The 42385-nt window shown below is 68.8% G+C and carries 32 protein-coding genes and 4 pseudogenes; 22 read left to right on the forward strand and 14 right to left on the reverse strand.

Features of this window, described 5'->3' with window-relative positions:
* Window positions 1–173: 173 nt before the first annotated feature.
* From ABT063_RS45770 to ABT063_RS45810, 9 genes are all read left to right on the forward strand, one after another.
* Window positions 174–305: a hypothetical protein gene (locus ABT063_RS45770; protein ID WP_351067076.1), complete on the forward strand. Its 132-nt coding sequence runs from the start codon at window positions 174–176 to the stop codon at window positions 303–305.
* Between the two features lie 545 nt (window positions 306–850).
* The gene (locus ABT063_RS45775) at window positions 851–1615 is read left to right on the forward strand and encodes an amino acid ABC transporter ATP-binding protein (RefSeq protein WP_351067077.1); all 765 of its coding nucleotides are present in this window, start codon (window positions 851–853) and stop codon (window positions 1613–1615) included.
* Entirely contained in the window at window positions 1605–2249 is a 645-nt protein-coding gene (locus ABT063_RS45780; protein ID WP_351067078.1) for an amino acid ABC transporter permease, read from the forward strand. Before ABT063_RS45775 ends, ABT063_RS45780 begins: the two co-directional genes overlap by 11 nt.
* The gene (locus ABT063_RS45785; protein ID WP_351067080.1) at window positions 2246–2899 is read left to right on the forward strand and encodes an amino acid ABC transporter permease; all 654 of its coding nucleotides are present in this window, start codon (window positions 2246–2248) and stop codon (window positions 2897–2899) included. The genes ABT063_RS45780 and ABT063_RS45785 overlap by 4 nt, the downstream gene beginning before the upstream one ends.
* Before the next feature lie 127 nt (window positions 2900–3026).
* Window positions 3027–3878 (forward strand): substrate-binding periplasmic protein, encoded by an 852-nt coding sequence (locus tag ABT063_RS45790; protein WP_351067082.1) that lies wholly within the window; start codon window positions 3027–3029, stop codon window positions 3876–3878.
* Window positions 3879–4017: 139 nt separating this feature from the next.
* A complete protein-coding gene (locus ABT063_RS45795; protein WP_351067083.1) occupies window positions 4018–5118 on the forward strand; it encodes a mandelate racemase/muconate lactonizing enzyme family protein in 1101 nt (366 codons plus the stop codon).
* A gap of 198 nt (window positions 5119–5316) precedes the next feature.
* Window positions 5317–6711 (forward strand): CapA family protein, encoded by a 1395-nt coding sequence (locus tag ABT063_RS45800; RefSeq protein WP_351067085.1) that lies wholly within the window; start codon window positions 5317–5319, stop codon window positions 6709–6711.
* Between the two features lie 37 nt (window positions 6712–6748).
* The gene (locus tag ABT063_RS45805) at window positions 6749–8479 is read left to right on the forward strand and encodes an ABC transporter permease (protein ID WP_351067087.1); all 1731 of its coding nucleotides are present in this window, start codon (window positions 6749–6751) and stop codon (window positions 8477–8479) included.
* 46 nt (window positions 8480–8525) lie between these two features.
* The gene (locus ABT063_RS45810) at window positions 8526–9761 is read left to right on the forward strand and encodes an ABC transporter ATP-binding protein (RefSeq protein ID WP_351067088.1); all 1236 of its coding nucleotides are present in this window, start codon (window positions 8526–8528) and stop codon (window positions 9759–9761) included.
* A gap of 20 nt (window positions 9762–9781) precedes the next feature.
* On the opposite strand, the gene ABT063_RS45815 is transcribed toward ABT063_RS45810, so the two are convergent.
* Window positions 9782–10777: a LysR family transcriptional regulator gene (locus ABT063_RS45815; RefSeq protein WP_351067089.1), complete on the reverse strand. Its 996-nt coding sequence runs from the start codon at window positions 10775–10777 to the stop codon at window positions 9782–9784.
* 31 nt (window positions 10778–10808) lie between these two features.
* The gene (locus ABT063_RS45820; protein ID WP_351067091.1) at window positions 10809–11924 is read right to left on the reverse strand and encodes an ABC transporter substrate-binding protein; all 1116 of its coding nucleotides are present in this window, start codon (window positions 11922–11924) and stop codon (window positions 10809–10811) included.
* A 291-nt stretch (window positions 11925–12215) separates the two neighbouring features.
* On the opposite strand from ABT063_RS45820, the gene ABT063_RS45825 reads away from it, so the two are divergent.
* The gene (locus ABT063_RS45825) at window positions 12216–13454 is read left to right on the forward strand and encodes an MFS transporter (protein ID WP_351067092.1); all 1239 of its coding nucleotides are present in this window, start codon (window positions 12216–12218) and stop codon (window positions 13452–13454) included.
* A 460-nt stretch (window positions 13455–13914) separates the two neighbouring features.
* On the opposite strand, the gene ABT063_RS45830 is transcribed toward ABT063_RS45825, so the two are convergent.
* Window positions 13915–15441, reverse strand: coding sequence for a glycosyl hydrolase family 28 protein (locus tag ABT063_RS45830; RefSeq protein WP_351067094.1), 1527 nt, complete (start codon window positions 15439–15441; stop codon window positions 13915–13917).
* A gap of 485 nt (window positions 15442–15926) precedes the next feature.
* Window positions 15927–16602: pseudogene (locus tag ABT063_RS45835) on the reverse strand (transposase); the annotation flags it as partial.
* Between the two features lie 439 nt (window positions 16603–17041).
* Between ABT063_RS45835 and ABT063_RS45840 the strand changes: the two are divergent.
* The 4 genes from ABT063_RS45840 to ABT063_RS45855 are packed head-to-tail and all read left to right on the forward strand — an operon-like array spanning window position 17042 to window position 21286.
* The gene (locus ABT063_RS45840; protein ID WP_351067095.1) at window positions 17042–18022 is read left to right on the forward strand and encodes an alpha/beta hydrolase; all 981 of its coding nucleotides are present in this window, start codon (window positions 17042–17044) and stop codon (window positions 18020–18022) included.
* Complete coding sequence (locus ABT063_RS45845) at window positions 18019–19761, forward strand: thiamine pyrophosphate-binding protein (RefSeq protein ID WP_351067097.1); 1743 nt, start codon at window positions 18019–18021, stop codon at window positions 19759–19761. Before ABT063_RS45840 ends, ABT063_RS45845 begins: the two co-directional genes overlap by 4 nt.
* On the forward strand, window positions 19758–20240 hold the full coding sequence (gene rraA, locus ABT063_RS45850) for a ribonuclease E activity regulator RraA (protein WP_351067098.1): 483 nt from the start codon (window positions 19758–19760) through the stop codon (window positions 20238–20240). The genes ABT063_RS45845 and rraA overlap by 4 nt, the downstream gene beginning before the upstream one ends.
* Window positions 20241–20242: 2 nt before the next feature.
* Window positions 20243–21286: an LLM class flavin-dependent oxidoreductase gene (locus ABT063_RS45855; RefSeq protein WP_351067100.1), complete on the forward strand. Its 1044-nt coding sequence runs from the start codon at window positions 20243–20245 to the stop codon at window positions 21284–21286.
* 46 nt (window positions 21287–21332) lie between these two features.
* On the opposite strand, the gene ABT063_RS45860 is transcribed toward ABT063_RS45855, so the two are convergent.
* Entirely contained in the window at window positions 21333–22994 is a 1662-nt protein-coding gene (locus ABT063_RS45860) for a carboxylesterase/lipase family protein (protein ID WP_351067101.1), read from the reverse strand.
* An 82-nt stretch (window positions 22995–23076) separates the two neighbouring features.
* On the reverse strand, window positions 23077–24660 hold the full coding sequence (locus ABT063_RS45865; protein WP_351067102.1) for a carboxylesterase/lipase family protein: 1584 nt from the start codon (window positions 24658–24660) through the stop codon (window positions 23077–23079).
* Window positions 24661–25020: 360 nt separating this feature from the next.
* Here ABT063_RS45865 and ABT063_RS45870 point away from each other — a divergent pair, with 360 nt between their 5' ends.
* On the forward strand, window positions 25021–25248 hold the full coding sequence (locus ABT063_RS45870; RefSeq protein ID WP_351067103.1) for a hypothetical protein: 228 nt from the start codon (window positions 25021–25023) through the stop codon (window positions 25246–25248).
* Here ABT063_RS45870 and ABT063_RS45875 read toward each other — a convergent pair.
* The 6 genes and pseudogenes from ABT063_RS45875 to ABT063_RS45900 form a co-directional block, all read right to left on the reverse strand.
* Window positions 25155–25433, reverse strand: a pseudogene (locus ABT063_RS45875) (GntR family transcriptional regulator); the annotation flags it as partial. The gene ABT063_RS45870 and the pseudogene ABT063_RS45875 overlap by 94 nt on opposite strands.
* A gap of 64 nt (window positions 25434–25497) precedes the next feature.
* Window positions 25498–25668 (reverse strand): annotated as a pseudogene (locus tag ABT063_RS45880) (hypothetical protein); the annotation flags it as partial.
* A gap of 65 nt (window positions 25669–25733) precedes the next feature.
* Window positions 25734–25880 (reverse strand): hypothetical protein, encoded by a 147-nt coding sequence (locus ABT063_RS45885; protein WP_351067105.1) that lies wholly within the window; start codon window positions 25878–25880, stop codon window positions 25734–25736.
* A gap of 350 nt (window positions 25881–26230) precedes the next feature.
* On the reverse strand, window positions 26231–28126 hold the full coding sequence (locus ABT063_RS45890; protein ID WP_351067106.1) for a phospholipase C: 1896 nt from the start codon (window positions 28124–28126) through the stop codon (window positions 26231–26233).
* A 195-nt stretch (window positions 28127–28321) separates the two neighbouring features.
* Entirely contained in the window at window positions 28322–29536 is a 1215-nt protein-coding gene (gene efeB / locus ABT063_RS45895) for an iron uptake transporter deferrochelatase/peroxidase subunit (RefSeq protein WP_351067107.1), read from the reverse strand.
* The gene (locus tag ABT063_RS45900) at window positions 29533–30792 is read right to left on the reverse strand and encodes an EfeM/EfeO family lipoprotein (RefSeq protein ID WP_351067108.1); all 1260 of its coding nucleotides are present in this window, start codon (window positions 30790–30792) and stop codon (window positions 29533–29535) included. The genes efeB and ABT063_RS45900 overlap by 4 nt, the downstream gene beginning before the upstream one ends.
* A gap of 634 nt (window positions 30793–31426) precedes the next feature.
* On the opposite strand from ABT063_RS45900, the gene ABT063_RS45905 reads away from it, so the two are divergent.
* Window positions 31427–31846 carry a VOC family protein gene (locus ABT063_RS45905; protein ID WP_351067109.1) on the forward strand — a complete coding sequence of 140 codons (420 nt, stop codon included), beginning with the start codon at window positions 31427–31429 and terminating at the stop codon, window positions 31844–31846.
* 9 nt (window positions 31847–31855) lie between these two features.
* On the opposite strand, the gene ABT063_RS45910 is transcribed toward ABT063_RS45905, so the two are convergent.
* Window positions 31856–32401 (reverse strand): transposase, encoded by a 546-nt coding sequence (locus ABT063_RS45910; RefSeq protein ID WP_351067118.1) that lies wholly within the window; start codon window positions 32399–32401, stop codon window positions 31856–31858.
* A 497-nt stretch (window positions 32402–32898) separates the two neighbouring features.
* Window positions 32899–34365 carry a non-reducing end alpha-L-arabinofuranosidase family hydrolase gene (locus ABT063_RS45915; RefSeq protein ID WP_351067111.1) on the reverse strand — a complete coding sequence of 489 codons (1467 nt, stop codon included), beginning with the start codon at window positions 34363–34365 and terminating at the stop codon, window positions 32899–32901.
* Window positions 34366–35163: 798 nt separating this feature from the next.
* Between ABT063_RS45915 and ABT063_RS45920 the strand changes: the two genes are divergently transcribed.
* The 6 genes and pseudogenes from ABT063_RS45920 to ABT063_RS52500 form a co-directional block, all read left to right on the forward strand.
* Complete coding sequence (locus ABT063_RS45920; protein WP_351067112.1) at window positions 35164–36594, forward strand: endo-1,4-beta-xylanase; 1431 nt, start codon at window positions 35164–35166, stop codon at window positions 36592–36594.
* Between the two features lie 31 nt (window positions 36595–36625).
* Complete coding sequence (locus tag ABT063_RS45925; RefSeq protein ID WP_502991024.1) at window positions 36626–37996, forward strand: RICIN domain-containing protein; 1371 nt, start codon at window positions 36626–36628, stop codon at window positions 37994–37996.
* Window positions 37997–38560: 564 nt separating this feature from the next.
* On the forward strand, window positions 38561–39982 hold the full coding sequence (locus ABT063_RS45930) for a DEAD/DEAH box helicase (RefSeq protein ID WP_351067113.1): 1422 nt from the start codon (window positions 38561–38563) through the stop codon (window positions 39980–39982).
* A 494-nt stretch (window positions 39983–40476) separates the two neighbouring features.
* On the forward strand, window positions 40477–40776 hold the full coding sequence (locus ABT063_RS45935) for a hypothetical protein (RefSeq protein ID WP_351067115.1): 300 nt from the start codon (window positions 40477–40479) through the stop codon (window positions 40774–40776).
* A gap of 11 nt (window positions 40777–40787) precedes the next feature.
* Window positions 40788–40958: a hypothetical protein gene (locus tag ABT063_RS45940; protein ID WP_351067116.1), complete on the forward strand. Its 171-nt coding sequence runs from the start codon at window positions 40788–40790 to the stop codon at window positions 40956–40958.
* A 1340-nt stretch (window positions 40959–42298) separates the two neighbouring features.
* A pseudogene (locus tag ABT063_RS52500) lies at window positions 42299–42385 on the forward strand (DUF3418 domain-containing protein); the annotation flags it as partial.

Consider the following 42385-nt stretch of genomic DNA (forward strand, 5'->3'; position numbering starts at 1 on the left):
CCTGGTACGACCCGTTCCAGACGTTCAGCATCGGCACCATGGTGCTCCAGTGGACGCTCGTCCTCGTCGCGATGCTGCTGCTCAACAACCTGTTCGCGCGGAGGATAGGTCGCGGCACACCGGACACCGACGACGAACAGCCGCCCGCCCCCCAGGGAAAGGAGGTCTGACCCATGGATGCGGAGACCCTGATCTGGACGCTGATCCTCTTCGGCGGGACCGTGCTGGCGGTGGTCTGGCTGAGCTACGCCGCATGGCGCAAGGACAAGGAAAAGGCCGGCGGTACCGAGCAGCACACCGAGTGAGCCGCCCCGGACCTCCGAGGGCGCCAAGTCGGCCCGGTGGTCCGTGAGGTCGGCGATCAGCGCGGCGTTCCCCTCCCCCCTCCCCCCTTCCGGAGGGGAGCGCCGCGGCTGCCTTGTGGGGCGCCCCTGACCGCAGTACGCGGGGCGGCTCGAACGCCGCCGCCAGCTTCGAGCGCCCGCTGTGGTCCCGTCACGCCCTGGAGCAAGGCGTTGCGGGACGAGAAGCCGTGTCACCCGGGCGACGACGGGAGCTGCGGAGCTTCCCCGAAGCGTGAGACCTGCGGAAACCGGGCGGCGACGCGCAGTCGCCGTCCTTTCGCCGTGTCGCGGGTCGGTGCCGGTGCGCCTCCTGCAGAGCCTGCGGAATGGTCACGGAGCGTATTCATCATCCGGGAGCTCCGGGCTCTTGACAGCCATTGGCCGAGAGTCGATGCTCAGTGAGGTATTACACCTCAGGCCGGATCAGGTCGGCCTGTCCGCCAAGCCCGTGCACAGTGCGGGCCCGGCCGCCGGTCAACGGACGGCCCACATCGGAGACAAGAACCTTGGCAAGCAAGAAGAAGGCCATCGAACTCGACGATGTCGTGAAGAAGTTCGGTGACCACACCGTGGTCGACCATGTGTCGCTGTCCGTGGCCCAGGGCGAGGTCGCCGCCATCATCGGTCCGAGCGGCGCCGGGAAGAGCACGCTGCTGCGCTGCGTCAATCTCCTCGAACGACCCGAAAGCGGCACCATCGTCGTCGCCGGCACGAGCATCGACGCGGGCAGCCAGATCAAGTCCAAGGACCTCGCGAAGCTGCGCAGCGTCGTGGGAATGGTCTTCCAGTCGTTCAACCTCTTCCCGCATCTGACCGTGCTGCGCAACATCACGCTTCCCCAGGAGCAGGTGCTCGGCCGCAGCCCGGCGAAGGCCCGTGAGCGCGGTCGCGCGCTGCTGGAACGCGTGGGGCTCGCGGACAAGGCCGACCAGTACCCGAATCGCTGTTCAGGAGGCCAGCAACAGCGCATCGCCATCGCGCGCGCCCTGGCCCTCGACCCCGAGGTGATGCTCTTCGACGAGCCCACCTCCGCGCTCGACCCTGAGCTGGGCCTCGAGGTACTGAACGTGATGCGGGAACTCGCCGACGAGGGCATGACGATGGTGGTGGTCACCCACGAGATGGAGTTCGCGCGGGACGTCTCCGACCACCTCGTCGTCATGGCCGACGGGGCCGTCCTCGAAGAGGGAAGGCCCACCGACATCTTCGCGGCGCCCACGCACGCCAGGACCCGGCAGTTCCTCAGGGCGGTGGACCGCGATGGGGTCTGACCTGATTCTCGCCGTGCTCAAAGGGGTGCCGACGACGCTGCTGCTGACCGGCGCGAGCCTGGGGATCGGCGTCGTGGGCGGCCTTCCGCTCGTCGCGGCCCGCGTCTCCGACCGGCGGCTGCTCCGCTTCCTGTCCCGCTCCCTGATCGAGGTCTTCCGGGGAATCCCGCCGTTGGTGTGGCTGTTCATCATCTACTTCGGGCTGGGCAACTCGCTGCCCGGGATCGACCCGCTTCAGGCGTCGATCGTCGGCATGGGTCTGATCTCCTGCGCCTACATGGCCGAGATCTACCGCGGCGGACTCACCGCGGTGCACCACGGCCAGTGGGAGGCCTCCAGGGCCCTGGGCATGAGCGGCCTGGCGACCGTCCGCAAGATCATCGCCCCGCAGGTCTTCCGTATCTCCGTGCCGGCGACGGCCAACTACGGCATCGGCCTGTTCAAGGACTCGTCGGTCGCCTTCACTCTCGGAGTCACCGAGATCCTCTATTACGCGGACCAGCGGGCGCGCACGACCGGTGACGCGATCAAGCCGTACCTGGTCGCGGCCGTCCTCTACATCGTCCTGTCGGCGGTCTGCGCGGCGCTGTCCCGCTCCCTCGACGGACGTCTGCAGCGAAGGGTGGCGCGATGAGCTTCCTCACCGACTGGACGGATTCCTTCCCCCAGCTTCTGGACGGGCTCAAGATCAGCGCCAAGCTGGTCGGGGGCAGCCTCGCGCTCGGCATGCCGCTGGGGCTCCTGCTGGCACTCGGCTCGGCGTCACGCGTCGTGCCGCTCCGCTACCTGGTCATCGCGCTCGTGGAGATCGGACGCGGCACCCCGGCGCTGGTGATGCTGCAGATCGTCTACTTCGGTCTGCCCGAGCAGGGACTGTCGCTGAGCGCCATAGTCTCGGCGACGCTCGCCCTGGCCCTGACCACTGGCGCCTACGCCAGCGAGATCATCCGTGGCGGCCTGCAGTCCGTTCCGCAGGGCCAGCTGGAAGCGGCGGACGCCCTCGGCATGAGCAGGTTCTCGGTGCTGCGCTTCATCGTGATCCCCCAAGGACTGCGCGTCGCCATCCCCGCCCTCATGGGTCTGTCCATCCTGATCTTCCAGGCCACCTCGCTCGCCTACTCGATCGCCGTCCCCGAACTGCTGGCTGCCGCGTACTCGTACGGCTCCTCCACGTTCAAGTACTTGAGCGTCCTCTCCCTCGCGGGCCTCATGTACCTCGTCATCACCATCCCCGCCAGCTGGCTGTCCGAGCGCGTCGAGCGCCGTCTCGCCCGGCACGTCTGAGAACCCGGACACACCGGCTGCCGCGGCCCGGCCCGTGGCACGGCGCCGATCGACCCAGCCGGAACCCATCGACCCCGGGACAGGACGCGCACCCGTTCACCCGGTCACGGAAACACCAGGGAGAAACATGAACAGCAAGTTCCCCGCAGCCATGGCCGCCGTCACGCTCCTGGCCGTGGCCACGCTCTCGGGCTGTGGCGGCGATTCGTCCACGACCACCGTCGCCGCCGACTGCAAGCCCAAGCACGAGTTCAAGACAATGAAGGACGGCACCCTCACCGTGGTGAGCTTCGACATTCCGCCGTTCAGCAAGGTGCAGGGCAACGACATCACCGGCGTCGACGGGGACATCGTCAAGGCGATAGCGAAGATGGAATGTCTCACCCTGTCCGTCAAGGCCGCCGGCGCCGCCGCCGTCATTCCGACCGCGCAGGCCGGGCGGGCCGACCTGGCGGCCGGGGACTGGTACCGGACCGCGGCACGGGCGAAGGTGCTCGATCTGTCCGACCCGCTCTACCTCGACGACATGGCGCTCGTGTCGAAGGAGGGCGTGAGCTCCATCCCGGACCTGAAGTCGAAGGGGCTCACGGTCGGGACAGTGGAGGGCTACCTGTGGGTCGCGGACCTCAAGAGTTACCTCGGCGGCAAGCTGAAGACGTACCCCTCAGGCGTGAACTGCTACCAGGACCTTCAGGCCGGCCGCGTCGACGTGTGCGTCGACGCCTATGGCGCCGCCGTGTACTCGACAAAAGGCAAGGACCTGAAGGTCGAGAAGGCCAAGCCCTTCGACAAGGTCGCCGCATCCGTCGAGGCCGCTCAGTCCACCTTGCCGATGCCCAAGGGCCACGAGGACATGCTGAAGGCCGTCAACGAGGACATCGCGGCCCTGCGCAGCAGCGGCGAACTCGCCAAGATCCTCACCAAGAACGGCCTGGAAGCCAGCGCGGCCGACGTCGGACAGCCGCGCCTGATCGGCTGACCAGAACTCGCGGACACGACAGCCGGAGAGATGACGTGCTCTTCGGCTGTCGCCGATCTGGCAGGGCGCACTTCCAGCGGCCTTGCGCCGCCACCACTCGTGAACGCCCCATGACCATGCCGAGAAAGAGGATGACGAGATGAAAGTGGTCGGCATCGACTGCTTCGGCTACAACCTGCGTTATGCCCACGGCGAGTACGTCATGTCGGGCGGCCGCGCGGCGACGTCCGAGATCGGCACGCTCGTCCGCCTGCGCACCGACGAGGGGCTTCAGGGGTGGGGTGAGATCACGCCTCTCGGCAACCGGTACCTGCCCACCCACTGGGCCGAGGTACGCGCGGCTCTGCACACGATGGCCCCGGCGCTCCTCGGTCAGGACCCGACCAACCTGTCCGCGATTCGCCGCACCCTGGACGGCGTCCTCCTCGGCGGCGGCTACGCCAAGGCCGCCGTCGACGTCGCATGCTGGGACCTGCTCGGCAAGGCCTGCGGGAAGCCGGTCGCCGCGCTGCTCGGCGGTGTGCTGCAGGAGGACTTCCCGCTCTATGAGGCGGTTCCCCTGACGTCTCCGGCGGAGATGGCCGACTTCGTGGTCCGCCGTGAAGAGGCCGGTATCAAGCGCTTCCAGCTCAAGGTCGGCAATGATCCCCTGGAGGACGCCGACCGCACGCGCGCCGTCGTGGCCGCGGCCGCGCCCGACACCCTGGTGGTGGCCGACTCGAACGGTGGCTGGAACCTGCGAGCGGCCCAGATCGCCGTGCGGGCCATGGCCGACCTTCCGGTCTTCATCGAGCAGCCCTGCCGCGAAACCGACGACTGCATCTTCGCGATGCGCCACTCCAGCCTTCCGCTGGTGCTCGACGAGTCCATTCTCACCGCGACCGATGTCTTCCGAGCCAAGTCCGAAGTGGGGGCCGTGTCCATCAACATCAAGATCAGTCGGGTGGGAGGGCTGACCCAGGCGGCACGCATGCGCGACCTCATGCAGGACCTCGACCTGATGGTCTCGGTCGAGGACACCTGGGGCGGCGACATCGTCAGCGCGGCGGTTAGCCACCTGGCGGCAAGCACCAAGCCGGAGAACTTCCAGAACGCCTCGTTCATGAACGACTGGACCGACGGACACGTCGCCGGGCACCAGCCGCGCTCCCGGCACGGGCGCGGTGCGGCGCCGGCCCTCCCCGGTCTGGGCATCACCGTGCGGACCGACGGACTCGAGTCCGTCTTCCACGTGTCCTGACGTGCCGCCCTCGGCAATGCGGACAGGCACGTCCTTCTCCACGAAGAAAGGTGATAACTGCCGCTGATAAGTGGAGTAGGAACTGTGGACTTCTCGGGGTGTCGGCGCCGACCTAACCTGACGAAAACCCGATGACAGGGTGTCGCCGCATGGCCGCGCGCGACTGCGTCCAGCATTTCGGAAGGATGTGCAGGTCATATGCCCCAAACCGCCGACTGGTCGGTCGCGATTGCCGGCGAGTGCATGGTGACCAGGCCGTTCTCGATGCACTCCGAGAAGGAATTCCTGGGTATTCGTGAGCTGTTCGACAGGGCCGATGTCGCGTATGCGCATCTGGAGATGAACTTCGGGCGCTATTCGGAGCTCCACCCGGGTCGCGGCGACTGGTTCGGCAGTTACATGCTGGCCGATCCCGGCATCGCGCGGGAATTGCGCTGGCTCGGCGTGGACGTGATGTCGACGGCGAACAACCACAGTCTCGACTTCGGTACGCGAGGCCTGTTCTCGACCACGGAGGCCCTGCGGGGCGCGGGCCTGGCGTGCACGGGTACAGGGCGGGACCTGGACGAGGCGCGGGCGCCCGCCTTCGTCGAGACTCCTCGGGGCCGCACGGCGCTGATCTCGACGACCTCCGGCAACCGTCCGCACGAGTGGGCGGGCCGCCCCAAGGAGACCATGCCGGGCCGCCCGGGCATCAACCCGCTGCGGGTCACCACGACGTACGTGGTACCGCCGGACGCCGCCCAGCACCTGAGGTCGGTGGCGGACCGGCTGAACATCCTGCGGACGAGCAAGGACTGCAAGCCGGGCAAGACGGGCCGGAGGCTCACGGCGGACGAGTTCCAGTACAACCTGCCGGGAGGACAGTCGGCCGCCGGCGAGCTGGTCTTCCGCGAGGGCGACACATACGAGATCCTCACCGAATGCCACCGCGGCGACCTGGAGGGGAACCTGCGCTCGATCCGGTCGGCGGCCGCCATGGCCGACCTGGTCATGGTCGCGCACCACTTCAACATCTCCGAGGGGCCGCGCGGCGACCACCCACCGCGCTTCGTCCGGGAGTTCGCCCACCGCGCCATCGAGGCCGGCGCGGACATCTTCGTCGGCCACGGCTGGCACCGGACGCTCGGCATCGAGATCTACCGGGGCAAGCCCATCTTCTACGGACTGGGCAACTTCTTCGCCCAGTCGGAGTTCCTCGAACGGGTCCCGTACGACAGCTACGAGACCTGGGGACACGACGTCGACGCCCTGCCGACACTCACCCCCGACCTGCACCCTCTGCACCCGGGGCTCGACACCCCCTCCACCACGTGGTGGAGTTCTGCCGTCATCGACGTGCGCTTCACCGACGGCCGGCTCACCGACGTCACGCTCCACCCCGTCGAACTCGGCCGCGAGGTCTCCAAGGAGGCGCAGATCACCCGCGGCACCGGCAAGTCGGCGGACCACCCGCTGACCGAAGGCCGGCCGCTGATCGCGGACCAGGCCAACGGCGTCCGCGTGCTGGAGCGCTACCAGCAGCTGTCCGCCGAGTACGACACGGACGTCGAGATCGACGGGCACGTGGGCCGACTGCGGCTCGGGGACTGACCACGGCACGGCCACGGATCAGGAGGTTCCGCGACGCATGGTGACGCTGACTCAGCAAGAGACCTCCCGGCCTCGCGAGAGCAGGATGCCGGTCAGGGGGCAGTGGGGCCCCCGCGCCCTCGTGGCCCTCGTCGTCCTGCTCCTTGCCGTCCTGGTCTTCCTTCCGACCGCGCTGGTGTTCGTCCGCGCCGTCTCGAAAGACCCCCGCAACCCGCTGTCCACGTTCACCCTCGAAGCCCTGGCGAACTCGTACGGCTCCCCGCGGATCTGGCGCGTCCTGGCCGAGACCATGGCCATGTCGCTGACGTGCGGGATCCTCGCCACGGCCCTGGGCGGCGCCCTGGCCTGGATCCTGGCCCGCACCGACGTACCCGCGAGAAGGTTCTTCGAACTCGTCGTGATCGCGCCGCTGTTCCTGTCGCCGTTCATCGGTGCGCTGGCTTTCCTGGAGCTGGGCGCACCGCGCACCGGCCTGCTGAACCAGCTCGCGCGGGACATCGGTCTGCCGGGCTGGGTGTCGATCAACGTCATGACGTTCGAGTGGCTGATCGTCATCCTGGCGCTGCACTATGTGCCGTACGGCTATCTGCTGGTGTCCGGAAGCCTGCAGAACATGGACGCGAGCCTGGAGGAGGCCTCGCACATGAACGGGCGGGGGACCCTGCAGACGGCGCTGCGCGTCTCCCTGCCGGCCATCCGCCACGCGACGCTCTCGTCCGTCATGTTCGTCACCATCAGCGCCACCGGCATGTTCTCCGTGCCGGCGCTGCTGGGCGCCAAGATGTCCTTCCAGCCCTTGGCCGTGACGGTCTACCGCGCCACGAACGGCTACCCGAGCGACTACGCCCTCGCCGCCGCCCTGGGCACGATGCTGGTGCTGCTCAGCGTGATCGGCCTGTGGCTGTATCAGCGGGGCCTGCGGCAGTCGTCGAGGTTCGTCACCGTCACGGGCAAGTCCCAGAACAGGAAGCGGATACGTCTGGGCAGGGCCAAGTACGTCCTGATCCTGCTCCTCGTCCTCTACGCCCTCGTCACCACCGTGCTGCCCTACGCCGCGTTGTCTCTGCGCGCCTTCAGCACCTCGACCAACCTCGATGAGATCCACCCCACCACCCAGGTCGTCAGGGACGTACTGGCCACACCCGAGCTGAAGAACGCGCTGGCCAACACGGTGGTGGTGTCCGTGGCCACGGCCCTCGGCGCGGTGGCCGTGGGCATTCTGACCTCGTACGTGACGGAGCGGGTCCGGCACCGGGGTTCCGGCCTGCTGAATGCCGTCGCGATGTCGCCGCTGGCCGTTCCGGGGATCGTCTTCGCCACCGGGGTGTTCGCCCTGTACCTCGGCACGCCGCTCTACGGCTCGCTCACAATCATGGTGGTGGCCTATGTGGCGTCGTACCTGCCGCACGCGACCCGCGTCATGGGCAACGGCTTCGCACAGATCGACAAGTCCCTGGAGGAGGCGTCCCGGATGTGCGGCGCCGGCCAGGCGCGCATGATGTCCACCATCCTGCTGCCGCTGCTCAGGCCGTCGATGGCCGCCGGCGTGATCATGGTGTTCCTGTTCACGGTCCGGGAGATCAACACCGCGATCCTGCTCTACACGCCGGACACCATGCTGCTGTCCATCCTGTCCTTCAACTACGCCCAGCAGGCTTCGCTGCCGTCGGCGGCCGTGGTCGGGCTCCTGGAGACCGCTCTCATGATCGCGTGGATCGTGGTCATGCGGGCCCTGCTCCGGCCCGGGAAGCTGCACCAGCGTGCGTGACCCGCACGGACAACGCCGCAGACACACGAACGAGGTGAACAGATCGATGGACAAGCCGCACCGGAACCCGTCGCCGGACCACGGCCTGGTGGTAAAGGGTCTCTTCGCCGACTACGGCCGTACGACGGCGGTTTCGGACCTCGGCCTGGAGATCGGCCGGTCCGAGTTCGTCACACTCCTGGGACCCAGCGGCTGCGGGAAGACGACGACGCTGCGCTGTGTCGCCGGACTGCACACCCCGCGTTCCGGGCAGATCGCGCTGGGCGGTCAGCGGCTGTACTCCCGGGGCGTCAACGTCCCGCCGCACAAGCGGGACATCAACATGGTCTTCCAGTCCTACGCCGTGTGGCCGCACATGACGACTCTTCAGAACGTCATGTACGGCCTCAGGGCGAAGAAGCTGCCGAAGGCGCAGGCGCGCGCCAAGGCCCAGCAGATGCTGGAGCTGGTCGGCCTCGCGGAGTTCACCGGGCGCAACGCGACCGATCTCAGCGGCGGACAGCAACAACGCGTGGCCCTCGCACGTGCGTTGGCCACCGAGCCCAGCCTGGTCCTGATGGACGAGCCGCTGAGCAATCTCGACGCCCAGCTGCGGGCCCGGATGCGCGATGAGCTACGGCAGATACAGCGCCGGACCGGGATCACGGTGCTCTACGTGACGCACGACCAGTCCGAGGCGCTCTCGATGTCGGACCGCGTGGTCGTGATGAACCACGGTGTCATCCAGCAGGTCGGTGATCCATGGGCGCTCTACCACCGGCCGGCCAACGGGTTCGTGGCGACGTTCGTCGGCGAGGCCAACGTCGTTCCGGGTGTCGTCGCCGGAGTCGGCTCCCGCACGTTCTCGGTACGGGCGCCCACGCTCGGACCGGACACGGTGCTCGACGTCGCCCGCGCCACGGCCGCCGACTGCCCGGCCGTGGGTGACGCGATCTCGGTCGTCTTCCGCCCGGAATGGGTACGGGCGTCGAGGGAGACGGAGCCGCTTCCGACGGCCCTCGACGGCAATGAGTTCCGGGCCCGTCTCGTCTCCAGTGAGTTCCTCGGCGACCACTTCGAGCGCACCTACGAAGCCGGACAGCACCGACTGCGCGTCCGGGCCGTCACCGGACCGACCTCCCCGCCCCCGCGGATCGGAGCCGAGCAGGACCTGCTGGTGACGCCGGAGAACCTGACGTGGTTCCCCGCCGACGACGCCGGGCGCCGCGAGGCCGGTGACGGGGAGGCGTCCGCGGACGAGGACACCTCCTCCTCGGTGCCGACCGAGGTGATCGGCGGCTGACCCCGGCGGGTCGGCCCGGCTCAGACGAGTACCGGCGCCGTGCTGCGGGGCGACGGGCTCAGCGAGGATTCGACCTTGGCCGGCAGCATGCCGAGGAACACACGGGCCGCCTGGGGAACCTCGCGATCGGGCGGGGACAGGATGACCGCGCCCCGCAGGAGGGGAAGCCCCGGTGCGGCCACGGCCTTGAGGAGTCCGGCGCGCAGGTCCTCCCGCACACAGAACTCCGGCAGGACGGCCAGGGCGAGTCCCCGCGTGACGTAGGTGCGCATCGCTTCCAGACCGCGTGATTCGAGCACGACGTGCAGCGACACGCTGACCTTCTCCGCCCAGCGTTCCACCAGCTCGCGGCTGCGCATCCCGTCCGCGAAAGTCGCGAACTCCGCGCGCGCGAGGTAGGCGATCCGGTCGGCCTGGGGGAGTGTGTGGATGCGGTCCTCGGACCGGGCGTACAGATACATCCGCTCCTCTATCGTGCCGAGAGCGGGGAACTCGCTCGGTGCCGGATAGCGGCAGATGCCGAGGTCGGCGCGTCCCTCGGAGAGGGCTTGCGTGCACGCCTGCCGCGACGGCTCGTGCTTGATGACGACGCGGACGGACGGTGCCGTCTCCTTCATGGCCATGACGGCCCCGACGAGCAGATGCTTGATGTGGTCGGAGTCGCTGACGACCGTGACGGTCGAGTCCTCCGGGAGATCCTTCATCCGCTCCAGCCGGTGGTGGAATCGGTCGGTGCGCGTCAGCACCTCCTCCGCGAAGGCCAGCAACTCCCGTCCGACCGCCGTCAGTTCGGACCGCGAGCCTTGCCGACGTTCGAGCAGGGTGCAGCCCAGCAGGCGTTCGAGGTGGCGTATCCGCTGGGACACGGCGGGCTGGGTGAGCGCCAGCTCGGCGGCCGCGGCCCGGAAGGAACCGGCGCGGGCGAGAGTCTGGAAGGTGAACATCTGGTCGAACGTCAGGCCCGCGACGAGCCTTTGGCGGCTGGTGTGACGCCAGTTGCCGCTCGGGAACGCCATGTTTTGTCCTCCTGTCGCCGGGGGGGGGTGATCACTTGCCGAGGGTGGCGTTGACCCTGCTGACGAAGTCGGCGAAACCGTCGCCCTGCAACTCGGGTTGGGTGGCCATGCCGTACCAGACCTCGGGCTTGGCGTACCACGGTTCCTTGGCTATGGCGCGCTTGTCCGTCCACCCGGTCCGGGTGCCGGTGCCCGTGCCGTAGGTGGCCATGAGGTCGTGGCCCTCGTCGGACGTCGCCCATTCCATGAACAGGCGGGCGGCGTACGGATGGGGTGTCGCCGTCGGCAGCCCGATCATCCAGAGGGCGGCGTTGGTGGGCTTGGGATACGCGTATTCGATGGGGGCGCCGTCGGCGATGTAGTCGTTGTACAGGGTGTCGGTGCCGAAGGTCACCGCGTACTCGCCCTTCACCAGCTGCTCGGCGATGGGGATCTGACTTTCGAAGAGAGCCGGGTCGTTGTCGGCGACGCCTTCCAGCCACTTCCACCCGTAGGTGTCCGCCTGGTGGAGGATGACATTGGCGTAGTTGCCCGCCGTGGTCGCACCGCCGCTGTCACCCAGCGCGATCCGGCCCTTGAACGCGGGATCGGCCAGCGCCGCCACGGGGTCCTTGCGCAACAGCGCCCTCTGCTCGGGCGTGGTGACCTTCGTGTTCCACGCCACGGCCCCGATGCTCTGGTGCAGGGGGTAGACGAGTCCCGCGAGCCCGGTGCCCGGCAGGACCTCGGCGAAGTCGTAACCGCCGTAGTTCTCGGTTTTGTAGTCCGTGATCCAGCCCTTGTCCTTGGCGTCCTGCCAGAGCTGGTACACGTTCTGGATGACGATGTCGGCGTTGTCGACGCCGCCGCTCACTTCCTGGGCCCATTTCTGGAAGAGGGTCGTGCTGCCATCCCGGTAGACCTTGACCTGGATGCCGTACTTCTTCTCGAAATGCTTCACCCAGGCGGTGGTCGACTTCTCCGTGGTGGCGGCGTACAGACTCACCTCGCCCTCCTCCTTCGCCTTCGCCAGCAAGGCGTCCATTCCGCCCGCGTCGGCGGCGTTTTTCGGCAGGTTCTCGGTGCTGCCGCTCCCGGAGCCGCCACAGCCCGCCAACAGCAGGGAAACCGCGGACGCGATCCCGACGAGCACGCTTCTGCATTTCATGCTGACCAGCCTCCAACTCCGGGTTAATGCCAGGGAAAAGCCGCAGATGCCCGTAACCCGCCAGAAACAGTAGGGCTGTGTGGCATGGCCGGTAAGCGTCGGGTTTCTACTCGACCGATAAGGCTGGTCTTATCGCTGCGTTGGCGTGCTGTCGGGTCGGCTCCATGGATCGTTGACAATGTTGTCCGCAGTCTTCGATGTGCGGGACAGTACACGCAAGTGCCGTGCGTGCGGAACGGTGCGGACGCGACGACCTGGAACCGCACGCGGATCCCTCCTCCGAGGAGCCCGATGGATGTGCACACGCCCACAGGGTCACGGCCGACCGTTCCCTGGCGAGACCTGCTGCCGACCGCGCTGATCCCCAACGTCCTCCATGGCTCCGGTCAGGGTGCCGCGGTGCCTGTCACCCTGCTGGCCGCGATGTCGCTGACCGAGTCCTCGGCCGCCGCGGCCGTGGTCGCCGCCATGCTCACCGTCGGGCAGCTGCTGCTGGCGTTGCCGGCCGGATGGCTCGTCTCCCGGTTCGGGGAGCGGCCCGTCATGCTCGCGTCGACGGCGGTCACGGGCCTCGGCGGCCTGTCGGCCCACCTGGCCTCGACCCTGTGGGCCCTTGCGGCCGGTGCGCTGCTGATCGGGAGCGGTGTCTCCGTCTTCATCATGGCCCGCCATGCGTGGGTCACCGTGGCGGTGCCCGTCGAGGTACGCGGGCGGTCGCTCTCCGCCCTCGCCGGGGCCGCCCGGCTGGGACTGTTCGCCGGCCCGTTCCTCGCGGCTGCCGCGATGCGGCTCACGGGCGACGTCCGAGGCGGCTTCCTCGTCGTCGTGGCGACGTCCGTTCTCCAGGCGGTCATCGTCGCCCTGGCCCCTTTTCACGAGAGTGAGGCGGACGAGGACGACACCAGGGCGGCGCGTCCGAGGGTCCTGCGTACCATCCGGGAGCGCCGGGACGTTTTGCTGACGCTCGGTCTGACCGTCTCCGTCGTCAGTACGATGCGCACCACCAGACGCATCCTCGTACCCCTCGTCGGCGCCGCCGTCGGCCTGGACGAGGTGACCGTCACCCTCGTCGTGGGCGTCGCGTCCGGGCTCGACTTCTCCCTGTTCTACCTCGGCGGAATCGTGACCGATCGTTGGGGAAGGCTCGCGGTCGCCGTACCGGCCCTCGTTGCCTTCGGGGTCTCGCATCTCGGCCTCGCGCTCGCACCTCAACTGCCCGCCGGCCTGGCGTGGTTCCTGACCAGCACCACGGTGATGGCCATGGCCAACGGCTGGAGCGGAGGCGTCGTCGCCACCATGGGGGTCGGATCTCGCCGACCCGCGATCACCCGCGCCCTTCCTCGGCTCATGGCGGCTGACGACGGAACTGGCGCCCTCTGCCGCGCCGTTCGTCATCGCCGCGCTGGCCGGCGCGCTCTCGCTGTCCGCGGCGTGTGTGGCCCTCGCCGTCCTCGCCGGGGCGGCCGCCGCCGTGCTTCCGCCTCAGGTACGCAGGTATCTGCCGTAGGGGCGGCGTTAGGGTCCTTCTGATGGATCTCCGTGGGAGAAGGTCCGGTGCGTGCTCTCGGCGTGCCGCGCGGAAGTCCTCGATGGGGGTCCCCCCGCTCGAGCGGAGCCGAGAGTGGGGGAGGCGTTACTTGGGCTTTCGCGCGGTGCGGCGGTGGGGGCACCTCCCGCTTCAGCGAAGTCGAGAGTGGGGGAGCGTGCTGGGCGTCGCGACGCCGCGGAGATCCATCAGAAGGGCCCCAGCCTCGGGCAATGGCTCCGCCACCGCTCCGGGGCGGCTCCCTGGATCGTCCCTGCGGCGGCCCGCCTTCCCGGGGTGTCCGCGCCGTCGTCAACCGCCTGGTCTGAGGCGCCGAAGGCAAGTTAGGCCGGAGCTGTGGTGCTGCCGCACAGCAAAGGGCGGTCGGCCCCGGCGTCCCCCCGGCAAGACTGTCCCCTCGGGGAGACCGTCCGCTCGGCAAGACGCCGGGCCGACCGCCGGCGGTCACAGGGCCGCGGCCTCCTCGGTGGTGAGGAAGCGGAGGTTCTGCACGTGCTCGTTGACGAACATGGGCACACCGTCCGAGGCCAGGTACCACCTCGGCTTGCCCCCGCTGTCGGCGATCACCCTGCCGTTGACACGGAGGTTCTCGAAGGTGACGTCCTTGACGGTGTGCTCCGCATCGGTCCCGGCGATGATCGACACGTCGGCGTTCTTGCCGTTGTAGCTGAGGTCCTTGACGTACACGTTCTCGATGCCGCGGCCGGACGCCTTGTTCCACTTCGGGTTGTTGATGACCCGCACGTGGACGAGCTGGCCCCAGCGGAAGTCCTCCACGCGGATGTTGTCGAACCTCACATCCCGGACGAGGTTGCCGTCGGCGGCATTGATGGCGATGCAGCCCTGGGCGTTCACCTGCGGCTCACGGTGGTCGAGGATGTCGATGTTCTCGAAGTTCAGGTTCTCCAGCATCTCGGGCGCGGCGGGGTCGGGATTGCCGTGCACGGCCATGTTGATCGGGTGGGCGACGTCGGCCCAGAGGGAGCAGTTCTTGACGGTGATGTTGCGGGTGTCGCCGTAGAAGTCCCAGCGGTGGGTGTAGAGGGCGATGCAGTCGTCGGACGTGCGCAGGAAGCAGCCGTCGATCGTGACGTTCTCCGAGCAGTAGAGCTGGATGCCGTCGCCCCAGCCCTCGCGGCTGAAGGCGCGCAGGTTCTTTATGGTGAGGTTCTGGCACTCGGCGACCCGGATGTTCTCGTACCGGGGGTTGAGGATCGTGATGCCGTCGATCGTGACGTTCTCGCACTTGCGGACGAACATCGCGCCCCACTTGGAGTTGTAGATCACACCGCGGCCGATCACCCGGGAGTTCTCCACCCCCTCGATATTCACGTGTGCGACGAGGACCGCACCGGGGGCCAGGTAGACGGTGGTGTTGCTGGGCACCTTCAGCACCCCGTCAGTGGGGGTGTGCAGACCGGGCCCGAAGTACATGACGTGCTTGTCGCCCTCGGCGGGCACGTCCCGCTCGATCGGGTTCGCGAACAGGTGCAGGCAGTCGAAGATCTTGTCGTCGACCTGGACGACGATGTTGCGGGGCCGGTCCAGGGTGAAGCGCGCGGTGCTGCCGAGCACCTCGGGGGTGATGCCGTACGAGTCCGGGCGGATGCGGAACTTCTCCGCGCTGCCCGGGTTGTAGGTGACCTCGACCTCGACGGTGCCGGAGAAGTCGAAGGCTGCCCAGGAGGAGTTCTTGACCGGGTTGCTGCCGGTGACGGCGTCGATCAGCGCGAGCTTGGCCAGGTAGACGCCGACTCTCTGCCAGGTGCCGCCGAGCGGCCGGACTTTGACGGTGAAGGAGTTGTTGGCCGGCACCTGCGGCAGGGGCGGGTGGACGACAACGATGTCGCCTGTGGAACCGGTTTCTGCGGCCGCAGCCTGAGCGATGCCCGTGACACCGCTGACCATGCTGCCGACAGCGACGGCGCCTGCGGCCTGAAGGGCGGTTCGCCGGGAGAGGATCGAGCTCATGGGGACTCCTTGGTGGAACGCGGGCGGGTGATAATCCCTGTTCAGTGCGTGAAGGCCCGGCGCCGCATCGGCGTATGGGCGGGATTGGTCCGTCAAGCGGAAATCTGCTGCACGAGCAAGTTCATCGTCAAGAGGTCGGCCGACTCTTATAGCAACCGGTTTCTGCTGAGGGCCTCTCGGGGCCTCAGCCGGAGGCACGTATCCGTAGACCGGAAGCGTTACCGCCGCACCCAGCACGGCCGCCTCCCAAGCCAGAAGGGCGTGCCCGGTCCTCGTCACCGTGCCGACAGGGAGGTGGCTGCACGCATCACTGGCCCGTCGCCTGCCGAAGGTGGTACCAGAGCGACGGGCCTTAGTGACCGGGCGCCTTGCCCTACCCAGCCGGTCCACCGGCGAGTCGGCACCCGCCGGGGTCGGTGCGCGGTGTGCGGGTGGGGACGCGGTGGGGCCTGTCGAGCCGGTACTCTCCGGCGGGCCGGCCGCTCGGGATGCCGGGGTTCGTGGAAGGTGCCGTCACGGGGCATGGCGAACAGCATGCTGATGCGGTGGCGGGCAAGGCGGAGGAGAGCTTGGGCGTGCTCTCCTCGCGGGAGCGGCATCTGTCGTGGTAGGTGCGGGAGGCGGGATCGTGCAGGGCGGCGAAGGCCGAGAGGAACATGGCCCGTTTCAACTGCCGGTTTCCGCCTCTCGGCGCGTACTCGCCGTGCATCGAGGGCCCCGGACGACTTGGTGGCCGGTGCGAGGCCGGCGCAGGAGGCGAGGTGGGCGGCGGTGGGGAAGCCGGTGCCGTCGCCGACGGTGACCAGCGGCACGGCGGCGGTCCTGACCGCGACCCGGCATCGAGGCCAGGACCTGCGAAAGAGGGTGCTCCTCCAGCAGGGCTTCGATCTCGGTCCAAGAGCCCGGCGTTGTTCGTCGACGGCGGCGAGGGAACGGGCCAGGGAGGGGACGACCACGTCGAGGGTGCCGGTGCCGGGAACCGACGACGGTCTGTTCATCGAGCGCGTCGAAGACCTCGTCGATCAGCCGGACACGGCCATGCGCGGGGCCCTGGGCCGGATGACTTCGGCGGCCGGCTTTCCGTAGAGCGGCCGGGGAGCCGTAGCGTTCCAGCAGCCAGGTGACGGCCGGGTGGTCCAGTCGGGGGCCGAGGACGCGCTCTGAGCCTTCATCATCCCTGCGAGCAGCACCGCCCCACCGAAGCTGTGGAACCCGGAGCCCACCCGACGCGATAGCCGGGCCGCAGCTATGCCACCCGCGGAAACCGCTGGCCCCGAACAAGCAGAACGGGTTGTCAGCAAACTGAGGGCCCTTCATGCAAGATCGAGGTCAGCCTTATCAGCCGATCACGGATCCTTTCGTGCGAGGCATTGCACTTCTTCCCGCGGACTTCCGACCATGGCGGGAAGCGAGAAGGAGTGCATCGTTGAGACCGACATGGAAGATAAAAGGCGTCAGGAAGCGGGTCGCCGCGGCATCGCTGGCCGGCGTTCTCGTCGCGATATCACTGGGAGCGGCATCTCCACCGAGCGCAGGTTCTGACGCAAGTTCTGAAAGAGACACGTCCGTTGTCCGGGCGACTCGCGATGCGAAGGGCACCGTGCTGCGTCTTCGGGTGCACGGGAAGTCGCTGGAAGGGAATCTGGAAGGGGACTCGCCGGACCGTGACGTCTCGGTCTACCTGCCCCCCGGCTACAAGTCGAACCCCCATCGTCGTTACCCGGTCCTGTACATGCTGCACGGGTTCACGAACACGGATCTGAGCTACTTCGGCACCGGGGCAGCGACGCACATCCCCACCATCGCCGACCGCACGATCGGCGCCGGCACCGCACGAGAGATGATCATCGTCACTCCGAAGGCGATGACCGTCTACGGCGGCAGCAACTACTCCAGCGGGGCGACCACCGGTGACTGGGAGACGTTCATCTCGCGTGAGCTGGTGTCGTACGTCGACCAGCACTTCCGCACCATCCCTCGGGCGAAGGCGCGAGGACTGGCCGGCCACTCCATGGGGGGCTACGGCGCGATGAGGATCGGGATGAAGCATCCCGAGGTCTTCTCGGCCCTCTACATCCTCAGCTCGTGCTGCATTTCCCCCACGAGCAACATCCCTGACACTCCGGAGGAGATGGCGGCGTTCGAAGCCTTCAGGGAGCGCCCCGACGACTACACCCAGATTCCCGCCAGTATCAGGACCGCGGTAGCCGCGGCGGCCTCGTGGGCGCCCAACCCCGCCAACCCGCCTCTCTACTACGACTCTCCGGTCAAGAACGGTCAACTCCAGGCGTCGGTGTTCGCGCGGATGACCGCCAACCGGCCGCTGGCCATGGTCGACCAGTACATCAACAACCTGAGGAAGCAGCGCATCGCGTTCGACGTCGGCGATCAGGACACGAACATCGCCGCCAACCTCACCGAATTCGACCGCATCCTGGCGTCCTACGACGTACCGCACACGTTCGAGGTGTACCAAGGAAATCACGGCAACCGTATCCCCCAGCGGTTCGAGGAAAAGGTGCTCCCCTTCTTCTCCCAGCATTTGCTGAGGACTTCCGGTTCACCGAAGGAGTCTTCTTGAGCAAGGCGAACGAGGCCGCCGGAACCGAAACCGAAGTCCGCACCCACGCCTGGGAGTTCGCCGACGCCGTGGCGCAGACAGGGTGCACCCATGTCTTCGGACTTATGGGCGACGGCAACATGCACCTGTTCATCGCGCTCGAAGCCCGAGGCGTACGGGTGGTCGAGGTACGGCACGAGAGCGCCGCGGTGGCCATGGCCGAGGGATACGGCTGGTGCTCGGGCCGCATCGGAATCTGCTCGGTCACCCATGGGCCAGGGCTCAGCCACGTGGCGACCTCGCTGCTGGTGGCGGCCCGCAACCGGTCACCGCTCGTCGTCATCGCGGCCGAGACACCGACCGGCTACCAGGGAGCCCAGACCTTCGACCAGGCGTCCTTCGTCGCCTCGTGCGAGGCGGTCTACCGCAGCATGGCACCGGGGGAGAGCCCGGCGGACCTCCTCGCCGAGGTCATCGCCCTCGCTCAGGCCGAGTCGAGGCCGGTCGTCCTCGGCGTCGCGGCCGACCTCCTCACCGCTCCCGTCACCGGACGGGCCGAGACCGGACGAATGTACCGACTGCGGGGCGCGGCGCCCACGGTCGCTGACGACCTCGCCTCGGCCGAGCGGCTCACCCGGCTCCTGACGGAGGCGGCACGGCCCGTACTGATCGCGGGCCGAGGCGCGATGGACGGCGTCGCGCCGGATCTGATGCGGATGCTCGCGGACCACTTCGGTGCCGGGCTGGCGACGACACTGCCCGCCAAGGGACTGTTCGACGGGCACCCTCTCGATCTGGGCATCGCCGGGGGCCTGGCCCATCCGGCGGCCGAACGCGTGCTGCGTGCCGCGGACCTGGTTGTCGCCATCGGTGCCTCCATGGGCCGCAGCACCACACAGTCGACGCGCCTGTTCGCGCAGACGCACGTCGTCAAGGTCGTCGACGACGGCCCCGAGAACGGCGTATCGGAGACCGACGTACCCGAGAACGTCGTACCCGAGCCGGGAAAGACGGAGACGCTTCGCGGCGACGCGACGGGCACGCTGAAGCACGCGGTGTCCCTGACCCGCGCCGCGACCGGTGGCACCCGGCGGCCATGGTTCGCTCCGGTCGGTCCGTCCGCCGACTGCTGGCTGGAGGACCTGAGGGACTTCTCCCCACCCGTCCCCGACGGCACCGTCGATCCCCGGCATGCGGTCGCGGAGATCAGCGAGCGCATCCCCGAGGACGCGAACGTGGTCATCAGCAACGGGCACTGCTCGGGCTTCGCCGCGGCCTTCGTCACGGTGCCCGCACGGGGCCGCTTCTTCGCCGCCCAGGGCTTCGGGTCCATCGGGCAGGCGCTCACTACGGCCATCGGCGTGGCGTTGGGTTCGCCGGACCGCAAGACCGTCGTCTTCGAGGGGGACGCCGCGCTCATGATGCACGTGCAGGAACTGGACACCGCTGCCCGGGCCGGTGCGGATCTGACCGTGTTCGTCCTCAACGACCAAGCCCTCGGCACCGAGTACCAGCGACTGAGAAAGGACGGCGATGACGCCGAGGCGGCCATCGTGCCGTCGCCCGATCTCGCCCCGCTCGCGGCCGCGTTCGGCGCCCGCTCCTCGACCATCGACACGCCCGACGCGCACGCGCTCGCCGAGGCAGCACTGCGTCCCGGCCTCGCTGTCGTCGACGTACGCACGGCCCGTTCGGTGCTCAGCCGGCACATGAGGCTGCCGCACACACTGCCCACGACGGACGGAGGGGCCCGACGGTGACAGACGAAGCGACGGCGGACGTCTACGACAGGCTGGAGGGCACGGCCCGCACCCGCACGGCCCAACTGCGCAGCTACGGTGGCCGGGTCCGGTTCAGCGGGGTCATCGACACCGTGCGCTGCCGTGAGGACAACGTGCTCGTGCGCACGGCACTGTCGCGGCCCGGGCACGGCCGAGTGCTGGTGATCGACGGCGAGGGCTCGCTGCGCACGGCCCTTCTCGGCGATGTCCTGGCACACCTGGCGAGGGGCAACGGCTGGGCCGGTGTGATCGTCCACGGCGCGGTGCGTGACGTGGCCGGGCTGCGCGAGATCCACTTCGGAGTGGCCGCCCTGGGCTCCAACCCGCGCCGCAGCGGCAAGGCCGGTACCGGCACAGCGGGAGAGCCGGTGTGCTTCGGCGACGTCGTGTTCACACCCGGGGACACGGTCCATGTGGACGAGGACGGCGTGGTGTTGGTGCCCCATGGGGCGGACTGAGGATGGGTGGAACACTGGAGTTCGCGATGCAGTTCACGGTCGTCGAACCCGTCTTCACCCGCCGGCACGCCCACAGACTGATCGAACTGGCCCGGATGGCCGACGACTTCGGCCTGCACTCGATCGGTGTCGGTGACACCGGCTTCCGGCTGAACGAGGCGGCGGCCCGGGTCACCCTCCTGGCGCTCGGCACCACACGGACGTACGTCGGCATGCGCCCGACCAACCCCTGGACCCGTGATCCGCAGATCGCCGCGGCGTTCCTCGCCACGATCGATGCCATGACCGAGGGCCGCGCCTTCATGGAGATCGCGACGGGCGATTCCGCCGTGCGCAGTGTCGGCCGCAGTCCGGCGACCCGGGCGCGGCTGGAGGAGTACGTCCGTTGCGTCCGGGACGTCCTGGCGATCGGGCACGGGCGCTTCGAAGGGCGCGACATCCGCGCCTACGGCGGCGAGCGTGGTCCCGTCCGTATCTCGGTCGGGGCCGAAGGCCCGCGCATGCTGGAACTCGCCGGAGCGATCGGCGACGCGGTCTCCATCGGCACTGGACTCACGCCCGAAGTCGTCGCCTGGTCGCTGGAGCAGGTCGAGCGTGGCGCACGCCGGCGCGGTAGGGACCCCGCCGGCGTCCAGCCCTGGTTCACCGTCCGCAGCGTCCTGGACGCCGACCGGGAGACCGCGCGGAACCGGGTGCTCCCCTCACTGGCCTCTATCCTGCACCACAGCATGCGAGGCGGTGTCGAGGGGCGATTGGTTCCCGAGCGCCACCACGACGCCGTCCGGGAGTACGTGGGGCAGTACAACCTGGCCGACCACCAGCGGCCCGCCGGCACCAACGAACTCCTCATGGAACGCCTCGGGCTCACCGAATTCGCCATGACCCGATGGGGGATGGCGGGAGATCCGGGGGGCTGGATCCGGCGCATCTCGGACCTCGCGGCCTCGGGCGTCCGCCGGATGTGGCTGGCCAACCGCGGCAGCCTCCCTCAACTGGAGTGGGTGCTGAGGACCTTCGGAGAGCGGGTATTGCCTCACGTCCGGTGACCGGGGTCGCCCGCTGCCGGGCGATCCGGTGACCCGGTCGGATCGGTCAGGATGTCAGGCTCTCCCAGAAGTCGAGGTTGTGCTCCTTGGCGAAGTTCCGGCTCGCCTTGGAGCAGGCGGCCGGCGCGTCACCGCTCGCCGGGGAGGTGTCGCAGGCGACCAGGGACATCAACTCGCCCGTCCGCTCACGGAACTTGGGCCAGGAGGGCGTGCCGGAGCCGTTCGGGTCGCCGGACGCGGCGAACCGGCTCCAGTAGGTGATCATCTGCCGGGACAGCTCCAGTTGGTCGTCGTCGTACGGCAGGGTCTGGCCGAGGTAGTCCCAGAGGTAGCCGAGGTCGTCGACGTGGATCGCGCCGCCGAAGGGGAAGTCGCGGGCGGCCTCGCTCTTCCGCTGGATGAGATGGATCGAGGTGAAGTGCGGGGTGTCGCTCTCGGCGAACTCGTAGGCGTAGGTGGGCACCCACTTGGACAGCGTGCGCATCAGTTGCCACCGGGTGTACGACGTCGAGCCGTTCTGGGCGTCGGTCCACGCCTCGCCCGGGGTCCGGTAGGCGCTCAGCGGATACTCGGCGAGCACCTCGTCGGCATTCGCGCCGTAGGCCGAGCGCACGGCGGCCTCGTACTGGGCGGCCGTCATCGGCGTACCGAGATAGTCGTAGTTCTGGAAGGTGGACAGGCCCCGCTCGCTGTTCGTCTGGCCCAGCATCACCGGAACCCGGTTGAAGTCGCCGCTCTGGACGGCTGTTCCCGGGTTGACCGGGAAGGCCCGGCCGCCGAGGGAGAGCGAGACGCCCGCCTTCTTCTGGGCGGCGAGGAGGTCGGCGGCGGGTTTGGCGCGCAGGCAGGCGAGCACGTCGGAGGCGGTGGCGCAGCCGGCCTCCTTGACGAAGGCGGCGCTCTGCGCCTGCCCGGAGGCCGCGGTCTGCGGGTTGCAGCCGCCGCTCATGATGACCGTGCGGGCGAACAGGTCCTTGGCGGTGGGTGAGGCGAGGTGGTCGCAGACCGAGCCGGCGCCGGCGGACTGCCCCGCGATGGTGACGTTCTTCGGGTCGCCGCCGAAGCGGGAGATGTTGGCCTTGACCCAGCGCAGGGCCGCCTGCTGGTCGAGGAGGCCGTAGTTGCCGGGGCCGTCCTTGCTCTCGGTCTGCAGCTGGGGGAGGTTGAGGGTGCCGAGTACGCCGAGCCGGTAGTTGACGGTGACGACGATAGAGCCGGTCTGCGTGACGAACTCGCGCGGGTTGGTGTCCTGGCCCGCGCCGCCGGTGAAGCCGCCGCCGTGGATCCACACCAGCACCGGTGCCTTGGCCCGGGCGGAGTCGGGGACGTAGACGTTGAGGTCGAGGCAGTCCTCGGTGGTGATGGTCTTCTCGTAGCCGGGGTCCCAGCCGGTGTTCTGCGCACACCGGTCACCGAAGGAGGTGGCATCGCGGACGCCCGACCACTTCTTGACGGGCCGGGGGGCCTTCCAGCGGCCCGCGCCGGAGGCGTCGGCCGCGTACGGGATGCCGAGCCACGCGGCGTAATCGGTCCGGTGGGTGCCCCGCACCTTGCCGTCCGTGGTCTGCACCACGTTGGAGACGGGGCGGGCTCCCGCTGTTGTGGACGACTGGGCCTGGGCGACGATCGGGGTGAGCCCCAGGGCGACGAGGCCCAGGGCGGTCAGTGCGGCGCGGCCTTTGCCGCGCAGGGTGATGACGTTTCTCATGGCTCCCCTGCTTTCTGCTCTCATGGCTCCCTGTTTTCTGCGTGCGGGCGTGCCGGGAAGGGTGGGCCGGGCCGGGCCGGTGTCAGCCGAGCCAGAAGTCGCAGTGGTGGTCGGCCGCGTACGTGGTGATCACCTTGCTGGCTCCGGCGGTGCGCAACTGCATGACCGGCCGGTCGGCGTCGTACTCCGGCCAGGCGGGGGCTCCCTTGACGACCGGCTTGCCGTTGTGCGCGAAGGCGCCCCAGTAGCGCATCATCTGGTCGGACAGCTTCTCCTGCTGGGCGGTCAGCGGGCGCTCGCCGAGGGTGAAGTCGAAGAGGTAGGCGAGTTCGGCGCTGTGTGCGTTGGACATGTCCTTGCCGGGGATGGCGAAGCCGTACAACGTCGGCGAGGTGGGGTCGTTGAACTCGTAGCGGTAGACGGCGGCTTTGCTCGAGATCAGCTGTGCGGCCCGCTGGTTGGGGCAGGCGCGCTGGGCGTCCGTCCGTATCTGGGTGAGGGCGTCCCACGGGCTCGTGTACTTCGCCGGCGGGTACAACCGCAGGACGCGCTCGGCCCGGTCGCCGTAGCTCTCACGGACCAGCTTCTCGTAGCCCTCGGCGGTGAGGTCGGCGAGCGACTCGGAGCCGAGGCGGTTCTCGGAGCGGGTGTTGCCGGTCATCACCGGGACCGCGTTCCAACTGCCGTCGGTGAAGGCCTGCTCGAAGGACTTCGGCAGCAGGGATCCGCCCACCTTGGAGTTGCCGAGGTAGTCGTCCTGGTGCGCGACGAGCGTGCCCGGCCAGGCCTTGCGCAGGCAGGTGACGACGGTGGCCCGGTCGGTGCAGCCGACCTCCTTGGCGAAGGTGACACCGCTCTGCTCACCGGCGGACAAGGAGGGGCGTTCGGACAGGCAGTGGGAACTCTGCACGACGGCCTGGTCGAACAGACCACGCGCGGACGGCATGGCCAGCAGGTCGCACACGCCCGACCCGCCGGCGGACTGGCCGTAGATGGTGACGTTGCCGGGGTCGCCGCCGAAGCGGGCGATGTTGTCCCGGACCCAGTTCAGGGACGCCAGCTGGTCCATCCGGCCGTAGTTGCCGGATCCGCCCGGAGTGACGGCGCTCAGCGCCGCGTGGGCGAGGAAACCGAGCGCGCCCAGGCGGTAGTTGACGGAGATGACGATGACGCCGGTCTTGGCGGCCATGGTGCCGCCGCCGTAGATGACGCCGGTGCCCTGGGTGTTGGCTCCGCCGTGGAACCACACCATCACGGGGAGGCGGGCGCCGGGACGGGTGCCACTCGGGCGGTAGAGGTCGAGGTAGAGACAGTCCTCGCTGACCGCCTGCTCCTCCCGGATCCCGGAGGGCTGGAACTGCGGACAGGCCGGTGACTGGTGTACCGCCTGGCGGACGCCCTTCCAGGACGCCGGGGCGGCGGGCGGCGCGAACCTCAACTCCCGTACGGGCGGCGCCGCGTACGGCAGCCCCAGGAACCGGTCCGCCCGGTCGGCCGCGACCCCGCGGACCAGGCCGTTGTCCGTCCGTACGACGGACGTCGCGCGGCTCGGGCCGGGATCACCGGCGGAATCCGCCGTGGTGACGGAGGCTCCCAGGGCCACGGCGGGAACGAGGACTGCCGCTGCCAGAGCGGCCAAGCGCTGCTTCAGGGCACGTCTGAGCACACGAACCTCCAAAGGAAGGGCGACTGCGAACGTAACGGCCCGCAATATTGTCAGCAATGTGTGTGACAGAAATTCTTCATCTCTTGAAGCCGGACCAGGCGCTGGCGACCGGGCCGTGACCTGCGCATACAGGCGCGGTTCAGAAACCGAAAAACATTGGTGATACAGGGATGGGGGTCGCTTGAAGTGTTGACCGCAGGTGTTCCCCCATCCAGACTCGGTCCGCATCCGTCCGACGCCCGAGCCGATGTGACCCGGTATCGGTTCGGCTCGCGTCAGGGGGCGTCGGGCGGTGCGCCGATGACGTGCACCGCAGGGAAGGGACGCCCGCATGCACCAGCCCCGGACTGCCACTGGTTTTTGCGGCGAACGCGGCTTCTCCGGCTTCGTCACCTCGACTGGGGCGCCTCCTGGACCCTGGCCGCCTTCGACCGCGTGGAGCTGCGCCCCGGCGAGTTATGCCGTATCACCCTGCACGTCGACGAGCGCCGGCTCTGGAGTCGCACGGCGTCCTCGGCGGTCGCCGGGTGGTACTCCTGCGCCACCACCCGGCCGGTCGCCACGCGGCCCATCGCCCGCGACCACTGAGCGAAGCTGCGCAGCTCGGCGAAGCTCTGGCTACGGCGGCTGGCCAGGATCACGCGGCGGGCGCCCTGGCGAGAACCGATGAGCCCCTCGGCGGTCAGGGCGGCGACGGCCTGGCGAATGGTGCCGCGGGAGACGCCGTAGCCGGACGCGAGGTCGGTCTCCGAGGGCAGCAGACTGCCGATGGTGGATCAGGGCGCAGGCGGTGAAGGCCAGGACCACGATCAGGAGACGGCCGAGCGTCCAGCGAAGCTCGGGCATGTGGTCGAAGTTCATGCCGTGGACGCCGGCGATGACGACGGTCACGGCGATGATGGCGGCCATCGCGCTGATGCGGCACGGGTGGGCGCAGGGGCACCCCAGCAGAACCAGGCCATCTACTCGGGCATGGTGGAGCGCACCCGGATTCCCATGGCGCTGCATGTTGACATCACGCTGACGAAGAGCGCATACGGCGACCAAGTCAGGCTCAAGGCCGATGTCAGCGATCACATCGGTGCCTGCGAGTCCGCCCGCAGGATGCGCATGCCGGTGCAGCCGGCCTCGGCCGCGGTGGCCGGCGCCTCACTGACAAGCTTCGGGGCGCCGCGGGAGTCCTCCGCTTCGCCGCGGCGCATCCGCACGGTGGCGATCACCGGCCGTGAGGTGGGGGGGAGTCGATGTCGATGAACGCCGTCCGATCAGCGCCGGGTGGGCAGCGGGGCGAGCACACCACCGAACAACACCCTGTCGCGCCGGCCGAGACCTCGCCGCGCTCGAACTCGCAGACGACCGCAGGAGGAAAGGTCGCCCGCCGGGTGTCCCGGATGCGCCCAGGGCCCTCGACCATTCCATGGGCGCATCACTCGTCGAATCCGAGCGAAGCCAGCAGCGCGAACCCGGAGAGGACGAGCAGCAACGCGGACGGCACGCCGGCCCCGGGCCCATAGGCCGCCGGTGCGGTCGGCTCGGAGAGGAACTGACGTCAATGGCTGGTAGTTGTGGGTCAGGAGGTCGACGCCGTGTGCCCCGTGCGCGCTTTGCGGCGGCGCAGGGCGAGCGCGCCGGTCGCGACTCCAGCCGTGAGGAGGCCGGCGGCGAGGGCGATCGGCATCGTCGGGGAGGCGGAGTTGCTGTCGGCGACGTTCTGCGCCCGGAGTTCGTGTACGTACGGCGGGTACGGGGTCGTGCTGGGGGCGGACGCGGCCGTCTGCGCGGAGTGCGGGATCCGCTTCACCGACTTGACCGAGCCGTCCGAGTTCAGCAGCACCTGCTTGCTGTTGGGGTGCCTGAAGTCGAACATATGGGTCAGGGCGCCGGCGCGCTGGTCGAAGGAGGCGTCGCCGATGCGGCCGGTGTGCCAGTTGTTCTCGATGAACTGGGTGATCGACGCCTGCTCGGTGGCGGTGTGGTCGACCGTGTTCACCTTGCTGTAGGGGGAGATGACCAGCAGCGGCTGGCGGGTGCCGGGGCCGCAGCGGTCCGCGTAGCCGCCGGCGGCGGCCGGGCCGGACTGGCAGGCGGGGCTGTCGAGGGCCTTGCCGTTGGAGCCGACGGTGGAGTCCGTGGAGCCGTTTTGGACCTTCGAGGTGACGTGGTCGTACCAGCCGTCGGAGTCGTCGTAGGCGACCACGACCGCGGTGGACTTCCACTCGGGGGACTGCTGCAGCGCGTTGATCTCCTTGACCAGGAAGTGCTGTTCGTCGACCGGGTCGGAGTAGCCGGCGTGGCCGTCCTGGTACTCGGCGGCCTTGAGGAAGCTCACCGCGGGCAGGTTGCCGGCCTTGAGGGCGGCGTCGAAGTCGGTCAGGTCGTAGTTGTGGTTGGCGCGGCCGTTGTGCCCGATCTCGGCGATGCTCTTCGGGGCCAGGTGGTGCGGGTTGGACGTCGACTTGTAGTACTGGAACGGCGAGTGGTGCGGGCTGTAGTCCTCCACCGCCGCGCCGCCGACGTTGGTGTGGGTGGTGCCGCCGCACTTGGCGTAGTCGCCCTGCTTGCCGTCCCACGGGGTGCCGGGGCGGAAGCCGCCCTGGAACCAACCCCACGTCACGCCCTTGCCGTTGAGCAGGTCACCAATGTTCTTGCCCCGCATGGCCGCGAGGGCGTTGGTGGCGGTGTGGTCCTTGTCCGAGCAATCGTCGTAGGCCGGGTCGGGGTCGTTCGTGACCGTGCCGATGCCCCGGGCGTTCGGTGAGACGACGGTGTACGAGTCCGGTGTCGTGGTCTGCTTCGGGTTCTCCGTGCCGGAGGCCGGGTCGACGGAGACGACGCCGTGCGTCTGGCCGGAGACCAGGTTGAGCGCGCCGGGCGTGGAGGGCCCGTAGACCGAGCTGAAGGACTTGTCGTTGAGGGTGTAGTGCTGGGCGTAGTTCCACAGCGCGGTGACGGTGTTGCCGTCGTAGTAGTCCATCACCAGGCCGGGTTCACCGAACAGGCCGCTGCACTTGCTGACTTCGGTGTTCTCGACGTACTTGTCGGCCTTGCCGCCGTCGGCCGCGTACTGCTCGGGGCCGTAGGAGTGGTTCTGGTCGCAGGTCATGGCCTGCGAGTTGCTCAGTCGCTTGGGCGTGTACAGGTTCGGGTTCTTCGTCAGCAGTCCGGCGGTGAGGAGGTTGTCGGTCTTCGGGGTGTGGGCCGCGGCCTCGAATTTGGTGCCGTCGGTGTTGGCGGCCTGGGGGTAGGTGGCGAAGTAGTGGTCGAACGAGACGTTCTCGTCGTAGATCACCACCAGGTGCTTGATCGGTGTCGCAGTGCGCGTACCGGAGTGGCCGTGGCCGCCGTGCGCTGAGGCCGCGAAAGCGGGGACGGCCCCGCTCGCGGTCGCCAGGGCCGCGGCGCCGAGCAGGGCGCCCACGCGAGCCAACCGGCGTCGCGCGCCTGGGGTTCTTCCTGTGCCGATCATGCTGTCTCGCCTTCCGAGGGAGCGCTGAGTTCCGCTGCTGTGGCATCCATGGCCGTGCCGAACACGGCGGGATCCCCGGCAATGCTGGGGGAGCGCCAAGACGGGGGAGCGAACGCCCGGTCAGGAAAAACCCATGGTCCTTCAGGAAACGCCCATGGTCTTTTGGCCTGTTCTTGACCGCGCCGGCAGATGAGATCAGGTCAGCAGGCCGCGCCCCAGCCAGTCGGAGGTATCCCGCACTCCGGGCAGGACGAAGAAGTAGCCGCCGCCGAACGGGGTGATGTAGTCGACCAGCGGTTCGCCGGCCAGCCGTTCCTGCACTGTCTCGAACTGCCGGGCCAGGTCCTGCTGATAGCAGCAGAACAGCAGGCCCATGTCGAGGTTGCCGTTGCTGTCCATGCCACGTTCGTAGTTGTATCCGCGGCGCAGGATCCGCTGGTCGTCGGTGGCAGTGGTGCGCGGGTTGGCCAGCCGGATGTGGCTGTCCAACGGGATCACGTCGCCCTTGGGGTCCTGGGGGTAGTTGGGGCTGTCGGTCTCGTGGCGTCCGTCCAGGGGTGCGCCGGTGTCGCGGGCGCGGCCGAACATCCGCTCCTGCTCGGTGAGGGAGACCCGGTCCCAGAACTCCACCAGCATGCGGATCAGCCGCACGACCTGGTAGCTGCCGCCGAGTGTCCAGTCCGGCTCGCCGCTGCCTGGGCCCACCCACACGAGGCGGTCCATCTCGCGGGTGTCGCGTACGTCGGGGTTGGCGGTGCCGTCCTTGAAACCCATGTGGTTGCGGGGCGTGCCGGAGGGGCGGGGCGGGCTGACGAAGCCGTCCATGCGCCAGCGCACTTGCATGCCTCCGCGGGTGTGCCGGGCGACGTCGCGCAGGGCGTGCAGCACGGTGTCTGGGTTGGCGGCGCAGAACTGCACGCTCAGGTCGCCGTGGCACCAGGCTGCGTCCAGGTCGTCGTCGGGGAACGACGGCATGGCGGTGAGCCGATGCGGCTTACGGTTCGCGAGGCCGAAGCGGTCGTCGAAGAGCGAGGCGCCGACGCCGACGGTGACGGTCAGGGAGTCGGCCGGGAGGTCCGTGCCGAGGGTGCCGGAGTCGGCCGGGGGAGCGGTGATGCCCAGTGGGTCCGGGCTGCCGCCGGTGGTGAGGAAACGGGCCCGGTCGGTGAGCGTGCGCAGCAGGTCGGTCAGTTCGCCGCGGTTCTCGGCGGTCGTGTCGAAGGACACGACCGCGGTGGTGCGTTGCGCCGGGGTGGTGATTCCGGCCTGGTGGCGGCCGTGGAAGGGGAAGCCCGCTTTCTCGCGGGACTGTGCGGCGGCGGATGCGGCGCTGTGGTCGGCGGCCACGAGTCCGGTGCCGGCTACGGCGGCCGCCCCCGCCAGGAAGCCCCGGCGACCTACGGTGTTCACGCGGTCCTCCGTACGTCGGTGACGGCGGCCACGTCGGCCAGTCGCTCGACCAGTTCGCCCACGTCCGCGTTGGCCTTCTCCCGCTGCGCGCGGGTGAGTCCGGCCAGCGGTGTCCAGCGGCCGTCGTGGTCGAAGGCGTCGAAGGTGTGCTGGGTGCGGTCCATCCAGGAGTCGAGTTCGGCGAGGCCGCTGTCGCGGGTCTTGAGCAGTGGGTGCAGGTACCCGAGCAGTGCGCGGGTGCCGTCGAGGTTGGCGCGGGCTGTGGCCAGACTGGTGCCGCTGCCGTAGTCGGTGCGGCCGGTCATCTCGAACTGCAGCGTGTTCTCCAGGATTTCGTGCGCGCGCAGGCCGACGTCGGCCGGGTCCATCCGCTGGGTGGGCCAGCTGTCGCGCAATGCCTTTACGGCCTCGGCAAGCCGGTCGGCCGGGCCGCGCAGGCTGCTCGCCGCCTCGCCGTGCCACAGGCCGTACTCGATGCGGTGGAACCCGGCGAAGCCGGGGTCGTGGACACCGCCGGACAGCCCGGCCGTGGTTCCGTTGATCGCCGCGTCGGCGTCGCCGAACGTGCCGTAAGCGGCGCCCATCCGCTCGTACACCATGTGCGCGGAGAGCCAGGCGGCGCGGGCGGCGGCGAGACTTCCTCGGTCGATGGCGTCGCGCAGTACGTCGGTCTTCTTCGCCAGCTCGATGGTGCGGGCTTGGATCCACTTCTGGTAGGCGAGGGTGGGCGGGATGAGGTCCTGCTGGGAGACGGGGACAGCGGCCGGGCCGCTCTTCACGTCGGCGCCGGTGATCCGCACGGTGGGGCCCGTGACGGCGTCAGCGTCGTCGGGCAGGCACTTGAAGGCGTACGAGCCGTTGCCGAGGGCCACCGGCATCGGGCGGACGGTGCCCGGGGCGAGCCCCTCGACCTCGCCGTAGACCGCGCCCGTCTGCGGGTCGGTCAGATACACCTCGGCCGCCGTACTGGAGGTGTTGCTCAGGTCGAACACCTGGCGGCCCGGAGCGGGGTGCGTCCAGCCGCGTCCGCAGCCGGAGGGGGCGACCTCGACGGTGGTGTGCCGCAGGCCGTCGGCCGCGGCCGGTGCGTCCCTGCTCTCACCGGAACCTCCGGCCGTCAGCATGCCCGCAGTGATCGCTGCCACGGCCGCCAGGGCGCCGCCCGTGAGCAGCACCGTGCGCCGCCGTGTGGCGGGGTCGGGCGGGGGCGGTATGGCGCCGGATGCGGCGTCGGCGTCAAGGGCGGCTTCGGGCACGCCGGGCCTCCTGGGAGTCGTACGAACGAGGCGGCGGAGACGAGCCTAAGCAGGCCGCAGAGCCGCAACCTCGTTCCTGACCAGGTCCTGACCAGAGGAAAAGCCAGAATTCGTCCGCAGTTCACCCGCTCGCGTGCCAGTGTCATGGCCTGCGCGGTCATCGGGACGCAGGGCCCGTGGCGGGAGGTGAGCCTCCGTATCAAGGCCTGCCGATGAGGCATTGGCCGCACGGCTTCCACTTCGCTGGGACCGCCTGGGCCGAGCAGGTCAGCAGGGGCGCGCGCCGAGCCGGGCAGAGCAGCGTGCTTCGACTCGCTGTTCAGGTGTGCCGCGAGAAGGACGCCTGGCGGGCGTATGCCCTGGCCAGATGCCCCTTTTCTGTTCCTGGGAGAAGCCCGGCATCTTCGGCGAGTAGTTCACCAGCGAGTTCTTCGTCTGCTGGTGGTACATCAGTGGCGCATCGTTGACCTGTGAAAACGTCCCACACTCGAATCATGTGCGGCCAGCTGGCCCGTGTACGGTCCGGATCTTGCCTCGGGCTGGGGCCTGTTGCGAAAGTCGATCTTGCCCTGCCGGGTGCGGCCGTCCCGAGTGGTTCGGTTTGCTGTCAGTGGCCCGGTCTAGGGTGCCGATCATGACTCCTCATGCTGAAAAGAGCCTGCTCTTGGGGCTCGGCCGGGTGGTTGTCCTTGTTGACGACCCCGATGCGGCCCTGGCCTTCTACCGCGGCCTTCTCGGTTTCTGTGTCCTGCACGACCAGACGGCAGACGGTTATCGCTACTTGCATATCGGAGTGCCCGGCCAGGTGGCGGTCGGCCTCTGGCTCATGACCGCCACGAGCGACCGGGAACGCGAACTGATCGGCAAGCAGTGCGGCGGTCAGCCTCTGCTCGTCCTCTACACCGCCGACCTGGACGCGGTCCGCGAACACCTGCTCGGGCACGGGGTGCGGGTATGGAACGAACGGGAAGACGCCGACAGCCGGTCGCTGCACCTGGCCGACCTGTACGGGAACGTGATCATCGTTGCGCAGGTGCGCGACCCGGCAGTGTGATGCTGACGGTCACAGCCATTCGTTGATGGCCACTACGAGGGCTGTCGCCTCGTAGCGGACGGCGAGCTTGATGCCCCTATGGATGCAAGCAGCGGCTGGCGGGGGTGCCGCCTTGCTCCTGGGCGGGACGATCGTCTGGTGGATCTCGCGTGCGACGTAGCGTTTGGGACAGCGGATGGCTTCGCGACGGGTTTTCCCCTCGCTGACGCGCCGTTCCACGTAGTCGCGGGTGCGGGTGTCCCCGCGGAGGCGAGCCAGGACGATGGTGTAGAGAGCGGAGTTGGCTTGTCGGTCGCCGCCGCGGTTGAGCCCGCGGCGTTGGGTCTTGCCTGAGGATGCTTCCACCGGGCTGACGCCGCAGAGTGCGGCGAAGGATGCCTCGCTGCCCATCAGGTCCGGGTTGTCGTCGGCCGCTATCAGCAACGTGGCCGATGTGTCCGGGCCGACGCCGTAGCGGCCCAGGAGCTTGGGTGCGCGGGCAGTGATCGCGGCGGTGATCCTTGCGGTGAGGTCATTGATCTCTTCGGTGAGGTGCTGGATCCGTCTGGCCAGCAGCCGAAGGGTGTGGCGGGCTGCAGCAGCCGGGACTAGTGCCGTCTGTGGCTTCCAGTTCGGAGCACTTGCGGATGAGCTTGGGGTTGCTCAGGCCGGTCAGGGCCTCGCGCAGAGATCGGCGGTGACCAGAACGGCCTTGAGCTGGTTGATCGCCTGCGACCGGGACTTGATCGCGGAGGTCTTGGCCATCTTGAACATGCGGATGGCCTCCATCGGGCCGTCGGAACTCTCTGCGGTGGGTCCGGGTCGTAGTGCGTGGCCTCGGCCTGTTCGGGGTTCGGGCCGGCCGAGCGCGCCATGTTCGGTGATTCCGTGCTGCCCGGGTTCCGGCCCGCCCCGTCCGTTTGCCGGGATGTCCCTCGGGCTGGTGAGCGTTGCCCGACCCCGCGCTCCGTCGCCGTGTGAGCGCTGACGTTGTCGCGTGACCCGGACGGGCTCGGCCTTGCGCCGAGCCCGCCACGCCGGCTCCATACCGGAGCCGGACCCGTGTCACGCCGTCAGCGCCGCAGTGTCAGCAGACCCGGACGGTAGGGCAGGAGGCCGTAGTCCCCGCCGGAGTTGGGGTTGCGCCCCTGGTAGAGCAACTGCAGATTGCAGGGATCGACGGTCATGGTCTGATCGGCGCTGGTGCGGATCAGTTCGCCATGGCTGATGTCGTTGGTCCAGGTGGCGCCACTGTTGGCCTTGCCGGCGAAGGGATTGCTCTCGGTCGCGGCCTGGGGTGTCCATGAGCCGTTCAGACTGGTGGCCGTGAACGAGCGGAAGTAGCGGCCCTGCGAGCCGATCGCCTCGACGATCATGAGGTAGCGGTTCTGGCCCTGTAGCTTGTAGACCTGCGGGGCTTCGAACAGGTTGTTCCTCGTATCGCTCATGACCACTGTCGCGGTCGAGCCGAAGCTGCCCGGGAAGTTCCCGATCGGCATACTGGCCCGGTAGATCTTGCCGTTGTCACCGGCGAAGAACAGGTACATGTTCGTGCCGTCACCGATGAGCGTCTGGTCGATGGGTCCTGTCCCGGAGTCGCTGATGCTGGCGGTGGAGAGCACCTGCTGGGATGACCAGCCATTCGGGTTGGTGGGGTCGCTCGACGTCCGGTAGGAGAAGGCGGTCCCGCCCCACTGATAGGCGAGCACCCAGATGTTCTTCGGCGCGAAGTAGAAGAGCGTGGGCGCGACGGTGGAAGCTGACATCGTGTTCTGGCTGGCCGACGCCATCTCCGACCAATTGGTGAACAGGCCGAAGTTCATCGAACCCCAACTCGTCCCCGTGTCGTGCGTCGTCGCATAGACGAGTTGCCTGCCGTTGTAGGGGGCGACGGTGAAGTCCTTGAGCGAGACCCACCCCGGCTTGGGCTGCGCCAGCGCGCCCGTTGATGTCCAGCGGTATGTCGACGGAAGATCGCACTGGCCGGGGTTGTCGCCGCCGACCTTGACGAGCTGCCACTGCTGGTTGGTGCCGCCCCAGTCGTCGTACTGGACGACGTTCGCGTTGTCGGCGGTGGAGGCGCCTTGTACCTCGAGGGCCTTGTTGCTGTGGCGCGAGATGAGCCTCACGTAGCCGTCCGAGCTGTCGGCCAGCCGCCACTGCTGGTTGGTGCCGTTCAGGTCGGCCCACTGGACGATCGAGCCGCCGTTCGCGGTGGAGAAGTTGTGGACGTCCAGCACCTTGCCGGAGTGGCGGGACTTGATGCGGTAGTAACCGCCGCCGGAGTCGACGAACTGCCACTGCTGCTGGTTCTGATCGTTCCTGGTCCACTGGGTGATGCGGGCGCCGTCGCCGGTCGCCAGGTTGTAGACGTCCAGGGCCTTGCCGCTGTTGCGGTTGACCAGCACATACGAGGCGTTGGGGTCTACGGTCGCCGCGCCGGCGGGCTGGGCACCGAGGAAGGTGGCCACGAGCAGCAAGGGCGCAAGGACGGCGAGTAAGCGTCTTGGACGGACCGGGGACGGAAGGCGAGACCACATCAGAGGGCACTCCTTTGGGGGCGGGGGTGAGGTGACCCCGATGAACCGCAGAGCGGACTGCCGGGGGGGCAGGGACGATCTCGAAACGTTTCGAAGAATTCCCGGAAGCTTTGACGCCACAAGCTAGGAATGTGGGGCCCTCTGGTCAAGGCCTGTCGCCGATCTGTCTACAAACAGCGCCTACTCTTTGGGCTTGACAAGCTGTCGCGCAGGCCGGAAACACTCCGGAGTTTGCGCGGGGGTTCGCTGTCCGGCTCGCCGGGCTCTCGAATGTTTCGATCGGAAAACCGAAACTTCTTCTGCGGGGAGTATTGACGATCCATCGTCAAAACCTCAATCATCCCTGTCTGAGAACGCAGCCATAGTTCGAGATATCGAACCACGGCGGCCCTGGGCAAACTGTGCTGCACGGCAGATCCACGCACAGCTGCACGACAGATCCACGCACCGAAGCACCTGCGCCACCCCGTCACGTTCCGGTGAGGTTCGCACCGGCGCAGCCTGGCTCTTCGCGCAGTCGGAGAGGTACGCGACGCCGCGGGGCGGTCCCCCGGCTGAGCCGCGATGGAGTGCCCCCATGCCTGTGTCGAAACATCGCCGCCGCCCGCCCGTACGTCACCCGACGGCCGACCGGGTGCCGTCCGTGTCGGTTGAGATCGTCCCGGTCCCATGACCGCGGTGTCCGGTGGTTCCGTGCTGCCGGGTTCCGGCCCGCCTCGTCCGTCTGCCGAGTGGGAGCGGACGACGCATTCCCTGCGCTTCAGTCCTTCCGTGATTTCTACCCTTGGAGGCACAGTCATGGGCTCGTATGCCCTTCCCGGATCCGTTATCCGCCGGAAGATCCGCGGCCTGCTGTTGGTGCTGGTCGTCGGCGTCCTCGGTGTGGTCACCGCACTGGTCGCGCCGCCGACCGCACACGCCGCCGAGAGCACGCTCGGCGCCGCGGCGGCGCAGAGCGGCCGCTACTTCGGCACCGCCATCGCCTCGGGCAGGCTGGGTGACTCGGCGTACACGACGATCGCGGGCCGTGAGTTCAACTCGGTGACGGCCGAGAACGAGATGAAGATCGACGCCACCGAACCGCAGCGGGGCCAGTTCAACTTCACCGCCGCTGACCGCGTCTACAACTGGGCGGTGCAGAACGGCAAGCAGGTGCGCGGCCACACCCTGGCCTGGCACTCCCAGCAGCCCGGCTGGATGCAGAGCCTCAGCGGCAACACGCTGCGCCAGGCGATGATCGACCACATCAAGGGCGTGATGGCCCACTACAAGGGCAAGATCGCCCAGTGGGACGTCGTGAACGAGGCCTTCGCCGACGGCAGTTCGGGAGCCCGGCGCGACTCCAACCTGCAACGCACCGGCAACGACTGGATCGAGGTCGCCTTCCGCACCGCGCGCGCCGCCGACCCGGCTGCCAAGCTCTGCTACAACGACTACAACGTCGAGAACTGGACCTGGGCCAAAACCCAGGCCATGTACGCCATGGTCCGAGACTTCAAGCAGCGAGGCGTGCCGATCGACTGCGTCGGCTTCCAGTCGCACTTCAACAGCGGCAGCCCCTACAACAGCAACTTCCGCACCACCCTGCAGAACTTCGCCGCCCTCGGCGTCGACGTGGCCATCACCGAACTCGACATCCAGGGTGCCCCGGCCACGACCTACGCCAACGTGACCAACGACTGCCTGGCCGTCCCGCGCTGCCTCGGCATCACCGTCTGGGGTGTGCGCGACACCGACTCCTGGCGACCGGAGCACACGCCGCTGCTGTTCAACGGCAACGGGAGCAAGAAGCCCGCCTACACCGCTGTCCTCAACGCACTCAACGGCGGCTCCTCTACGCCTCCTTCTGATTCCGGACCGATCAAGGGCGTCGGTTCGGGCCGCTGCCTGGACGTGCCCGGCACCAGTACCACCGACGGCACCCAGCTCCACCTGTGGGACTGCCACAACGGCACCAACCAGCAGTGGACGTACACCGCCGCCGGCGAGCTCAGGGCCTACGGCAACAAGTGCCTGGACGCCGGCGGCACCGGCAACGGCACCAAAGTCCAGATCTACGGCTGCTGGGGCGGTGACAACCAGAAATGGCGCCTCAACTCCGACGGATCCATCGTCGGCGTCCAGTCCGGCCTCTGCCTCGACGCCGTCGCAGGCGGCACCGCCAACGGCACCCTGATCCAGCTCTACTCCTGCTCGAACGGCAGCAACCAACGCTGGACCCGCACCTGATGGGAGCTGCCACAAACGAAGGGGTGAATCGATGAAGACCCACGGTGCGGCTTCCCCCGCCCCTCCACGCAGACATCGCTGGTGGTCCCGGATCGCCGCCGTGGTGGCGGCGACCCTCGCGATCGGCATGCTCGCCGCGGTGAATCCGGCGCCCGCCGAGGCGGCGACCGTGGACACCAATGCCTGGTATGTCCTGGTCAATCGCAACAGTGGCAAGGCGCTGGACGTCTCTGGCGCGTCCACCGCCGACGGTGCGCGGGTCAGCCAGTGGACGCGCAACGACGGAGCCCACCAGCAGTGGCAGTTCGTGGACTCCGGCGGCGGCTTCTACCGCCTCAAGGCCCGGCATTCGGGCAAGGTTCTCGACGTGGCCGGCGCCTCGACCGCAGACGGTGCCGCGATCCAGCAGTGGGCCGACCACAACGGGGCCAACCAGCAGTTCCGCCTGGCCGACTCCGATGCGGGCCACGTCCGGCTGATCAACCGCACCAGCGGCAAGGCGGTGGAGGTGCAGGGTGCCTCCGGCGCCGACGGCGGCAACGTCGTCCAGTACTCCGACTGGGGCGGCGCCAACCAGCAATGGCAGATGATCAAGCTGTCGTCCGGTGGCGGCGGCGGATGCGGCAGCGCCCCGACTCTGGCGAGTGGTACGCACACGATTCAGAGCGGCGGCAAGAGCCGCAGCTTCATCCTCAGGGTTCCCGCCAACTACGACAACAGCCACCGCTACCGGCTGATCTTCGCGTTCCACTGGCGGGGCGGAACCGCCGGCGACGTCGCCTCGGGCGGCACAAGCGGGAACGCCTGGTCCTACTACGGCCAACAGGAACAGTCGAACAACGGCGCGATCCTCGTCGCCCCCCAGGGCCTCGGCAACGGCTGGGCCAATTCGGGCGGTGAGGACATCACCTTCGTCGACGACATGATCCGGCGAATCGAGGGCGGCCTCTGTGTCAACCCGGCACAGCGTTTCGCCACGGGATTCAGCTGGGGCGGCGGTATGAGCTACGCACTCGCATGCAGCCGGGCGAACGTCTTCAGGGCCGTCGCGGTCATCTCCGGAGCTCAGATCAGCGGGTGCAGCGGCGGCACCCAGCCCATCGCCTACTTCGGAATCCACGGCATCAGCGACTCCGTCCTCAACATCGGGCAAGGACGGTCCCTGCGCGACAGATTCGTCAGCAACAACGGCTGCACCCCCCAGAGCCCGCGCGAGCCCGCGCCGGGCAGCCGAACGCACATCACCACCACCTACTCGGGCTGCCGTGCCGGATACCCGGTCCAATGGGCCGCGTTCGACGGAGGCCACATACCCGGTCCGGTCGACGGCTCCTCCGGCGAAAGCGGCGTCGCCACCTGGACCAAAGCAGAGATCTGGAGGTTCTTCGCACAGTTCCAGTGACATCCCCGCACCACGGGTGGAGCCAGGATGATCCTGGCTCCACTCCGTCGACGTCCATCCCGCCCGGTTCAGGGCCTCCCAGCCGCCACTGGCCCCACCGTCCTCGGCGCCGTTCGGCCCGCGGTTGGCCCGGGGCGAACTCCCTGGAGTCTGGAAAACGCCAGAGGAAATGCGAAGTCGGTCCTCTCCTGGTCCGCATCTGGGTGCCGGGTGCCGGGTGCCGGGTGCCGGGTGCCGCGCTGGGCGCCGATGCTGGGAGTGTCCCTGTGGCACCATTGGCGCAGGTTGTTCGAAGCGTCTTCTGGCGTCCACAAGGTCCGGGGCAGGGCCGTTTCCACAGGTGGAGGCCTTGTGGTCCAGGCGCGTCGAGACAGTCCGCGCAGGCCGGTCCGGCTGTCGTCCCTCGGCTGAGCGGCGTGACCACGACAGACCCGGGCGGCGTGTCCCGTGCTAGCGTTACGCGTTTGCGGCGTCGCTGTGTCGGTCTCCGTTCGGTGTCTCTGGCTCGTGGCCGCGTCCCTGCCGCGCCTTCCCCGGTACGGTCCCTTCGGAGGAAGGCTCTCTGTGAGCGAATCAGCACGTGCCGATGCCCAGCAGCAGGACGATGTGTCCGAGGCGTCGGGCGCCGCTTCGGCGCCGCCTACGGCGGCGTCCTTCGCGCAGCTGGGGCTGCCGGCCGAGGTTCTGCGGGCGCTCGATGAGCACGGTGTGACTGTGCCCTTCCCCATCCAGGCGGCGGCGCTGCCGAACGCGCTCGCGGGACGGGACGTCCTGGGCCGGGGCCGCACCGGATCCGGCAAGACGCTCGCCTTCGGCCTGGGGATGCTCGCCCGGACGGCCGGGCAGCGCGCGCAGCCGAAAGAGCCGCTGGCGCTCGTTCTGGTGCCTACCAGGGAGCTGGCGCAGCAGGTCGGTGAGGCGCTCACCCCGTACGTCGAGGCGCTGCGGCTGCGGCTCGCGACCGTGGTGGGCGGAGTGTCCATCGGACGGCAGGCCGCCGTGCTGCGGGATGGCGCCGAGATCGTCGTCGCCACGCCCGGTCGGCTGCACGACCTCATCGAGCGCAAGGGCTGCCGACTGGGACGGGTGCGCATCGCGGTCCTGGACGAGGCCGACCAGATGTGTGACATGGGGTTCCTTCCGCAGGTCACCGAGATCCTGGACCAGGTGCGTCCCGACGGGCAGCGGATGCTGTTCTCCGCCACCCTCGACCGCGACGTCGACCAGCTGGTGCAGCGCTACCTGCGCGACCCCGCCGTTCACTCCGTGGACCCCTCGTCCAGCGCGGTCTCCGCGATCGAGCACCACGTCTTCGTCGTGCACGGCCCGGACCGGTACGCCGTGACCACGGAGATCGCCGCTCGGGACGGCCGCGTCCTGCTGTTCCTGGACACCAAGCACGGCGTCGACCAGCTCACGCGGCATCTGCGGGCCAGCGGCGTGGCCGCCGCCGCACTGCACAGCGGGAAGTCCCAGCCGCAGCGCACCCGGAGCCTGAACCAGTTCAAGAACGGGCAGGTCACCGCGCTGGTGGCGACGAACGTCGCCGCACGCGGCCTGCATGTCGACGACCTCGACCTCGTGGTCAACGTCGACCCGGCCACCGACCCGAAGGACTATCTGCACCGCGCGGGCCGCACGGCCCGGGCCGGCCGCTCCGGCACCGTCGTGACACTCGTTTTGTCGGCACAGCGCCGCGAGACGAGCCAGGTCATGGCGGACGCCGATGTCGCCCCCAAGGTCACCAAAGTGCGGTCCGGCGAGGCGGAGCTGAGCCGGATCACCGGCGCCAAGGCCCCCTCCGGAAAGCTGCTTGACGGCGGGCCGGCTGTACCGCGCCCCAAGAACCACAACGCCCCGTTCCGCGGCCTGGGCAGCACCAAGGGCGCCGAGGGCGGTTCCGGCGGCAGGCCGTCCCGCAAGAGCAGTGAGGCCCGCAAGCTCGCGGAGGCCCGCAAAGCGGCCCGGGTGCGGCGCGGCGGCTGAGACCGGCTTCCCGGACCGCCGGGCGGTGTCTTCGTCTACGCTGCTGGACGGATACCCGGGACCGGAGATCGGCCGGGATACACCGGACGGCGCCGCCGGCATCCCGCAACGCGGCCGCGGATGCGCCGTCCACTGACGACTGCCGCGGCCGCCACGCGGGAGCGGCATTCGTCAGAAGCGTCTCCCCACTCCTCATCGAGGATGCGGGGTGCTCTGGCCGACGGCTGACATGGCGAACGTGTCGGCTGTGATGCCATCGCAGCTCTCGATGGTGGCGAAGGCGTACTCGGCGCCGCTGACCGTGAACGTCCCGGTGGAGCCCTGGGCAGTCGAGGGTGAGTGACACGTTGACAAACCACAACCGGAAACTGATGATATAATCAGATGTGTGGAGATATTCAAGTGGCAGGCAGCGTCGGCCGGATCGGCGCCAAAAGTGGCGAGGTGTCCGAGCTGACGACGATCCTGCCGCTCAGGTCGGCACGCTGCACAACATGCGCTTCGTGTTCCTCGACAACGACACCAAGCTGCTGTTCGCGACCGCCTTCGACGGCGAGTGGGACCCCTGCATCGACGACTTCGCCACCAAGATCCCCGACTTCATGGACTACCTGTTCAGCAACGTCGAGGGCTGGCCCGGCATCACCTCGCCCGATGTAAAGGACTTCATCGTCCAGTACCAGGTCCCGGCGCAGGCGTGGTTCGTCGCCCACCCCAGCCTCACGGTCGCGGAGGCCGGCCGGCTCAAGCGGCAGGACGCCGCCGTGCAGCGCTTCCTGGCCGACCTCAACTGAGGCCCCGTATCATGCCCTCCCCGTTCCATCGCCTGCGCCGACCCCCGACTCTGGATCTCGACGACATCCAGGCGACGCTGCTGCGGGCGCGGCCCGAGCCCTACTTCGGCACCCACGCGATCCTGGAGATCACCGAGCCCGCCGCGGGCAGGGACTGCTGCGCAGACTGGCCCCGCGGGTAACCTCGGCGGCCCGCTGGGATGAACCCCGGCCGTCCTGGCCGGCCCTCGCCCTCAGCTACCGGGGACTGGTGGCGCTGGGCGTGCCGGAGGTGTCACTGGGCTCCTTCCCCGCCAACTTCCGCGCGGGGATGGCCGCGCGCGCCGAGCGGCTGCGCGACACCGGCGTGAACGCGCCCAAGAACTGGGAGTTCCCCTTCGGCACGCCGCGCGTGCACGTCGCCGCTGAAGTGGCGCCTACTTCACCCTGCCCGGTAGCCCGCCCCGCAGGGTGCAGAACATCCAGTCCTTCAACACCCTGCTCGGCGGCGAGTACTTCTTCATGCCCAGCCTCTCCGCCATCCGGTGGCTCGGCAGCATCTGACCCTCACCCTCGCGCGGAGGCCTCCATGACTACACCCCGTTCGTATGTCCGTTACCGCTCCGGCCTCGAACAGCACTTCCCTGACGAGGAGGAACTGATCCGCCAGGTGGTCGCGGCCATGGGCAAGGCCAACCAGCAGGTCGCCGACAAACACCGGCACGGCCTGCGCGACGCCCACGCCAAGAGCCATGGCGTCCTCGCCGGCGAACTGCGCGTCCGGTCCGGCCTCCCGGCCCACCTCGCCCAGGGCCTCTTCGCCGAACCGGCCACCTACCCGGTGATCGTCCGTTTCTCCTCCGTCCCCGGAGACCTGCGCTCCGACCAGGTTCCCGTCCAGCGCGGCATGGCCATCAAGGTCATCGGCGCGCCCGGCGCCCGCGCCCTCGACGACGGCAACACCACCCAGGACTTCCTCCTCGTCAATCACCCCACCCTGCCCTTCGGCAACATCGCCGAATACGCCAAAGTCCAGGACCTGCTGGAAAAGCAGCCCAGCCAGAGCGACCAGCAGCTCCAGCTCGCGGGCGCTGCCGCCCGCGTTGCCGCCAAAGCACTCACCCGCGTCGGACGCCCGCTCCCGCCGGCCGTCGAGACCCTGGCCGCCGCCAACCACGCCGCCAAGATCTCCGCAGCGCCCCGCTCGGCGAACGTCAGGGCCCTCACCGGCAGTCAGGTCGACAAGAAGGCCGGCGAGTCGGCACTGCGCGACCTCGTCGCCGACTTCTTCGCCCACGACAGCGCCGAGTACGACATCCGCGCCCAACTGTGCACGGACATCGAACGGATGCCCGTGGAGGACGCCTCGGTCCTGTGGCCGGAGGAACTGTCACCGCACGAGACCGTGGCTGTACTGCGTCTGCCGGCCCAGGACGCCTACAGCGACGCCCGCCGTCGCTACGCCGACGACGTCCTCTCCTTCAGCGACTTCCGCCACCGCTTCAACGGCATCGAGCCGCAGGAGCCGTCCGACATCAAGGAGCTGTACGGCGTCCCGATCGTCGCCCAGCGGAAGGTGAACTACGGCCGGATCGATCCCGAGGTCTCTCGCGAGCTTTTCATTCGCAAC

The sequence above is a fragment of the Streptomyces sp. NPDC002838 genome (assembly GCF_040295365.1).
GTDB lineage: Bacteria > Actinomycetota > Actinomycetes > Streptomycetales > Streptomycetaceae > Streptomyces.

Excerpts from the sequence above, each read along its gene's own strand:
- ABT063_RS45860 (WP_351067101.1), bottom strand. The coding sequence starts at position 22,994 with ATGAGAAACGTCATCACCCTGCGCGGCAAAGGCCGCGCCGCACTGACC.
- ABT063_RS45820 (WP_351067091.1), bottom strand. The coding sequence starts at position 11,924 with ATGAAATGCAGAAGCGTGCTCGTCGGGATCGCGTCCGCGGTTTCCCTG.
- ABT063_RS45805 (WP_351067087.1), top strand. The coding sequence starts at position 6,749 with ATGGTGACGCTGACTCAGCAAGAGACCTCCCGGCCTCGCGAGAGCAGG.
- ABT063_RS45925 (WP_502991024.1), top strand. The coding sequence starts at position 36,626 with ATGAAGACCCACGGTGCGGCTTCCCCCGCCCCTCCACGCAGACATCGC.
- ABT063_RS45815 (WP_351067089.1), bottom strand. The coding sequence starts at position 10,777 with ATGGCGTTCCCGAGCGGCAACTGGCGTCACACCAGCCGCCAAAGGCTC.
- ABT063_RS45790 (WP_351067082.1), top strand. The coding sequence starts at position 3,027 with ATGAACAGCAAGTTCCCCGCAGCCATGGCCGCCGTCACGCTCCTGGCC.
- ABT063_RS45800 (WP_351067085.1), top strand. The coding sequence starts at position 5,317 with ATGCCCCAAACCGCCGACTGGTCGGTCGCGATTGCCGGCGAGTGCATG.
- ABT063_RS45795 (WP_351067083.1), top strand. The coding sequence starts at position 4,018 with ATGAAAGTGGTCGGCATCGACTGCTTCGGCTACAACCTGCGTTATGCC.
- ABT063_RS45810 (WP_351067088.1), top strand. The coding sequence starts at position 8,526 with ATGGACAAGCCGCACCGGAACCCGTCGCCGGACCACGGCCTGGTGGTA.
- ABT063_RS45940 (WP_351067116.1), top strand. The coding sequence starts at position 40,788 with ATGCCCTCCCCGTTCCATCGCCTGCGCCGACCCCCGACTCTGGATCTC.
- ABT063_RS45770 (WP_351067076.1), top strand. The coding sequence starts at position 174 with ATGGATGCGGAGACCCTGATCTGGACGCTGATCCTCTTCGGCGGGACC.
- ABT063_RS45780 (WP_351067078.1), top strand. The coding sequence starts at position 1,605 with ATGGGGTCTGACCTGATTCTCGCCGTGCTCAAAGGGGTGCCGACGACG.
- ABT063_RS45935 (WP_351067115.1), top strand. The coding sequence starts at position 40,477 with ATGCGCTTCGTGTTCCTCGACAACGACACCAAGCTGCTGTTCGCGACC.
- ABT063_RS45830 (WP_351067094.1), bottom strand. The coding sequence starts at position 15,441 with ATGAGCTCGATCCTCTCCCGGCGAACCGCCCTTCAGGCCGCAGGCGCC.
- ABT063_RS45920 (WP_351067112.1), top strand. The coding sequence starts at position 35,164 with ATGGGCTCGTATGCCCTTCCCGGATCCGTTATCCGCCGGAAGATCCGC.
- ABT063_RS45915 (WP_351067111.1), bottom strand. The coding sequence starts at position 34,365 with ATGTGGTCTCGCCTTCCGTCCCCGGTCCGTCCAAGACGCTTACTCGCC.
- ABT063_RS45855 (WP_351067100.1), top strand. The coding sequence starts at position 20,243 with ATGGGTGGAACACTGGAGTTCGCGATGCAGTTCACGGTCGTCGAACCC.
- ABT063_RS45785 (WP_351067080.1), top strand. The coding sequence starts at position 2,246 with ATGAGCTTCCTCACCGACTGGACGGATTCCTTCCCCCAGCTTCTGGAC.
- ABT063_RS45905 (WP_351067109.1), top strand. The coding sequence starts at position 31,427 with ATGACTCCTCATGCTGAAAAGAGCCTGCTCTTGGGGCTCGGCCGGGTG.
- ABT063_RS45825 (WP_351067092.1), top strand. The coding sequence starts at position 12,216 with ATGGATGTGCACACGCCCACAGGGTCACGGCCGACCGTTCCCTGGCGA.
- ABT063_RS45890 (WP_351067106.1), bottom strand. The coding sequence starts at position 28,126 with ATGATCGGCACAGGAAGAACCCCAGGCGCGCGACGCCGGTTGGCTCGC.